Consider the following 57,447-nt stretch of genomic DNA (forward strand, 5'->3'; position numbering starts at 1 on the left):
ACATTCCGAACCCGGAAGCTAAGCCTCACAGCGCCGATGGTACTGCAGGGGGGACCCTGTGGGAGAGTAGGACGCCGCCGAACAATTCTTCGAGAGAAGCCCCCGCCGGGTGAACCGGACGGGGGCTTCTCTGTTGTAAGGTCAACGTGCAGTGTCGTCACACGGATCAGGAGGCCCCCGGGTGGAGGTCCAGGAGACGCGGGTCCAGACCGATCGCGTCCTCACCATCCCCAACCTGCTCAGCATGGGCCGGCTGGTCGGCGTTCCGCTTTTTCTCTGGCTGATTCTCTGGCCGGTCTTCGACGGCCCCAACAACGACGGTTGGGCGCTGCTGATCCTGGCGTTGAGCGGGATCAGCGACTACCTGGACGGAAAGCTCGCCCGGCGGTGGGGGCAGATCAGCCGGGTGGGGCAGCTGCTCGATCCGCTGGCGGACCGGCTCTATGTGCTGTCCACCCTGGTCGGATTGACCTGGCGTGAGATTCTGCCGTGGTGGCTCACGGCGATTCTGCTGGCGCGTGAGGTGTTTATCGCCGCGCTGCTGCCCATCCTGAACCGGCACGGTTACGGACCGCTGCAGGTGAGTTTTCTGGGGAAGGCCGCGACCTTCAACCTGATGTACGCGTTTCCGCTCCTGCTGCTCGGCAGCGTGGACAGCTGGATCGCGCGGCCGGCCGAGGTGGTCAGCTGGGCCTTCATCTGGTGGGGGACCACGTTGTACTGGTGGGCCGGTATTCTCTACGCCGTTCAGGCGCGGCGCATCATCCGGGCGAGTACCGCGGGCTCCGCGTCCGCAGTCTGAGACACGGGCTGAGAGAAGTCCCACGTCGTATCGGTGCGTCGGACGATACCTTCAGGGTAGAGATCCCTCTGGAACGGTTTGATGGACCTGCAGGTCCACCACCGCGAAGGAGGACGCACCCGTAATGAAAGCCGTAGTCATGGCAGGGGGCGAAGGCACCCGACTCCGCCCGATGACCTCGAGCATGCCGAAGCCGCTGCTACCGGTGGCCAATAGGCCGATCATGGAGCACGTGCTCCGGCTGCTGAAGCGGCACGGTCTCTCCGACACCGTCGTCACCGTCCAGTTCCTGGCGTCACTGGTCAAGAACTACTTCGGTGACGGCGAGGACCTGGGCATGCATCTGACCTATGCCCACGAGGAGACGCCGCTCGGCACTGCGGGGAGTGTCAAGAATGCCGAGGACGCGCTGAAGGACGACTCCTTTCTGGTGATCTCCGGTGACGCGCTGACCGACTTCAATCTCTCCGAATTGATCGACTTTCACCGCAGTAAGGACGCACTGGTCACCGTCTGTCTCACCAGGGTGCCGAATCCCCTGGAGTTCGGAATCACGATCACCGATGACGACGGACGCGTCGAGCGGTTCCTGGAGAAGCCGACCTGGGGGCAGGTCTTCTCCGACACCGTGAACACCGGTATCTACGTGATGGAACCCGAGGTCTTCGACTACGTGGCGGCGGGTGAGTCCGTCGACTGGTCGAGCGACGTCTTCCCGCAGCTGTTGAAGGAGGGCAAGCGGGTCTACGGGTACGTCGCCGAGGGCTACTGGGAGGACGTGGGCACCCACGAGAGCTACGGCAAGGCCCAGGCGGACGTCCTGGAGGGCAAGGTGGACGTCGAGATCGACGGCTTCGAGATCTCCCCGGGGGTCTGGGTCGCCGAGGGCGCCGAGGTGGACCCGGAGGCCGTCCTGCGGGGCCCGCTGTACATCGGTGACTACGCCAAGGTCGAGGCCGGGGTGGAGATCCGTGAGCACACCGTGCTCGGCAGCAACGTGGTGGTCAAGCGCGGCGCCTTCCTCCACAAGGCGGTGGTGCACGACAACGTCTACGTCGGGCCGCAGAGCAACCTGCGCGGCTGCGTGGTGGGCAAGAACACCGACGTGATGCGGGCCGCTCGGATCGAGGACGGTGCGGTCATCGGGGACGAGTGCCTGATCGGCGAGGAGTCGATCATCGGGGCGAACGTCCGCGTCTACCCGTTCAAGACCATCGAGGCCGGCGCCGTGGTCAACACCTCGGTGATCTGGGAGTCCCGCGGCCAGGAGCACCTCTTCGGGCTCCGGGGCGTCTCCGGGATCCTGAACGTCGAGATCACCCCGGAACTGGCCGTGCGGCTGGCCGGCGCGTACGCCACGACCCTGAAGAAGGGGGCGACCGTCACCATCGCGCGTGACCACTCGCGTGGTGCGCGTGCGCTCAAACGGGCGATGATCTCGGCGCTCCAGACCTCCGCGATCGACGTCCGGGACCTGGAGAACGTGCCGATGCCGGTGGCCCGGCAGCACACCGCGCGCGGGAGCGCCGGCGGCATCTTCCTTCGGACCACACCGGGGGTGCCGGACTCACTGGACATCCTCTTCTTCGACGAGCGCGGGGCCGACCTCTCGCAGGCCGGGCAGCGCAAGCTGGACCGCGTGTACGCGCGCCAGGAGTACCGGCGCGCCTTCCCCGGCGAGATCGGCGACCTCACCTTCCCGTCCAGCGTCTTCGACTCCTACGCGGGCAACCTGCTGCGGGCCGTGGACACCACAGGCGTCCGGGAGGCCGGGCTGAAGGTGGTCGTCGACACCGCGCACGGCAGCGCGGGCCTCGTCCTGCCCAGCATCCTCGGGCGGCTCGGGGTGGAGGCGCTGACCGTCTCCAGCGGGCTGGACGAGGCCAGGCCGACGGAGGACGCGGAGGAGCGGCGGGCCGGGCTGGCCAGGCTCGGGGAGCTGGTGGCCTCCTCCCGGGCGGCCTTCGGCGTCCGCTTCGACCCGGTCGGCGAGCGCGTCGCCTTCGTCGACGAGCTCGGGCGGGTGATCGACGACGACCGGGCCCTGCTGGTGCTGCTGGACCTGGTCGCGGCCGAGCGGCGCAGCGGTCAGGTGGCGTTGCCGGTGACGACCACCAGGATCGCGGAGCAGGTCGCGGCGTACCACGGCACCCAGGTCATCTGGACCACGACGACCCCGGACGACCTCGCGAAGGCGGCCTCCGCCGAGGGCACCGTGTTCGGCGGGGACGGGCGCGGCGGTTTCGTGGTGCCGGAGTTCAGCGGGGTGCTGGACGGGGCCGCGGCCTTCGTCCGGCTGGTCGGCCTGGTGGCGCGCACCCAGCTCACGCTGAGCCAGATCGACGCCCGGATCCCGCAGGCGCACATCCGCCGCCGGGACATCGCCACGCCGTGGGCGGCCAAGGGCATGGTCATGCGTTCGGTGGTGGAGGCGGCCGGCAGCCGGCGGCTGGACACCACCGACGGCGTCCGCGTCGTCGAGGCGGACGGGCGCTGGACGCTGGTGCTGCCGGACCCCGCCGAGGCGACCACCCACCTGTGGGCGGAGGGCCCGGACGACGAGGCGACCGAGGCGCTGCTGGACGAGTGGGCCGCGGTGGTCGACGGGGCAGGTCGGTGACGACGACACCGGTCTGACCGAGGAACGGTCCTGACCAGCGGGGCGTGCGGCGGAAGCCGTGCGCCCCGCTGTCCGTTTCACACCCTTCGGCCTGATCCGTCACTTTGCGTCGTGTTTGCAGCTCAGGGGGCGTGCACGGGGCCCGTCTCCGACGTGGGACGATGGTCCGCATGCCAGCGACGCCGACGCCGAGTGCTCCGAACGGACGGTACAACCGCCCGGACGCCTCGATGTCCCTGCTGACCAACGTGATGGACCACAGCCTCGACGAGGGCTACGCCGAGGCGGCCGCGGCCCGCGGCGGCGACCGCGACGGCCGGATACCCAGGACGGCCCGCGGCCTGCTCACGCTGGGCGCCGGGCTGGCCCTGGTCGGGGCCGTGGTGACGGTCGGTGCGGTGAACGCGCACAAGGCGGAGCCGACGCTGGCCAAGGAGCGGGACGCGTTGATCCACCGGATCAACGACAGCAACGGCTCGGCGGACCACCTGCAGCAGCAGGTCCAGGACCTGCGGCGCAAGGTCGAGAGCACGCAGCAGCAGGCGCTCGCCACGGGGAGCGGCGACGCCGGCGGGCTGACCGGTGCGGTGGGGCTGGGCGAGGTGACGGGACCGGGGGTGAAGTTGGTCCTGGAGGACGCCGCCGGGACCGGCGGCGGGGGCAACGTCGACCCGCGGGCCGGGCAGGGCTTCTCCAACAGCGGCCGGCTGCGGGACCGCGACCTGCAGCTCGTGGTGAACGGTCTGTGGGGATCCGGGGCGGAGGCGGTGGCGATCAACGGCCAGCGGCTGACCGCCCTCTCGGCGATCCGGGCCGCGGGCGAGGCGGTGCTGGTGGACAACCGGCCGCTCGTCCCGCCGTACAACATCCAGGCGATCGGGGACGGCCCGAAGCTCCTCACCGCCTTCGAGAACGACATGGCCGGGCAGTACCTGCGGCTGCTCCAGGAGAAGTACGGCATCAAGTCGACCCTCTCCGCGCAGAAGAGCCTGACGCTGCCGGCGGCCGTGGGCGTCTCGCTGCGGACCGCGCAGCCCGTCACCCCCGAGCCCTCACCCACGGCGAGCCCGTCGGCCGCGCCGAGCGCGACGCCGTCGCCCACGGCCGGAACCTCCGAGAGCCCGAGCGCGTCCGTCCCACCGTCCGCGAGCGGCACCGGCACGCCCTCGGGCCCCGCGCGCCGGACCCCGGGCGCCACCACCAAGACCACGACAGCCCACTCGTCCACGACGGCCCCGACCGGGTCGTCGTCCGCAGGGACAGGAGCAGCTAGACCGTGATTGCCGTACTGGGTCTCGTGATCGGGGTGGTCGTCGGGCTCTTCGTCCAGCCCGAGGTGCCGGACGCCGTCGTGCCGTACCTGCCGATCGCGGTGGTGGCGGCGCTGGACGCCGTGTTCGGTGGTGTCCGGGCGATGCTGGACGGGATCTTCAACGACAAGGTGTTCATCGTCTCCTTCCTCTCGAACGTGGTGGTCGCGGCGCTGATCGTGTTCCTCGGTGACCAGCTGGGCGTCGGCTCGCAGCTGTCCACGGGCGTGGTCGTCGTCCTCGGCATCCGCATCTTCTCCAACGCGGCCGCGATCCGGCGCCATGTCTTCCGTGCCTGAGCCGGGCCGCGCGGCGGCGGAGGAGAACGTGGACGGACGGGCCGAGGAGGCGGCGCCCGGGGCGACCGCGGCGAAGGACGCGGCGGGGGTGCCCGGGAAGGCCGTTCAGCGGGTTCCCGCGCCGGCCGCCGAGCAGCCCGCCGAGGCGGCCGGGGAGGGCCCGGAGGCCGCTGCGGCGGCGGACGCGGTCGCGCCGGCGGACCCCGCGGGGGAGGCCGGGGACGCCCGGGCCGAGGACGTCGAGGGCGTGGAGGAGACCGGGCCGGTGGAGCCGGCCGGGGACGCTCCGACGGAGCCCGCGGCGACCGGGGCCGAGGCGGCGCCTGCGCCCGGGGCCGAGCCCGGGGCCGAGCCCGGGGCCGCGGCGGTGGCCGAGCCGACCCTGCAGCTCACCAAGGTGGTGCGGCCGGAGGCGGAGCGGAAGCCGGCGGAGCGGAAGCCGGAACCGGCAGCCGCGTCCGCGTCCGGGGTGGAGCCGGAGCGGGAGCCGGCGTCCGTGCCGGTGGTCGAGGCGGCTCCGGAGCGCGAGCAGGAGCAGGAGGCCGGAGAAGGGGCCGGGGACGAGGCCGGGAGCGATCAGCCGCCCGCCGCGGACCGCAGCGCCGGGCGGCGGCGCCTGAAGGCGGCGCTGTGGCCGCCGAGGCTGTCCCGCGGGCAGCTGGTGGTGGCCCTGCTGCTGTTCTCCCTCGGACTGGCCCTGGCGATCCAGGTGCGGTCGACCAACGACCACCACAGCCAGCTGCGCGGGGCCCGCCAGGAGGACCTGGTCCGGATCCTCGACGAACTGGACAGCCGCCAACAGCGTCTACAGCAGGAGAAGGCGGAGTTGGAGCAGTCCCTGGCCAAGTTGGAGAACAGCTCCAACCAGGCCAAGGAGGCCCAGGAGCAGACCAGGAAGAAGACGACGGAACTCGGCGTGCTCGCCGGTACCGTCAAAGCCACTGGTCCGGGCATCGTACTGACGGTCGATGATCCCCAAGGGCAGGTGAAGGCAGATATGCTGCTGGACACCCTGCAGGAACTTCGAGCGGCGGGGGCGGAGGCGATTCAGATCAACGATGTGCGCGTGGTGGTCAACACCTACTTCACCGACCTCTCGGGCGGTGGTGTGCAGATCGACGGGAAGAAGGTCTCGCAGCCCTATCGGTTCACCGTCGTGGGGAACCCGCAGGACCTGACGCCCGCGCTGAACATCCCGGGAGGCGTCGTCCGCACCCTGGAGAGCCACCAGGCCCGGGCGACGATCGCGCAGCAGCAGAAGGTCGTCGTGGACGCCCTCGTGGATCTGAAGACGCCGCAGTACGCCAAGCCGGCTTCGAAGTGACGGGGCACCCGACGAACGTCCCGTCACGTGCGGGCGGCACCCGGAGCGGGGCGCCGCCGTCGCGTGAGCGAGACTGGTTCGCACGAGTACGCACCGGAGCACCAACCGCAGCACATTCCGTCGGAGCACCGCTCCAGCGGGTCCGGACCGCAACCGGGCCCGCTGCCTGTCCGAGGTTCTCACCCTGCCCCGCGGGCGGGTCTGTCACACGCAAGGGGATTCGCCCGTGAGTTTCTTCTCGAAGTTGTTCGGTCGCAACAAGGGCCGCGACGCGGCCGCCGTCGAGGCGCCCACCGCGCGCCACCGCCGGCCCGAGGACGAGCCCGCCGTGCCGGGCATGCGGCCTGCCCCCGAGGCGCCGCAGTACGCCGAGCAGCAGCTGTTCCGGGACGGCGGCGCCGCCCAGTACGCGGGGAATCCCGCCGGCTACGGCGCGTCGGTTGACCCTTCCGGCGACCCGCGCATAGGTTTCCAGTCGGGACCCTCAACCTCTGGTGGAGGGTTTGCCCCGGATCCGTACGCCGGGCACAACCCGTCGGGTGTGCCGCGCCAGGAGGCTGTGAACATGGCTGGCCCGACTCCGTGCCCCAGGTGCGGCAACCAGAACCCGGCCTCGGCCCGGTTCTGTTCCAACTGCGGTACGGCGCTGCGCGGCGGCCTGATCCCCGAGGGGGCGGCGGAGACCACGTCGACCATCTCCATCTCGGGCCTGGAGTCGTACGACCCCAACACCACGACCGGCACCGGCGCCACGCCGGCCCTGTCGGCCGAGGTGCTGTCGGCCATCGACGCGCTCCCGCCGGGCTCGGCCCTGCTGATCGTGCAGCGCGGCCCGAACTCGGGCAGCCGGTTCCTGCTGGACTCGGACGTCACCACGGCCGGCCGTCACCCGCAGGGCGACATCTTCCTGGACGACGTCACGGTCTCGCGCCGGCACGTGGAGTTCCGCCGCACGCCGGCCGGCTTCAGCGTCGCCGACGTGGGCAGCCTCAACGGCACCTACGTCAACCGGGAGCGGATCGACGAGGTGTCGCTGAACAACGGCGACGAGGTGCAGATCGGGAAGTACCGGCTGGTGTTCTTCGCCGGCCACAACCGGGGGTACTGAACCCAACGTCGGCAGGAGCCCGAGTGAGTACGAATCCCCCCTCACCTTCTCTCGGGGCGACCACCCCCGCGTCGTCCGGTCCGCAGGCGGACCGTGGCGGGCGCGGGGTGGTCGCGGGCCCCAGGCAGCCGGTCCGCCCGGACCGGCCGGGGGTGCGTCGGCGCGGCGGCGACGAGCTGCTGAGCATCGGCGCCGTGCTGGCCTTCCTGCGCGACGACTTCCCCGAGGTCACCATCTCCAAGATCCGCTTCCTGGAGGCGGAGGGGCTGGTCGAGCCGCAGCGCACGCCCTCGGGGTACCGCAAGTTCAGCCCGGCCGACGTCGAGCGGCTGGCCTACGTCCTGCGCATGCAGCGGGACCACTACCTGCCGCTGCGGGTGATCCGCGAGCACCTGGACGCGATCGAGCGCGGTGAGGCCCCGCCCGCGCTGCCGCCCTCCGCCGACACCCGGCCCGGCCCGCTGGAGGAGGCCGACCGCGAGCTGGTCGCCGCCGCCGACGCGGCGTCCGGGGTCCGGCTGGGGCGGGCCGAGCTGCTGGCGGCCGCCGAGGCCGGGGAGCGGGAGCTGGCCGAGTGGGAGTCCTACGGCCTGGTCGCGCCCGGTCCGGACGGCGGGTACGACGGTGAGGCGCTGCAGGTCGCCCGGCTGGTCGCGGAGCTCGGCCGGTTCGGGCTGGAACCGCGCCACCTGCGGGCCATGAAGGCGGCCGCGGACCGCGAGGTCGCCCTGGTGGAGCAGGTGGTGGCGCCGCTGCGCCGGCACCGCAACCCGCAGACCAGGGCCCACGCGGAGGCCACCGCCAGGGAGCTCGCCACGCTGTCCGTCCGGCTCCACGCGGCGATGGTGCAGGCCGGTCTGCGCACGCGCGGGTAGCCGCCCGGGCCGCCGGCCAGGCGGCCGGGTGCACCGCCCTGACCAGCGGCGTCGGCCCTGCGCTTTCATATCCGGGAGCGGAGCCATAGGGTTGCCTGTGTGAATGAGCTCGACGTCGTGGGTGTCCGAGTGGAGATGCCTTCCAACCAGCCGATCGTGCTGCTTCGGGAGGTCGGGGGCGATCGGTACCTGCCGATCTGGATCGGCCCCGGCGAGGCGACCGCGATCGCCTTCGCCCAGCAGGGCATGACGCCGGTGCGCCCGCTGACGCACGACCTGTTCAAGGACGTCCTGGAGGCGCTGGGCCAGCAGCTCACCGAGGTCCGGATCACCGACCTGCGGGAGGGCGTCTTCTACGCCGAGCTGGTCTTCGCCGGCGGGGTCGAGGTCAGCGCGCGGCCGTCCGACGCGATAGCGCTGGCGCTGCGCACCGGGACGCCGATCTACGGGAGCGAGGAGGTGCTCGCCGAGGCGGGCATCGCGATCCCGGACGAGCAGGAGGACGAGGTCGAGAAGTTCCGCGAGTTCCTCGACCAGGTGTCGCCCGAGGACTTCGGGGGCAGCGGCCCGCAGTAGCGCGAACGGGACGGTGTACTGATCAGGTAGCCGTCGCACCGGTCGTTTTGCCAAAAACCGTCCATCTACCCACACTAGGGGCACGAAAAACCACTCTCCTGAGTGACGTGGTTTGTCCGGCCCGGCGTGGCGATCGTTGACGGGTCATAGGGGACTGCCTACCGTCAGGAGTGGCTGTCCGGGTGACCGATGCCCGCAGTCTCGGGTTGCCCGCAGCACCAGTGGACGGAGGTAGGCATGAGCAGCACCGGCGACGACGCGGCCGTGGGAGGCCTGTGCGCCGTGCACCTGCCGCGCACCGCTCGTACCGTGACGGACCTGCCCCGGGTGAGCAGGTTCCCGGCCGTGCAGCCGGGGCAGCCAGCCATCGAGCGGCTGGCCCCGACGTCCGAACTGATCGGCTACCGCGGCCCGACGGCCTGTGCGGCGGCCGGCATCACGTACCGCCAACTGGACTACTGGGCCCGCACCGGACTGCTGGAGCCCAGCGTCCGCAGCGCGTACCCGGCGACCAGCCAGCGGCTCTACAGCTTCCGCGACATCCTGCTGCTGAAGATCGTCAAGCGGCTGCTCGACGCGGGCGTCTCGTTGCAGAACATCCGGGTGGCCGTCGCCCATCTGCAGGCCGCCGAGCAGGGTGACCTGGCCGGGATGACGCTGCTGTGCGACGGTGCGACGGTGTACGAGTGCACCACGCCGCAGCAGGTGGTCGACCTGCTGAAGGGCGGTCAGGGGGTGTTCGGCATCGCGGTCGGAGCGGTCTGGCAGGAGCTGGAGCGGGTGGTCGCGCGGCTGCACGCCGAACGCACCGACACCGGCGAGACGGTGGTCGGCCACGACCCGGGGGACGAGCTGGCGCAGCGCCGCAACCGGGCGGTCTGACCGACGATCTGACGAGACCGAGGGAGGGCACGTGGGGTTCGGCGGCGCGGTGACGGACCGGCTGAGACGGCGGGGCGGGCGGCTGGTGGCCGCACTGCGGGAGCGGCCCGCGCAGCGCAGGGCCTTCCAACTGGGGACTGTGCTCTGCTCCCTGGCGCTCGCGCCGAGCGCCTGGCTGTGGGTCTCGGCGGGCGACCGGGTGGGCACGGTGGAGAGCGTGCCGGCGGCGCCGGTCGCGGTGGTCTTCGGCGCCGGGCTGGACGACGGCAGGCCGTCCCCGTACCTGGAGCACCGGCTGGTCGCGGCACTGGACCTGTACCGGGCCGGGAAGGTGCAGGCGATCCTGGTCACCGGGGACAACGGGCGGGACAGCTACGACGAGCCGGACGCGATGCGGCGGTACCTGATCGAGCACGGCGTGCCCGAGGTGCGGGTGGTGGGCGACTACGCGGGCTTCGACACCTGGGACTCCTGCACCCGCGCGCGGCGGGTGTTCGGGGTGGACCGGGCGGTGCTGGTCAGCCAGGACTTCCACGTCCGCCGGGCGCTGGCGCTCTGCGCGGCCGCGGGCATCGACGCGCACGCCGTCGCGGTGCCGGAGCCGCACGACGTCACCTGGCTGTACGGCGGGCTGCGGGAGGTCCCGGGGGCCGGCAAGGCGGTGGTCAACGCCTGGCTGCGGCCGGACCCGGTCTTCCTCGGGCCCCGTGAGGAGGGCATCCCGAGGGCCCTGGCGGACGCCGCCCGGCGGTAGGCCGCTCCGCCGGGCCCGGAGCCCGGCGGGCCCGGCGGCGGGGGCGTCGGCCGGGTTCGTACGCACTGTCGGACCCGTGGGCGATGATCGGCGGGTGCGATCACTGCCGAGCATCATCCACCTCGACATGGACGCCTTCTTCGCGGCGGTGGAGCAGGCGGCCAAGCCGAGCCTGCGCGGGAAGCCGGTGATCGTCGGCGGGCTCGGCGGGCGCGGGGTGGTCTCCACGGCCTCCTACGAGGCGCGCAGGTTCGGGGTCCACTCGGCCATGCCGATGGCGCAGGCGCGCCGGCTCTGCCCCAACGCGGCCTTCCTGGCCGGGCGGTTCGAGGCCTACCGGCAGGTCAGCGAGATCGTGATGGGCCTGCTGCGGGAGCTGTCGCCGCTGGTGCAGCCGCTCAGCCTGGACGAGGCGTTCGTCGACCTGGAGGCCGGCCCGTACGGTCCGGTGCTGGCCGAGGCCGACCACGGGACGGGGGAGCGGCTGGTGCTCGCCCTGGCGGAGGACCTGCGGGCCGACATCCTCGAGCGCACCGGGCTGACCGCCTCGGTGGGGGCGGCCGGGTCCAAGCTGATGGCGAAGATCGCCTCCGAGCAGGCCAAGCCGGACGGGCTGGTGCTGGTCGAGCCCGGGCAGGAGCGCGCCGTCCTCGGCCCGATGCCCGTCCGGGCGCTGCCGGGGATCGGGCCGGCCACCGAGCAGGTGCTGCGGCGGGCCGGGCTGAGCACGGTGGCCGACCTGGCCGAGGCCGGCGAGAGCGAGCTCGTCCAGCTGCTCGGGCGCTCGCACGGCGCGGGGGTGTTCCAGATGTCCATAGGGCTGGACGAGCGCCCGGTGGTGGCCGACCAGGACGCCAAGTCCGTCTCCGTGGAGGACACCTTCGAGGTGGACCTCGCCGACCGGGACCGGGTGCTGCGCGAGGTGGAGGTGCTGGCCGCCCGGTGCGTCCGGCGGCTGCGCGCGGCCGGGCGCTCCGGGCGGACGGTGGTGCTGAAGGTCCGGCGGTTCGACTTCTCGACGCTGACCCGGTCGGAGACGCTGCGCGGGCCCACGGACGACGAGGCGGTGATCACCGAGACGGCGCGCCGGCTGGCGGCCCAGGTGGACATCACGGGCGGGATCCGGCTGCTCGGCGTGGGCGTCGCCCAACTGGCCGACTACACCCAGGAGGACCTCTTCGCGCAGGCCCTCCGGGAGGAGGCCGCGGAGCACCCGGAGGCGGCGGAGGGGGAGGCCGAGGAGGAGCCGGCGACGGCCGTCCTGCGGCGCTGGCTGCCCGGGCAGGACGTCCGGCACGCGGAGCTGGGGCCCGGATGGGTGCAGGGCAGCGGCGTCGGGCGGGTCACCGTGCGGTTCGAGACGCCGTGGAGCGGGCCGGGGCGGATCCGGACCTTCGCGGTGGACGATCCGGCGCTGGAGCCGGCCCGGCCGCTGCCGTTGCGCGGGGGCGGCGAGGAGGCGGCGGGGGAGCCGGGCCCGGCCGGGCGGTGAGACGCGAAGCGGCCCCACCCGGTCCAGGGGGAGTACCGGGTGGGGCCGCATTACCGTGCCGGACCCCGGTGCGGTCGTGATGCCCTCACGACCGGCCGGGGGCCGGGCCCCCGCGCCCTGTCCCGGGGCGCGGGGGTCGGACGCCTCGTCAGGCGTCGGTCTTCACCAGCTCGGGGCCGGCGTTCTGGTCGGCCGCGCCGCCCTGGGCGACGGTGGTGGCCGGCTTGACGGTGCGGATCAGGAAGGGGACGGCGCCGGCGACGGCGCAGACCACGGCCGCGGCCCAGAACGCGTGCTTGTAGGCGTCCAGGGTGGGCAGCGTCAGCGGGATCTGCGGGGGCAGCTTCATGGTGTCGCCGGTCAGGATGGCGGCCATCACGGCGGTGCCGATCGCACCGCCGACGGTGCGCAGCACGGCGTTCATGCCGTTGGCGATGCCGCTCTGCTCCACCGGGACGGCGCCGTTGATGTAGGCCGGCATCGCGGAGAAGGCCAGGCCGATGCCCAGACCGAAGATCGCCGAGGCGGTGTAGATGTCACCCTCGCTGCTGTGCCGCAGGGCCAGGTAGGCCATCGCGACACCACCGAGGACGCCACCGAGGACCAGCGGCAGGCGCGGGCCGCGGCGGGCGATCAGCATCGCGCCGAGCGGGGCGGCCACCATCGAGCCGATGGCGGACGGCAGCAGCATCACGCCGGCGTGCAGGACGGTCGCGGTGAAGCCGTAGTGGGTGAGCTTCTCCGGGGTCTGGGCGAAGTTGCTGATCACCATGAACGAGCCGTACATGCCGAAGCCGATCAGCAGGCCGGCCAGGTTGGTGAAGGCGACGGCCGGGCGGGACATCATCCGCATGTCGACCAGCGGGTGGGCGACCTTGGTCTCGATGACGCCCCAGATCAGGGCGACGACGGCGGCCACGGCGAACAGGCCGAGGGTCTTGGTGGAGGTCCAGCCCCAGTGGTTGCCCTGGCTGACCGCGACCAGCAGCGCGGAGAGCCAGCCGGCCAGGGTGAGGGCGCCGAGCGGGTCGGCGCCGCCGTCCTTGTCGGTGACCGGGTCGGACGGGACGCGCAGGGCGACCAGCAGGACGGCGAGCAGGCCGAAGGCCAGACCCATCCAGAAGATCGACTTGTAGCTCCAGTGCTCCAGCAGGAGACCGGTGGCCACCAGGCCGAGGCCGGAGCCGACGCCCATCGAGGCGCTGATGGCGGCGACGCCGCCGGTCACCTTCTGCTTGGGCAGCTCGTCGCGGACGATGCTGATCGCCAGCGGGAGCACGCCACCGCCGGCGCCCTGCAGGACACGGGCGACGACCAGCCAGGTGAACGAGTGGGTGCTGACCGCCAGCGCCGAACCGGCGACCAGACCCGCCAGCGAGATGAGCAGCATCGGCTTGCGGCCCCGGAGGTCGCCGAAGCGGCCCAGCAGGGGAGTCAGCACGGCGGCGGAGAGCAGGTTGGCGGTCATCAGCCAGGTGATGCTGGACGCGGAGACGTTCAGTTCCTTGGCCAGCGAGGGCAGGATCGGGACGACCGCGGTCTGCACCACGCTGAACGACAGCATCGCCAGGATGAGGGCCGGCAGGACCCGGGCGCTGCTCTGCTTCTCGGCCGCGATGGTGGGCTGGGGTGCCTCACTCACGGTTGCTTCCTCCCGTACATAGTGAATGAACTGAAGTAACCATGCCGGGAGATACTTCAGAGTGTCAAATATCGATCGGTGAAGCTTTGGCAAAGTCGAAGGATCCCGGTGCCGGCGGCGGGCCGAGCGGTGCCGTCCGGGCGCAGCGCGAGGCCCCCGGACCGAGGGTCCGGGGGCCTGGTGGAGCGGGTCAGGAGGGCTGGTGGAGCCCGTCGGGGCGGCGTCGGGGCGGCGTCAGGACAGCGGGCGCAGGGCCGCGGGGCGGCCGTTGTCGGCAGCCGGGGCGGAGCCGGGGGTCGGAGCGTGGTCCGGGCTCTGGCCCGGGGTGTGGTCCGGGGTGTGGCCCGGGCTCTGGGAGGAGGACCCGGGGGCGCCGGGAGCCGAGGTCTCGTCGTGGACCTCGACGTGCTCGCGCCGCAGCTCGTCCGTGACCACCTCCTCGGCGGTGTACCGCTCGACCACCAGGCGGACCCGCTCGATCGGGGCGAGGTACTTGCGGACCACCGGGCGCTCCTCGCGCAGGGTGACCTCCTCCACCGCCTCGGCGATGTCCTTCTCGGTCAGCGAGGCGCGCTCGGCCTCGCTCACCGGCATCCGCTCCACCCGGACCCGCTCGCGCACCACCGGGACGCGGCGCTCGACCGGCTCGCTGGTCACGTACTTGCGCAGCTTCGCGGTGCCCAGGACGTGCCACTCGGTGGTGATGTCCAGGCGCTCCTCGCGGCAGGTGATCTCCAGCGGGCCGCTGGGGGAGGAGGACGACGGGGTGTCCGCCCCGGGGGCCGGGGTGGTCGCGGGCGGGACGACCTGCGGCTTCGGCTCGACGACGGGTACCGCCGCCGCGGCGGCGGCGACGGGAGCGAGGGTGCTGAGAGTGCGCACGCTGGCCTCCGGGGCGGTGCTGGTGCTCGTGGCGGTGGTCGGGGAGGGAGTGGGGGCGGGGGAGAGGAGGGCGGCGGCCTTCGCGGGCTCGGCCGCCGGGGTGGAGCCGAAGTCGAGGTCGGGCTGCGCGGGCCGGTCGCCCGACCCGTTGGCCGACCCGCCCTCGACGGGGGTGTCGAGGCCGTAGTAGCGGTAGAGCTGGAGCTCCTGGGCGGGCGAGAGGTGCTGGCCGACGCCGAAGTCCGGCGAGTCCTTGACCAGCGACTTGTCGTACGGGACCCGGAGCTCCTCGCCGGAGAACTCGCTCGTGGTCAGCGGGACGAAGGCGTCCCGGCCGAAGATGCCGGTCCGGACGGCCGCCCACTCCGGCTGGCCGGTCGCGTCATCCAGGTAGACCTCGTCGACCGTGCCGATCTTGTCCCCGTTGCGGTCGACCGCCTTGTGGCCGATGAGGTCCCGGGGGTCGATGTCGGTTTGCACTCTTTCCTCCAGTGCGCTGCACCTGCGGAACTCCCGCAGGACGGCGTCGGAGCACCCGTCCCGTCCGCCACTTCACACCAAAAGCCATGAACCGGGCGGGCGCGACCGGTGCGCCGCCGGACGGGCTGCGCGTTGGGCCGTCCGGGGTACGCGCGTAGACCCCGGGTGACCTGACGCACCCGTGATCGGACGGCCTCCCGCTGGTACCCTGGGCGGCGACCGCCGAGCCCGCTCGGGAGAGTCCCCGCCGGCGGAATCCGCTGGTCGGGGCGCCGAAGGAGCAACTCCTCCCCGGAATCTCTCAGGCATCCGTACCGTGCGGGATAGGTCACTCTGGAAAGCAGGGCAGGAGCGTCGGCACGTGAGCCGGCGACACCACCCTCACCGACGGTGCAAGCCGACGGCGCGCCACCGCGTGTCGTGCGGGCGAAGCTCTCAGGTCCCGATGACAGAGGGGGAGGCCTGTCGGGTTCGTCCGCCCAAGTCGCTCCGCTGCCCGCAGCGGGGTAGGCCCGCCGGCGTGCGTACCCCCGCCGGTCCGTGACCAGGAGGCCTCGACCACATGAACGCCCAGCCGAACGCGGGACGCCCCACCGGCGCCTCGACCCTCACCGAGCTTGAGCTGGCCAGCCCCTTCGAGAACCGCCACATCGGCCCCGACGCCTCCGCGCAGGAGAAGATGCTGGCGTCCATCGGCTACGGCTCGCTCGCCGAGCTCGCCGACACCGCCGTTCCCGAGGCGATCCGCTCCATCACCGCGCTGGACCTGCCCGCGGGCCGCAGCGAGGCGCAGGTCCTCGCCGAGCTGCGCGAGCTGGCCGGCCGCAACCAGGTGCTCCAGCCGATGATCGGCCTGGGCTACTACGGCACCTTCACCCCGCCGGTGATCCTGCGCAACGTCATGGAGAACCCGGCCTGGTACACCGCCTACACGCCGTACCAGCCGGAGATCTCCCAGGGCCGCCTGGAGGCGCTGCTCAACTTCCAGACCCTGGTCTCCGACCTGACCGGCCTGCCGACCTCCGGCTCCTCGCTGCTCGACGAGGGCACCGCGGCCGCCGAGGCGATGGCGCTGGCCCGCCGCGTCACCAAGGTCAAGGGCGGCGTCTTCCTGGTCGACGCCGAGACCCTGCCGCAGACCGTCGCGGTGATCCAGACCCGCGCGGAGCCGACCGGTGTCGAGGTCGTCGTCGCCGACCTGTCCGCCGGCATCCCGGCCGAGATCGTCGAGCGCGGCGTCTTCGGCGTCCTGCTCCAGTACCCGGGCGCCACCGGCGTGGTCCGCGACCTCACCCCGCTCGTCGAGCAGGCGCACGGCCTGGGCGCGATCGTCGCCGTCGCCGCCGACCTGCTGGCGCTCACCCTGCTCAAGTCCCCGGGTTCGCTCGGCGCCGACATCGCCTGCGGCACCTCGCAGCGCTTCGGCGTGCCGATGGGCTTCGGCGGTCCGCACGCCGGCTACCTGTCTGTGCGCGCGGAGTACGCCCGCTCGCTGCCCGGCCGCCTGGTGGGCGTCTCGGTCGACTCCGACGGCAACCGCGCCTACCGCCTGGCGCTGCAGACCCGCGAGCAGCACATCCGCCGTGAGAAGGCCACCAGCAACATCTGCACCGCCCAGGTGCTGCTCGCCGTGATGGCCTCCATGTACGCCGTGTACCACGGTCCGGACGGCCTGGCCGACATCGCCCGCCGCACCCACCGCTACGCCGCCGCCCTCGCCGAGGGCCTGCGCGCCGGCGGCGTCGAGCTGCTGCACGGCGAGTTCTTCGACACCGTCACCGCCGTCGTCCCGGGCCGGGCCGCCGAGATCGCCGCGGCCGCCCGCGCCAACGGCGTCAACGTGTACCAGGACGGTGCGGACCGGATCTCGGTCTCCACCGACGAGACCACCACCCGCGAGCACCTGGCCGGTGTCTGGGCCGCCTTCGGCGTCCCCGCGGTCGAGGTCGCGGAGGCCGCCGACGCGCTGCCGGCCGCGCTGCTGCGCGAGGACGAGTACCTGACCCACCCGGTCTTCCACAGCCACCGCTCGGAGACCGCCATGCTGCGCTACCTGCGCCGCCTGTCGGACCGGGACTACGCGCTGGACCGCGGCATGATCCCGCTGGGCTCCTGCACCATGAAGCTCAACGCGACCACCGAGATGGAGGCGGTGACCTGGCCGGAGTTCGGCCAGCTGCACCCCTTCGCGCCGATCGAGCAGGCCCAGGGCTACCTCACCCTGATCCGCCAGCTGGAGCAGCAGCTGGTCGAGGTGACCGGCTACGACGCCGTCTCGATCCAGCCGAACGCGGGCTCGCAGGGCGAGCTGGCCGGCCTGCTGGCCGTCCGCGCCTACCACCAGGCCAACGGCGACACCCAGCGCGACGTCTGCCTGATCCCCTCCTCCGCGCACGGCACCAACGCGGCCTCGGCCGTGATGGCCGGCATGCGCGTGGTCGTGGTGAAGACCCTGGTCGACGGCGACGTGGACGTCGACGATCTGAAGGCCAAGATCGAGCAGCACCGCGACAGCCTCGCCGTGCTGATGGTCACCTACCCGTCCACCCACGGCGTGTACGAGACCGAGATCACCACCATCTGCGCCCTGGTGCACGAGGCCGGCGGCCAGGTGTACGTGGACGGTGCCAACCTGAACGCGCTGGTCGGCCTCGCCAAGCCGGGCAAGTTCGGCGCGGACGTCTCGCACCTGAACCTGCACAAGACCTTCTGCATCCCGCACGGCGGTGGCGGCCCGGGCGTCGGCCCCGTCGCGGTGCGCGCCCACCTGGCGCCGTACCTGCCGAACCACCCGCTCCAGGAGGAGGCCGGCCCGGCCACCGGCGTCGGCCCGATCTCGGCGGCGCCGTGGGGCTCGGCGGCCATCCTCCCGATCTCCTGGGCGTACGTCCGGCTGATGGGCGGCGAGGGCCTCAAGCGCGCGACCCAGGTCGCGGTGCTGAACGCCAACTACATCGCCAAGCGGCTGGCCCCGCACTTCCCGGTGCTCTACACCGGCCCCGGCGGGCTGGTCGCGCACGAGTGCATCATCGACCTGCGCCCGCTGACCAAGGAGACGGGCGTGACGGTGGACGACATCGCCAAGCGCCTGATCGACTACGGCTTCCACGCGCCGACGATGTCGTTCCCGGTGGCCGGCACGCTGATGATCGAGCCGACCGAGTCCGAGGACCTGCACGAGATCGACCGGTTCTGCGACGCGATGATCGAGATCCGGGCCGAGATCGACAAGGTCGGCTCGGGCGAGTGGGCCGCCGAGGACAACCCGCTGCGCAACGCCCCGCACACCGCCGCCGCCCTGGCCGGTGACTGGGCGCACGGCTACTCGCGGCACGAGGCGGTCTTCCCGGCCGGCGTGAACCCGGCGGACAAGTACTGGCCGCCGGTCAGCCGGATCGACGGCGCGTACGGCGACCGCAACCTGGTCTGCTCCTGCCCGCCGCTGGACGAGTACGGCGTCTGACCGCGTCCGGACCCCGCGCGGTGACGCGCACGGCAGGGCCCCGGCGGAGCGATCCGCCGGGGCCCTGCCCGTCGTCGTCCGCGGCGGCTGCCCCCGCCGGCGCGGTCAGGCCGCGTGGGCGACGGCGCGGCGCGGGGCGATCACCCGGCCGTCGGGCAGCAGCTCTCCGGTGTCCTCGAACATCAGGACGCCGTTGCAGAGCAGGCTCCAGCCCTGCTCCGGGTGGCAGGCCACCGTGACGGCGGCCTCGCGGTCCTCGGACTCCGCCGACGGGCACTCAGGACGGTGCTGGCACATACGCGTACCCTCGCTTCGCTCTGCGATCCTCCCCCGTGATGCGGTCGCCGGCGGTGGAGCCGTCGGGAGCCGCCGCGGTAGCCGGATCCTGTCCGCGCACCGACCAGGTGTGGACCGGCGCTCAAGTGGGTAGGACAGGTGGTCCTTCCACGCTGGTTCCCAGTGTCGGCATCTGCGGACGCGCGCGCAGCGATTTCGTGACATGCGCCACAACTCCCCGGCATAGATCACCCGTTCAGGTGGGTCCGGCGGGAATCCGCGCACCGACGGGTCAGTCCGGGCATGGCCCGAGGCGACCATGCCGGATGACTCGTCCGGGTGGTCCGGGAGGGTGTGGGCGGCGCGCGCGCCGACGGGCCGCCGGATGCGCTGACCCGGTGGCCCGTCGGTGGCGGTGGCGGCGGTCCTTCAGGAGGAGAGCAGCAGCGGCTTGGCGAGCGGCGCCCGGGCGAGCAGTGGCAGCAGCTCGGCCGCCGGGTAGGCGCGGTGCGCGGTGACGCCGAGCGGGGCCGGGGCCAGCGGGATCAGCTGGTCGGCGTCCGGGCCGGCGTCCGGGCAGTGCAGCCACAGCGCCGTCGCGTACTGGCCGGGGAAGGTCAGCAGGCGCGGCTGCTGCCGGGCCCGGGAGCCCTGCGCGATCTGCCAGGCCTGGCGCAGCGCCCGGACCGTCGAGTCGAGGTAGGGGCCGGCGGTGAAGTGGGAGAAGGTGTGGCCCTCGGCGCTCTGGACCACCTCCGCGGCGGCGGCCACCTCGGCGCCGTCCTTGATCAGGAAGCGCCAGCCCGTGCGGCGGGCGGCGGGGAGCTCGGGGCGCGGCCCGTCCAGGACGTGGACGGCGAGTGCGTGCGCGGGCAGCAGCGGGCCGATCGGACGGCGCAGCGCCGCGGCGGCCGGTTGGTGCAGCGCCGTGTCCGAGTCGAGCGCGGCCAGGACGGCGCGCAGCGCGCTCGGCGGGGGTTGTGGGGTCTGCAGAGTCATGGCGGGGTCCGCCTCTCCGTGCGAGATCGGCGTGCGAGTGCGGCATACCGGCGTGGCGCGGCGTGTCATCGGTGACGGGACCCGGCCGTGTCCGGTTGTGCATGATCGCGGTGCCGGCACGGTCGCCGCCGTCGACGAGGGCCTCGGGGCGGGGAGCGGACCGGCCGCAGCGCAGTGCGAATTCTATCGAACAGGTGCGCAGGGTGACCTGTTTATCACAGGCGGTGGCGCCGGGCAAGTCGGCAGATTCGCTGAATACGCGTCAGTTTCCTTGCATTGCAAGCCAGTACAAGCATTCGGGTATCGATCTTCGAGGTGGGCATGATGCTTGCACGGTCGGGTCGGCCGGTGGCTCAGGAGGAGGGGACCGTGGGCGAGAAGGTCGTGGCGACTCGGGCCGATCTGGCGGACCGGCAGCTGTACCGACGCAAGCTCCAGGCCTGTCTTGACGCGCTGGGGCGGATGCTGCGGGAGGACCGCTTCGACCGGCCGCGGGCCGTGATGGGCCTGGAGATCGAGCTCAACCTGGCCGACGAGGAGGGCCTGCCGGCCCTGCGCAACGCCGAGGTGCTGAGCGCGATCGGCTCCAGCGACTTCCAGACCGAGCTCGGGCAGTTCAACGTCGAGGTCAACATCGTCCCGCACCGGCTCTGCGGGCACGTCTTCGAGGAGCTGCGCGAGGAGATCGACACCGGGCTGCGCTACGCCGACCGGCGGGCCGCGGAGGCCGGCGCCCGGATCGTCATGGTGGGCATCCTGCCGACGCTGGAACACGGCCACACCGGGCTGGACGCGATCTCCCACAACCCGCGCTACAGCCTGCTCAGCGACCAGATCCTGGCCGCCCGCGGCGAGGACATCGCCCTGGACATCGAGGGGGTCGAGCACCTCCAGCTGGAGACCATCACCATGGTGGCCGAGGCGGCGGCGACCTCGCTGCAACTGCACCTGCAGGTGACCCCGGAGCGCTTCTCCTCGGTGTGGAACGCGGCCCAGGCGATCTGCGGGCCGCAGCTCGCGCTCGGCGCCAACTCGCCGTTCCTGTTCGGGCGGGAGCTGTGGCGGGAGACCCGTCCGGTGCTCTTCCAGCAGGCCTGTGACACCCGTACGGCGGAGCTCAAGGCCCAGGGCGTGCGCCCGATCACCTGGTTCGGCGAGCGCTGGGTGGACTCCGCGTACGACCTGTTCGAGGAGAACCTGCGGTACTTCCCGGCGCTGCTGCCGATCTGCGACGACGAGGACCCGCTGAAGGTGCTCGCCTCCGGCGGCGCGCCCCGGCTCGCCGAGATGCGGCTGCACAACGGCACGATCTACCGCTGGAACCGGCCGGTGTACGACGTCGCCGGCGGGGTGGCGCACCTGCGGGTGGAGAACCGGGCGCTGCCCGCCGGCCCGACGGTGGCCGACACCCTCGCCAACGCCGCCTTCTACTACGGGCTGGTGCGGGTGCTCGCCGAGCAGTCCCGGCCGGTCTGGACCCGGCTGCCGTTCGAACGGGCGGAGGAGAACTTCCGGCAGGGCGCCCGGTACGGCATCGACGCGGTGTTCCACTGGCCGCGCCCGGGCCGGGCAGGCCGCAGCGGCGGGCTGACCACGGTGTCCGCCGTCGACCTGGTGCTCAACGAGCTGCTCCCGATGGCTCACCAGGGGCTGGACGAGTGGGGCGTGGAACCCGCCGACCGGGACCGCTACCTGGGGATCATCGAGCAGCGCTGCCTGCGCCGCACCAACGGCGCCTCCTGGCAGAGCGCCACCTTCCACCGGCTGCGCGAGCAGTACGGGATGGACCGGTCGGCCGCGCTGGCCGCGATGACCAGGCGCTACGTCGAGCACATGCGGGGCGGCGAGCCGGTGCACACCTGGCCGGTCGGCTGACCGTCCGGCTGTGTCAGGATGATCGCTCCGGCGGTCGGCCGACGGCCGGAGCGCCGCCCGCCCCGCTGGAGCCCCCGTGACCACCGTCCCGACCGCGCCGGAGACCGATCGGCCCACGCGCCGGCTGCTCGGTGCGGAACTGCTGATCGTCCTCGGCCTCTCGCTCGGGGCCAGCGGCGTCAGTGCGCTGATCAGCTTCGCCGGCTCGCTCACCGAACCCCTCACGCTCGGCCAGCAGGTCGCCACGCTCAACGGCTCGCGCGCGCCCGGGCGGCCCTGGCTGGACCTGGTGTGGCAGCTGTACTACATCGGGCGCGGCCTGATGCCGGTGGTGCTGGTCGGCTACCTGCTGGTGCGCGAGGGCGTCTCGCTGCGGATCCTGGGCTTCGACCTCGGGCAGAAGCTGCGCGACCTCGGCCGGGGCGCCGCCGTGGCGGCGGTGATCGGCGGCTCCGGACTGGCGCTGTACCTGGGCGCGCAGGCGGCCGGGTACAACCTGACGGTGGCGCCCTCCGGGCTGCCGGACGTGTGGTGGCGGGTGCCGGTGCTGCTGCTCTCCGCCTGGCAGAACGCCGTCCTCGAGGAGGTCGTCGTCCTCGGCTACCTGCTGCGCCGGCTGGGTCAGCGGGGATGGTCCTGGCCGGCGGCGGTGGCGGCCAGCTCGGTGCTGCGCGGGTCGTACCACCTGTACCAGGGGGTCGGCGGGCTGGTCGGCAACATGGTGATGGGGGCGGTGTTCTGCCTGCTGTACCGGCGGTGGGGGCGGGTGATGCCGCTGGTGGCGGCGCACGCGCTGATCGACACGGTGGCCTTCGTCGGCTACGCGCTGCTGGCCGGGCACGTCAGCTGGCTGCCGACCCCCTGAGCGGGCGGCGGGCCGTCAGCGGGCGCGGCGGGCGGGCGAGCAGCCGGTCGACGTGCCGGCGCTCCAGCCCCTGGCCCGGGTCGATCGGCAGCAGCAGGCGGTCCCGGCGCCAGAGCGCGCGGCGGACCAGCCGCGGCGGGATGACGTCGTCCACCCAGGCGAACGGGCGGCCCGCCGCGTAGCGCAGCAGCGGGGCCCACTTGCGGGCCGAGAGCAGCTCCATCAGCGGGACGCGCGGGGCACCCGGTTGCGGGACGTCGCCGGTGAAGCGGACCAGCGGGAGCTCGGGCAGGCCGATGGCCGGGGCGACGTGGGTGTTGGCGTGCTCCTCCCAGGTCGTCGCCCAGACGAGCTCGTAGCTGCCGGCCAGCTCGCGCAGCCAGGCGCCGTGCCGCTCCGAGAGGAGCACCGAGTATCCGAGCAGGGTGTGGGTGTCGAATTCGGCGTCCGGGTGCGGGCAGACCGGGTTCAGCACCCCGTCGACGTCCAGGAACAGCAGTGGCTTCGGCACCGGTGGCCCCCCAAAGGCGATGGCGTTGCTTGACCGGTCGGACGAGCCGGGGGCACCGCTGGTTGCGTACGGGCGGGCGCACGCGGGGCGCACGGGGCGCTCACGGCGCGAAGGCGGGCTCGCCCGCGGGCTCCGGTGCGTCGGCGGTGCCCCTGCGGGCCGGCCGGACGATCCGGCGTCGTGCGCCCGACGGGATCCACAGGACGCGCCCTAACCCAGGTGGCCCCAGAGGAAGCTGAGGGTGCGGCGCCAGGCCGTCCGGGCCTGCAGGGGGTCGTGGGTGCCGAGCAGGTCCTCGTCGTTCATGAAGGCGTGCCCGGCCGGGTAGAAGTGGAACTCGGGGCGGACGTCGGTGGCCTCGCCGATCCGGATCGCGGCCTCGTCGACGGCGGTCTCCGGGATCGAGCCGTCGAGTTCGCCGAAGTGCCCGAGGACGTGCGCGGTCAGGCCGCGGTAGTCGAAGTCCGGATCGGGCGGCAGGCCGTAGAAGGGCACCACGGCGGCGACCCGGTCGCCGGCCCGGGCGGCCAGCAGCAGGGCGAGGCCGCCGCCCATGCAGAAGCCGACCACGCCGACCGCGTCGCCGACCACGCCGTCCAGGGAGAGCAGGTGGTCGACCGCCCCGGCGAGGTCCTCGACGGCCCGTTCGACCGGGAGGTCGCGCTTGAGCCGGGCCGCCTCGGCGCGGTCGTGGGTGGTCTCGCCGCCGAACAGGTCGGGCGCGAGGACGGTGAAGCCCTCGGCGGCGAAGCGGTCGGCCATCGTCGCGATGTGCGAGGTGAGCCCCCACCACTCCTGCACCACCACCAGACCCGGCCCCACGCCCTGCGGCGGGCGGGCCAGGTACCCGTGCGCGGTGCGGCCGGCGCTCGGGAAGGTGGTGTTCTGCCGGGAGCCGCGCTGGTCGGGCATGGCGTCCTCTCGGTGGGTCGGGCCGGGTGCGGCGGGGACTCGACGGGGGAGCGGCCCGGGTGCGCCTCGGGGTGCGCGCCCGGGGTGGCGGCGGGGCGGGCTCAGCCCATCTCCTCCAGGGCGCGGCCCTTGGTCTCCTTGATGCAGTAGGCCACGAACGGGATGGAGAGCAGCGCGAAGACCGCGTAGATGACGTACGTGGCGGACAGGTTCCAGTCGGCGAGGTCCGGGAAGCTGACGGTGATCGCCCAGTTGGCGATCCACTGGGCCGAGGCGGCGACGGACAGCGCGAGCGCGCGAATCCGGTTGGGGAACATCTCGCCGAGCAGCACCCAGACCACCACGCCCCAGGAGAAGGCGAAGCAGAACACGAAGACGTGCGCCGCGACCAGGGCGACGGTGGCGTGGGTGTCGTCGAGGGTGGCGGTGTCGCCGGTGCCGTGCCGGTAGGAGAACGCCCAGGCGGCGGTGGCCAGCGACAGCGCCATGCCGACCGAGCCGGCCAGGGCGAGCGGCTTGCGGCCGATCCGGTCGACCAGCACCATCGCGACGACCGTGCCGATCACGTTGACGATCGAGGTGGAGAGGCTGATCAGCAGGGAGTTGGACTCGTTGATGCCGACCGACTGCCACAGGAAGGACGAGTAGTAGAAGATCACGTTGATGCCGACGAACTGCTGGAACACCGAGGCGCCGATGCCCACCCAGACGATCGGCAGCAGGCCGAACCGGCCGCCCAGCAGGTCCTTGACCCGGGGCTTGTGCGCGGACTCCAGCACCGCGCGGATCTCCGCGACCCTGGCGTCCAGGTCCACGCCCTCGCCCTCCACCTCGAGCAGGACCTTGCGGGCCTGCTCCTCGCGGTGGTCGGCGATCAGGTAGCGCGGGGACTCCGGGATGGCGAGCGCCATCAGGCCGTACACCAGGGCGGGGATGGTCTCCACGCCGAGCATCCACTGCCAGGCCTGGATGCCGCCCAGGTGGCCGGTGGACTCGCCGCCGGCCGCCTGGTTGAGCGCCCAGTTGGCGAGCTGGGAGACGGTGATCCCGAGCACGATCGCCATCTGCTGGAAGGAGGCGAGCCGGCCGCGGTAGGCGGTCGGCGCGACCTCGGCGATGTACGTCGGCGCGATCACCGAGGCGATGCCGATCGCGACGCCGCCGACCACGCGCCAGGTGGCCAGCACCTGGATGCTCGGCGGGAACATCGAGCCGATCCCGCTGATCGCGAAGAGGGTGGCGGCCAGCAGCATGGTGCGGACCCGGCCGAGGTGGTCGGCGAGGCGGCCGGCGGCCACCGCGCCGGCCGCCGACCCGAGCAGCGCGATGGCGACCACGAAGGCCGTCTCGCCGTTGCCCACCCCGAAGTGCTTCTGGATGCCCGTCACCGCGCCGTTGATCACCGCGCTGTCGTAGCCGAACAGGAAGCCGCCCATCGCCGCGGCCGCCGAGATGAAGACCACGTGGCCGAGGTGCGCCTCGCCGGACCGATGGGTGTTGACTGTGGACAAGTGCGCTCCCCGGGTGGACGGCCCGCTCCGAGGGCCGGGTGGGCAGGACTCGTCTCACATTCGAGCAGCGGCGGCGCCGCGGTGCGCGGATTGGGGGCCGAACGGGTGACGGCGTGTCGCCTGATCGGGTGTCAGGACGTCGGCTTGTCGGCCCGTCGGCCCGTCGGCCCGTCGGCCGGTTCGCGGTTCGCGGTGCGGTGCGGTGCGGTGAGCGTGCCGTGCGGTCCGGCCGGTGCGGGTGTACGGCCCTGCCGGTGCGCCGTGCCGTCAGCGGGTGCGCCGCCGGTGGCGGCGGAGCAGCTGGGTGCGGGCGCCGGCGTCGTGGTCGCGCCGCGGGCCGCCTGAACCCCCGCGTTCGGCGAGCCGGTCGGCGATCTCCTCCTGCGCGACGGGCGGCTTCTTGTCGTCGTACTTGAACTTGGCGCGGACCTCGTCCACCGTCAGGCGGAGGCCGCGCAGGCCGGGCAGCAGTCGGGAGAACTCGCCCTCGCCGGGCACCACCCGGGTGTCCGGGGTCTCCGGCTGGAAGTGCGCCAGCTGGCGGTTGAGGATCTCGGCCTTGCCCGCCGCGGACTCGACCACTTCGGCGGTGCAGTGGAAGTGGACGGAGGCGTAGTAGCTGGTGGGCGTGCCCGGCTCGCCGCGCCAGTGGCCCGGTGCGAAGGCGTAGTCGTCGGTGACGGCGAGGGTCACCTTCGGGTCGGCCCGGACGGCGGCCAGCAGCGGGTTGGGCGCGGCGAGGTGGAGCAGGATCTCGCCGCGGTCGGCGTCCAGCAGGAAGTGCGTCGGGACGAGCACCGGGCCGGCGCCGGGGGCGCCGTTGGCGGCGAGCAGGCCGAAGTCGCGGCCCTCGGCCAGCCAGGCGCGCCACTCCGCCTCGTCGCCGCGGTCCCAGGAGCGGATCAGCATGGGCGGACCTCCGGTCAGCGCGGGTAGGAGCGCAGGTGCGCCGGGAGCGGGACGGTGGTGGAGGCGTCCGGCTCGGGCGTCCCGTGCACGGTGGAGACCGGTATCAGGCCGGCCCAGTAGGGCAGGTCCAGGTCCTCCGGGTCGTCGTCGGCGCCGTCGGCGCGGGTCTTGGCCGAGACCTCGTCGAGCTCCAGCCGGATCACGGCGGTGGCGGCGAGCTCCTTGGCGTTGGCCGGGCGGACCTCGGCGGAGCGGCCCGGGACGGCGTGGTCGACCAGGGCGGCGAGGGCGACGTCCAGCTCCTCGGGGTCGGTGACCTGGTGGGCGGTGCCGTGGGCGACCACCGAGCGGAAGTTGACCGAGTGGTTGAACGCGGACTTGGTCAGCACCAGCGCGTCGACCACCGTCACGGTGACGCAGACCGGCAGGCCCCGGTCGCCGGAGGCGCCGCGCAGCGGACGGCTGCCGGTGGAGCCGTGCACGTAGAGCCGGCTGCCGACCCGGGCGTAGATGGTCGGCAGCACGACCGGGGCGCCGTCGGCGACGAAGCCGAGGTGGCAGATGTACGCGCTGTCGAGGACGGCGTGGATCGCGTCCTGCTCCCAGGTGGCGCGGTCCTTGTACCGGGTGGGGGTGGTGCGGGGCGTGCGGGAGTAGCTGAAGGGGGCGGAGCCGTCTGCGGGGAGCGACATGACAACCTCGTTGTACTAGTGCATAATTTGCTTTGTGCTAGGAGACTATCCGCTGAAAGGGCGACGCGCCAGCGAGATCGCCACCCACATCGAGCAGGGCGTCAGCAGTGGACGCCTCGCCCCCGGAACCGCGCTGCCCCCGCTGCGCGACCTCGCCGCCGAACTCGGCGTCAACCCCAACACCGTCGCCGCCGCCTACCGGCTGCTCCGCGACCGCGGAGTGATCGAGACGGCCGGCCGCAAGGGCAGCCGCATCCTGCCCAGGCCCGCCCTCACTCCGCGCGACCAGATCCGGATCCCCGTCCCGCCGCACGCCCGCGACCTCTCCCACGGCAACCCCGACCCGGCGCTGCTCCCCGACCTCGGCCCCGCGCTCGCCGCCGCCGCCGAGGCCGCCCGGGCCGAGCCCGTCCTCTACGGGCACCCCGCCGTGGACCCCGGACTGCTGGCGCTCGCCCGCGCCTCCTTCGAGGCCGACGGCCTGCCCGGCGGCCCGATCGCCCTCGCCTCCGGCTCGCTCGACACCCTGGAACGCATCCTCGTCACCCGGCTGCGCCCCGGCGACGCCGTCGCCGTCGAGGACCCGGGCTGGGGCAGCCTGCTCGACCTGCTGCCCGCGATCGGCCTGCGGCCGGTGCCCGTCCGCCTGGACGACGAGGGCCCGCTGCCCGGCCCGCTCGCCGCCGCACTGGCCGAGGGCGCCCGTGCCGTGGTGGTCACCAGCCGGGCGCAGAACCCCACCGGCGCCGCGCTCACCGCCCGCCGGGCCGACGAGCTGCGCGACGTCCTGGCCGGCCACCCCGACGTGCTGCTGATCGAGGACGACCACGGGCACGGCATGGTCGACCAGCCCTACCACCCGCTGGTGGGCGCCGGCACCCGGCAGTGGGCGGTGGTGCGCTCGGCGGCCAAGGCCTACGGACCGGACCTGCGGCTCTCGGTGGCCGTCGGCGACGAGGACACCGTCGGACGGCTGACCGGGAGGCTGCGGCTCGGCGCCGGCTGGGTCAGCCTGCTGCTGCAGCGCACCGTCGCCGAGCTGTGGCGCACCGACGCGGCACCGGTCGCCCGGGTGGCCGGCGTCTACCGGACCCGCCGGGACGCGCTGCTCGACGACCTCGCCGCCCGCGGCATCGCCGCGCACGGCCGGAGCGGGCTCAACGTCTGGCTGCCCGTGCCGGACGAGACCTCGGCGCTCGCCGCGCTGGTGCAGCGCGGCTGGGTCGCCGCGCCGGGCGCCCGGTACCGGCTCCAGTCGCCGCCCGGGCTGCGGATCACCACGTCCCGGCTGGACCCGGCGGACGCCCGGCGGCTGGCCGAGGACCTCGCCGGCGTGCTGGGCACGGGCGGGGTCGGCTCGCGCCTGGTGTGACCCGGGCGGCGGCCGGTCACGGGCGGGTCACCCGTGGGGCGGGTGGTGTTCGGGTGCCGTGCAGGTCAGCGGCCCGCAGGGCGCCCGCGCGTCGTCCGGTGAGGTTGCGCGGCGTCCAACCCCCGGCCCCACTGGTCTGAACCCGGCGGTAACAAAGCGGGAAACCTGCTGCAGATACCTAGCGGTAACTAACGCGGGCATGTCATCTTCATCGCGCCACCGGCCGGCGGCCCACCCTCACCTAGGCGTCCTCCCGTCCCCACCACGCGGGAGGACCGAGCCGCAGGAGTTCCGCCGTGCCCGAAAACGGTTCGAGCATCACCCGCAGCACCCCTCGACTCACCCGACGGCTGCTCACCGCAGCCCTCGCCCTCCCGCTCGCCGCCGGCGGCCTGATGGCCGGGGGCCTCGCCGCGGCCGCGCCGGCCCGGGCCGCCACCTCGGCCGTCCCGAGCGGCCCCACCGCCAGCGTCACCCTCGGCGACAGTTACATCTCCGGCGAGGCCGGCCGCTGGAAGGGCAACGCCGCCGGCACCAGCGGCAGCCGCAACGGCACCGACCGCGCCTGGAACGGCAGCTCCGCCGACGCCTCCCGGGTCTACGGCGCGACGGCCTCCAGTGGCTGCGACCGCTCCGACGTCGCCGAGGTCCTCAGCGCCTCGACCGGGGCCCAGAACGAGATCAACCTGGCCTGCTCCGGCGCCGTCGCCGCCAACGTCTACCGGGCCGCCAACGGTGGCCAGTCCTACAAGGGCGAGGCCCCCCAGGCCGACCAACTCGCCACCGTGGCACGGCAGAACAACGTCAAGCTGATCACCCTGTCGATCGGCGGGAACGACCTCGGCTTCGCCGACATCATCTCCAACTGCGTCCAGGACTACCTGATCTGGTACTCGTACTGCCACGACTCCGCGCAGTCCTCGATCGACTCCAAGCTGCCCACCGCGATGGCCGGGGTCGGCAAGGCCATCGACGAGATCCGCGCGGTGATGACCGGCGCGGGCTACGCCCCCGGCGACTACCGCCTGGTGCTGCAGTCCTACCCGTCGCCGATCCCGCGCAGCTCCGAGATGCGCTACCCGGAGAGCGGGTGGACCCGCTCCAACACCGGCGGCTGTCCGTTCTGGGACGGCGACGCCGACTGGGCGCGCGACTCGATGGTGCCGCAGATCTCCACCGCGCTGGCCGGCGTCGCCTCCGCCAAGGGGGCGCAGTTCCTGGACCTCTCCGACATGCTGCAGGGCCGCGAGGTCTGCTCCACGGCCACCCGGCAGCCCACCTCCGCCTCCGGGCCGTCCGCGACCACCAGCGAGTGGGCCCGCTTCCTGGACGGCGGCCTCAACAGCACCCAGGGCGCCCTGCAGGAGTCGATGCACCCCAACTACTACGGGCAGCAGGCGCTCGGGCGCTGCCTGACGCTGCTGTGGGGCCGCACCAGCGGTGACTACTCCTGCCGCAACACCGCCGGGCAGGACGCGAGCGGGATGTACCTGGCCGCGCGCTGACACCACGCCCGGTGCCCCTCGCAGGCGCGGGGGGCACCGGGCGTGCGGGCTCAGCCCTTGGCGAGCAACGCCTGCGCGTGCGCCCGTACCTGATCCTTCGTCAGATAGGCGTCGGTGTACTCGAAGTCCTGCAGCCGGGCCGGCTGCCGGGCGAGGAAGCCGGTGCGGACGAAGTCGTCCCCCGCGGTCGCGTTGAGCAGCCAGTTCGCGCCGACCCGGAACTTGGCGACGTTGGTGCGCATCGCCATCAGGTGGTAGCCGCGGGCCACCAGCTGCGCCGGCACCCCGCGCAGCTCCACGCCGACCGGCTTGGACACCGCGTCCTTGCCGCCGAGGTCGACCACCAGGCCCAAGTCCTTGTGGTAGTAAGGCTCCAGGGGCTGGTTGCGGAGCGCGGCGATCACGTTGGCGGCCACCGCGCGCCCCTGCCGGGCGGAGTGCTGGGCGGTCGGCGGGCAGACCGCGCCGTCACCCTTGGCGAGGTCAGGCACCGCGGCCGCGTCGCCCAGCGCGAACACGCCCTCGAACTGCGGCACCCGCAGCTCCGCCGTCACCGCCAGTCGGCCGCGGACCGTCTCCGCGTCCAGCGTGCCGATCAGCGGGCTCGCGGCGACCCCGGCCGTCCAGATCAGCGTGCGGCAGGGGAGCACCCGGCCGTCGGTGAACTTGACCGACTCGGCGCCCACTTCGGCCACCGAGACGCCCAGCGAGACCTCGATGCCGCGCTCGCGCAGCACCTCCAGCGCGGCCGTGCCCAGCGCGTCGCCCAGCTCCGGCATCAGCTTCGGGGCGATGTCGATCAGGTGCCACTTGATCTGCCGGGCGTCCAGCCGGGGGTAGCGGCGGGCGGCGGCCGTGGTCAGGCGCTGCAGGCAGGCCGCCGTCTCGGTGCCGGCGTAGCCGCCGCCGACGACCACGAACTGCAGCCGGGACTCGCGCTCCCGCTGGTCCAGGGTGGCCGAGGCGAGGTCGAGTTGGGCGATCACGTGGTCGCGCACGTAGGCGGCCTCGGCGAGCGTCTTCATGCCGCGGGCGTAGTCCGTGAGGCCCGGGATGTCGAAGGTGCGGGTGACGCTGCCGGGGGCGAGCACCAGGTAGTCGTACTTCTGCGCCACCACCTCGTCGGTGATCTTGCGGACCACGCACACCTTGGCGGCCGGGTCCACGCCGATGGCGCCGCCGGGGACGATGTGGGTGCGGCGCAGCGACCGGCGCAGCGACACCGCCACGGACTGGGGGGTCAGCACGCCCGCCGCGACGTGCGGCAGCAGGGGCAGGTAGAGCTGGTAGCTGAACGGAGTGACCAGCGAGATCTCGGCCTCGGCCGGCGAGAGCTTGCGTTCGAGTCGGCGAGCGCACTCCAGGCCGGCGAAGCCACCGCCCACGATCAGGATCCGAGGTCGTTCCATCGCTCATCCCTTTGCCGTGCGGGTCGTGACCGCGAAGGTCCCCATTACTGTCCGCCACACTCGCACGGCGCAGCAGGGCCTGCCACCGGGGCGGGGCTGATGGGGGGTGAGGGGCCGGTGGGGGTGCGGGGAGCAGGGTGACGGGCCGGTGGTGCGGGCCGACGGCGCGGAGCGGCGGGGGCGGGAGGCACCGCTAGGCTGTCGGGCGTGCTCCCCGAGGTGACGGCGATCCGCTACGTGACGCCACTGCGAGAAGGCGGCTCGATGCCGGGCCTGGTCGAGGCCGACGACCGGCGGCTGTACGCGCTGAAATGGGTCGGCGCCGCGCAGGGGCGCAAGGCCCTGGTCGCGGAGGTGCTGGCCGGTGAGCTGGGCCGGCGGCTCGGGCTGCCGGTGCCGGAGCTGGTGACGATCGACCTGGACCCGGTGCTCGCCCGCAGCGAGCCCGACCAGCAGGTCCAGGACCAGATGCGCGCCAGCGGCGGCACCAACCTCGGCATGGCCTTCGTGAGCGGCGCGCTCAACTTCGACCCGCTCTGCTTCGAGGTGGACCCGGAGCTGGCCGGCCGGGTGATCTGGTTCGACGCGCTGATCGGCAACGTCGACCGCTCCTGGCGCAATCCGAACCTGCTGGTGGCGACCGGCGGGCTGCGGCTGATCGACCACGGCGCGAGCCTGATCTTCCACCACGCGTGGTCCGGGGCGGCGGCCTGGGTGCGCCGCCCGTACGACGCCTCCGACCACGCGCTGCTGCGCGCCCGGCCGGACCTGGCGGCCGCCGACGAGGTGCTCGCCCCGCTCGCCGAGGCGGCGGTCGAGGGGGCGGTGGCGCAGATCCCGGACGTCTGGCTGCTGGACGAACCGGGCTTCGACTCACCCGAGGCGGTGCGCGCCGCGTACCGCGACCAGCTGACCGGGCGCCTGGCCGGTCCGCGCGACTGGCTGCCGGAGGTGCCCGCATGACCGAGCCGAGGACGTCCGTGCCGTCGGCGGCCGTGGAGCTGCACGACTACGAGTACGCCGTGATCCGGGCGGTGCCGCGGGTCGAGCGCGGCGAGTGCGTCAACGTGGGGGTGCTGCTGTACTGCCGGCAGAACGCCCACCTCGCCGCGCGCACGCACCTGGACCAGGCCCGGCTGCTGGCGCTGGACCCGGTGGCGGACGTGCAGGGCGTGCGGCGGGCGCTGCACGGCATCGAGGCGGTGTGTGCGGGCGGCCCGCAGGCCGGTCCGGCGGAGGGGGACAGCCCCGGGCAGCGGTTCCGCTGGCTGACCGCGCCGCGCAGCGCGGTCGTCCAGCCGGGGCCGGTGCACACCGGGCTGACCGCGGACCCGGAGGCGGAGCTGCGGCGGCTCTTCGACCAGCTGGTCCTCTGAGGTCCGGTCCTCCGCCCTCCCCGGTCGTCCGCGGCCTTCCGCGGTCCTCCCGGTCCTCCGCGGTGACGGTTCCGCCTCCCCGGTGACGGTTGCCGTGGTCAAAGCTTGAGTTGGTGAAGCACTCCGCCGTACGCTGGTCCCATGGGTTCGACAGCGACGACGACCGTACCGACCAACGCCGAGTTGATGGAGGCGCTGGCCGCCGTCGGCGCGGCGTACTTCCAGGACTTCGCGGCCGCCGCCGCCCGGCACGGGCTCTCCTCGTCCCAGGCCAAGGCGCTGGGCTCGGTGCAGGAGCCGGTGCCGATGCGGGCGCTGGCCGGTCGGCTGGGCTGCGACGCGTCGAACGTCACCGGGATCGTGGACCGGCTGGAGTCGCTGGGCCTCGCCCACCGCGAGGCGGCGGCCGGTGACCGCCGGGTGAAGATCGTCGTGATCACGGACGAGGGCCGGGAGATCCTCACCCGGATCCGCGGCGAGATGGCCCGCACCCACCAGGCCTTCGAGGCGATGACCGACGAGCAGCGGATCGCGCTGCACTCGATCTGCGGGCAGGTCCTGCCGGTGCTGGCCGGGCGGGCGGGCACCGGGGCCTAGGACGCCGCAGCCCGGGCGTAGCGGCCCGGGCATGAGGCCCGGGCGTCGTGACCCGGGCACTGAGGCTCGGGCGCCGCGGGCGGGTGGGGCGCGGCCGCGGATCCGGCGGCGTTCCGGCTGACCTCGGCTGTTAGGCTTGCGAAGCGTGAGCGCGAAGCCCCAGATCCCCAATGTCCTGGCCTCCCGGTACGCCTCGGCGACCCTGGCCCAGCTGTGGTCCCCCGAGCACAAGGTGGTCCTCGAGCGCCACCTGTGGCTCGCCGTCCTGAAGGCCCAGCAGGACCTCGGTGTCGAGGTGCCGGCGAACGCCGTCGCCGACTACGAGCGGGTGATCGACCAGGTCGACCTCGGCTCGATCGCCGCCCGTGAGCGGATCACCCGCCACGACGTGAAGGCCCGGATCGAGGAGTTCAGCGAGCTCGCCGGCCACGAGCAGATCCACAAGGGCATGACGTCCCGGGACCTGACCGAGAACGTCGAGCAGCTGCAGGTCCGCCAGTCGCTGGAGCACGTGCGCGACCGCACGGTGGCCGTGCTGGTCCGGCTGGCCCGCCTGGCCGCCGAGCACTCCGAGCTGGTCATGGCCGGCCGCTCGCACAACGTGGCCGCGCAGGCCACCACTCTGGGCAAGCGCTTCGCCTCGATCGCCGACGAGCTGCTGGTCGCCTTCCGCCGCCTGGAGGAGCTGATCGCCCGCTACCCGCTGCGCGGGATCAAGGGCCCGGTCGGCACCGCCCAGGACATGCTGGACCTGCTCGGCGGCGACACCGCGAAGCTGGCCGAGCTGGAGCAGCGGGTCGCCGGCCACCTCGGCTTCGAGAACGTGCTGACCAGCGTCGGCCAGGTCTACCCGCGCTCGCTGGACTTCGAGGTGCTCACCGCCCTCGTCCAGCTGGCCGCCGCGCCGTCCAGCCTGGCCAAGACCATCCGTCTGATGGCCGGCCACGAGCTGGTCACGGAGGGCTTCAAGGAGGGCCAGGTCGGCTCCTCGGCGATGCCGCACAAGATGAACACCCGTTCCTGCGAGCGGGTCAACGGCCTCGCGGTCATCCTGCGCGGCTACGCCTCGATGACCGGCGAGCTGGCCGGCGACCAGTGGAACGAGGGCGACGTCTCCTGCTCCGTGGTGCGCCGGGTCGCGCTGCCGGACGCGTTCTTCGCCTTCGACGGCCTGCTGGAGACCTTCCTGACCGTCCTCGACGAGTTCGGCGCCTTCCCCGCCGTGATCGAGACCGAGCTGGACCGCTACCTGCCGTTCCTCGCCACCACCAAGGTGCTGATGGGTGCGGTGCGGGCGGGCGTCGGCCGGGAGACCGGGCACGAGGTCATCAAGGAGCACGCCGTCGCCTCCGCGCTGGCGATGCGTGCCGGCGCCCGGGAGAACGAGCTGCTGGACCGCCTGGCCGCCGACGAGCGGATCCCGCTGGACCGGGCCGCGCTGGACGCCCTGCTGGCCGACCGGCTCTCCTTCACCGGTGCGGCCGGTGCCCAGGTCGCCGAGGTCGTCCGCCAGGTGGAGGCCGTCGCCGCCGCCTACCCGGAGGCCGCCAAGTACGCGCCGGGCGACATCCTCTGACGTCGCCTCAGCCCGACGAGGGCCCCGCCGCCGTTCCGGTGGCGGGGCCCTCGTCCGTGTGCACGTGGCCCGGGTCGAGCGGCGGGGTGGTGCCGCAGGTCCACGCGCAGTCCGGCTCGGCGACGGGGTGGTCCTCCGGCGCGAGCACGTTTCCGCGGACGGTGGCGAGGGCGGTCAGCCCGCCGGCGCAGAGCAGACCGGCACAGATCAGCATCGCGGTGTGGAAGGCGGAGTCCACCGCGGACGGCACCCGGTAGGCGTCGCCGCTGAGCCCGGCGAGCGCCGGCAGGGCGGCGACCGCGAGCAGACCGGCCGCGCGGGCGGCGGCGTTGTTGACGCCGCTGGCGATGCCCGCGTGCCGCACCTCGACCGCGGCCAGCACCGTCGCGGTCAGCGGCGCCACCAGCAGGGTCATCCCGCAGCCCATCACCGTCACGGCCGGCAGCACGTCGGCCCAGTAGGTGGAGCCGGCGCCGATGCGCAGCATCAGCAGCACCCCGGCGGCGCACAGCAGCGGCCCGACGGTCAGCGGGATCCGCGGGCCGATCCGCTTGCCCAGCCGCCCGGCGCGCGCCGAGAACGTGAGCATCAGCACGGTGATCGGGACCAGGGCGAGGCCGGAGACCAGCGGGGAGAAGCCCGAGACGATCTGCAGCTGCACGACCAGCAGGAAGAACACCCCGCTGAACGCCGCGTAGACGCACAGGGTGACCAGGTTCACGGCGGTGAACAGCCGGGAGGAGAAGAGGCCGAGCGGCAGCATCGGCTCGGCGGCGCGGCGTTCGACCGTGAGGAAGGCCGCGCCGAGCACCAGCCCGACCGCTCCGGCGAACCAGACCGCGGGGGAGAGGCCCTCCCCGGCGGCGGTCAACGCGTAGGTGAGCGCACCGAGGGCGAGCGCGGCGAGCAGCGCACCGAGGACGTCGAAGCGACCGGTGGCGCTCTCGTCCCGGCTCTCCGGGACGTGCCGGGCGCCGACCGCGACGACGGCGGCCGCCAGCGGCAGGTTGAGCAGGAAGATCCACCGCCAGCCGGGGCCGTCCACCAGCCAGCCGCCGAGGAACGGGCCGACCGCCGCCGACACGCCGCCGAGCCCCGACCACAGGCCGACCGCCGCCGAGCGGTCCTCCGGGTGGAAGACGGCCTGCAGCATGGCGAGCGAACCGGGGGTGAGCAGCGCGCCGCCGATGCCCTGCACGGCGCGGGCCGCGACCAGCACCTGGATGGTGGGGGCGGCGGCGCAGGCCGCCGAGGCGGCGGCGAACCAGACCACCCCGATCAGGAACACCCGGCGCCGGCCGTACCGGTCGCCGAGCGCGCCGCCGAGCAGGATCAGCCCGGCGAGCGTCAGCAGATAGGCGTTCAGGGTCCATTGCAGGGAGGCGAGGGAGGCACCGAGGTCGGTGCCGATCCGGGGCAGCGCGACGTTCACCACGGTGCCGTCGAGCATCGCCATGCTGGAGCCGAGCACGGTTGCCAGGAGTACCCAGCGTCCCTGCGCGGTGCCCAGGCGCAGGGTGCCGGCCGCGGAGGTGGCCACGGCCCGATCCTGCGCCCCGCGGGGCCCGCGTGACAAGGGTCACCGGGGGGTGTGTCGACGGTGTGCGGTGCGTGAGCGAACGGTCGCGCAGCGGTGGCGGGATCGGCGCAGCGTCGTGGATCAGTGGCGCCGGGTGAATGGATTGTGCACGCACGGTGCAGCCGATCATTCGGAGTGTCACGGCCTCGGCGGGGATGGTTGTCCGTTCAAGAGATCGACATTGCTTCACCCGGACGGATGGGTTTTAGTTCAGCGACCGCCCGGCCAGTCCGGACGGATCCGCCGGGTGGAACGCCGAATCCTGCCGCTGCCCGGTGGTTCGAACTGAACTCTGTACGGCAGGAGCGGGGGACCCACAGGTAAGTCGCCGGACCGGGATCGGCACGCGCTTCGCGTACCGGATCCCAGGGCCGGCTTGGGGTGAAGCCGCGCATGCGGCCGGGCAACTCCAGCCCGAACCCGACAGCTCACCTCGCAGGCGTCGGAGAGGAAACTTCCATGCCTGCTCAGGCTCGTCGTATCGCCCTGCCCCGCGCCGCCCGCATCGGCATCGCCACCGCGGTCACCGGGGTCTCCTTCGCCCTTCCGCTCGTGGCCGCCGTGAGCGCCCAGGCGCACACCGCCCCGGCCGCCCCGGCCGCGCAGAGCTCCACCTGGACCGACGCCACCAGCGTCGACGCCAAGCCGGCCGCCCCGGCCGCCGCTCCCGTCACCGCCCCGGCCCAGGCCGAGAGCTACCGCGTCGTCAGCGGTGACACCCTGTCGAAGATCGCCGACGCCAAGCACGTCGACGGTGGCTGGCAGGCGCTGTACGAGCACAACCGCTCGGTCGTCGGCGGCAACCCGAACCTGATCTTCCCGGGTCAGCACCTCTCGATCGCCGGCCACGCCGCGCCGTCCGCGGACGCCGCCCCGGCGAAGCCCGCCGCCCCGGCCGCCCCGGCCAAGCCCGCCGCCCCGGCCAAGCCGAAGGCCCAGGTGCAGGCCAAGACCGAGGCCGCCAAGCCGTCCGCCCCGGTCCAGACCCAGGTGCAGACCGCCGCCCCGAAGCCGGCCGCCGCCGTCACCGCCGCCCCGGCCGCCGCCAGCACCTCGGGCTTCGTCGCCCCGCTGGCCAACCCGAAGCTGGGCACCGCCTACGGCGTGGCCGGTTCGATGTGGGCCTCCGGCCACCACACCGGCCAGGACTTCGTCGCCTCCACCGGCACCCCGCTGCGCGCCGTCGCCAACGGCGTCGTGGTGAAGGCCGGCAACGGTGGCGCCTACGGCAACGAGGTCGAGATCAAGCTCGCCGACGGCCACTACGCCGAGTACGCGCACCTCTCCTCGATCGGCGTGTCGATCGGTCAGACCGTCACCGTCGGCCAGCAGATCGGCCTCTCCGGTGCGACCGGCAACGTGACCGGCCCGCACCTGCACTTCGAGATCCGCACCGGCTCCGAGTACGGCTCGGACATCGACCCGGTCGCCTACCTGCGGGCGCACGGCGTCGCTCTCTGACCCTGACGGGTCGAGGGCCCGGTCCCGCCGGACGGGCCCTTCGGGACTACCGCTGATGCGGGGCGAAACGATCCTCCGGGATGGTCATGTCGGGTGACCGCTCGACCGGGTGATCGCCGCAACGGCGGACATGGGCGCGGGACACGCCCAGGCCGGCCCGGCTCGCGAGACCTCCCTCGCGAGCCGGGCCGGCCGCTGCCGTTTCCGCCGCCGTTCCCGGGGGCGTTCCCGGTGCGTCTCCGCTTCCGGCGCCGGCGCGCGCAACGGGCGGACGGCGCCGGGGGTGTGACGTCGGCCCCGGGGGCGTCCGCCGCCTGCCGCCTGTCGGCTGCCGTTCGCCGGGTGCCGTTCGCCGGGCTGCGGGTTCAGAGCCGGTGGACGGGCAGGCCCTGCTCCGCGGCGTTCAGCAGCTCGTGCACCCGCTGGCCGAACTCCTCGGTGTCGGCGACGGGTTCGGGGAAGACCAGGCGGACGTCGCGGTGGCCGTGCGGGTGGTCCAGGCGCAGCACCAGGCCGTGCCGGTCCAGGGCGAGCGGCCGGACGTCCGGCCGCCCGGCGAGCAGCGCCGGGTCGAGCAGCCGGGTGAGGACGGCGACGGCGTCCGCGTGGTCGTCGGCGAGGTGGGTGAGCAGTGCGGCCTCGTACCGGGCCAGCGGGTCGGGCGCGGCGTGGGCGAGGTCGGCGGCGGTGAGGGCGCCGGTGCCGTACGGGGTGGACAGGACGGCGTGGGCGACGTCCACGCGCAGGTGGACGCTGATGCCGTCGTCGGCGAGGTGGGCCAGGTGCAGCCGGCCGGCCAGGGTGAGGCGGGCGCGGATCCGGTCGCGGACGGCGACGGGGGAGACGTCGGTGACGTCGAGCACGACCGCGAGGCCGTCGGTCTCGCGCGCGGCGGCGGTGGAGAGCGGGGAGCCGAGCGGGGCGCGCAGGCGCAGCCGGGAGCCGTGGACGGAGACCGGGGTGTCCAGGTCGTGGTGCTCGCCGAGGGCGCGGACGGTGAGCGAGGAGGTCGCGGCGAGGAGGCTGTGGACCCGTTCGGCGGTGGTGGGCTCGGGCACCGGGGCGTCGTCGGTGGGCAGACTCATGACGGACCTCCAGTTGGTTAGGTGAGCCTAACCTAATCACCGTGGGAGGGTGTGGCAAGTGCCGCCCCGTCCGCGCCGTCCGAGCGGTGCGCGGAAGGGCCCGGACGCGCGGGGCGTCCGGGCCCTTCCGTCCGGGCGGCGGCGCTCAGCCGATCACGGCCTGGGCGTCGATCTCGACCAGCATCGGCTCCTGCGGCAGCTCGACGAAGACCGTCGTCCGGCAGGGCTTCACCCCGCCGGGCTTCACGTTCTCCTCGATGAACTCCGCGTAGACCTCGTTCATCAGCGGGAAGTCGGCCCGCTGCGTGAGGTAGACCCGGAACATCACCACGTCCTCGATGGTCGCGCCACCGGCCTCGACGATCGCCTTGACGTTCTCCAGCGTGCGCCGGGTCTGGGCCCGCACGTCGCCGCGGTACAGGTACTCGCCGGTCGCCGGGTCCTGCGGGCCCTGGCCGGAGACCTGGAGGATCGGGCCCTTGCGGACGCCCTGGGAGAACGTCCAGGCGGGCGCGGGGGCGCCGTCGGTGCGGATCTCGGTCTTGTCGGTCATCGGCTTCCTCGTGTTCTGGCGGTCGGTCAGGTACGGTCCGGGCGGCCGCAGTCGGCCGAGACGGCGCGGGCGGTGGCGAGCAGCTGCGGGAGGAGGTCCAGCACCTGCTCGTAGGGCAGCACGACGTCCGGGACGGAGATGGACGCGGCGGCGACGACCCGGCCGGTGACGTCCCGGATCGGCGCCGCCACGCAGTTGATGAACGCCTCGTGTTCGGCGTGGTCCTGCGCCCAGCCCTGGGCGGCCACCCGCTCCAGCTCGGCGAGCAGCTCCTCGGGCGTGGTGAGGGTGCGGGCGGTGTGCGGGGTGAAGTCGATCCCGGCGACCACCCGGCGGCGCTCCGGCAGCGGCAGGTCGGCGAGCAGCACCTTGGAGACGGCGGCGCTGTGCAGGGCGGCGCGCAGGCCGATCCGGGAGTACATCCTGACGGGGTGCCGGGAGTCGAACTTGTCGATGTAGACCACCTCGCCGCCCTCGTACGCGGCCAGGTGCACGGTCTGGCCGGTGGCGGCGTTCAGCTCGGCCAGGTGCGGGGCGGCGATCCGGCGCACGCCGCGCTGCTCCAGCGCCAGGCCGGAGAGCGCGAACAGGCCGGCGCCCAGGTGGTAGCGGTAGCCCGCGTCGCGGTAGACGAACCGTTCCTCCTCCAGGCTCTGGAGCAGTCGCAGCACGGTCGTCTTGTGGACGCCGAGCACCTCGGCCAGCTGGTCGAGGGAGCGCTCGCCCTCGCCCAGTTCGGCGAGGATGCGCAGGGCGCGGGTGACGGTCTGGCTCATCGTGCTCCGCTCGGAGGGCTCGGGCTGGGATCGCGGCGCGGGCCGGGGGCGCCGAGCGCGTCGCGGACGCCGCACGCGCCGCACGCGCCGGGAACGCGGGACGCGCCGGGAGCGCGGCGCCGGCCGGGGCTGCGGCGGGGGCCGGGATCGCTGCTCATTCTGCCCGTGCCCACCGGGCCGCGCGGGCCGGGCCCGCGGGGACGGCCGGGCCGGAGATGCCCCGTGCGCACACCCGGGTGGCCGCCCAGTCGGCGGGCGAGGCGTCGAGCAGCGCCGCCACCACGGCGGCGGGCGGCAGCTCGGCCTGGTCGCCGTGGGCCGTCAGCGCGCAGGCGGCGCTCAGGTGGCCGAGTCGCAGCCGACGGCGCTGGTCCAGGCCGCGGACGGTGCCGGCCAGGTAGCCCGCGGCGAACGCGTCGCCCGCGCCGGTGGCCTCGACCACCTCGACGGCCAGCGCCGGCTCGGCCACCGCCGTGCCGTCCCGCTCCAGGGCGGTGACGACGCGGGCCGCGTCCTTGACCACGACCGTGGCGGGGGAGGGGAAGCGCCGGCGCAGCGCGGACGGGTCCCCGGTGCCGAAGGCGGCCTCCGCCTCGTCGGCGCCGAGCAGCAGCAGGTCGGCGGCGTCCAGCAGCGGTGGCAGGACGGCCGGGTCGCGGCCGTGCCAGAGCGCGGGGCGCCAGTTGAGGTCGAAGCTGATCAGCCGGCCCGGGCGCGGGGCGGCGAGCAGGGCGCGCAGCAGGGCCAGGCAGTCGTCGGAGAGCGCGGCGGTGATGCCGGACAGGTGCAGCAGCCGGGCACCCGACAGCAGGCGCGCGGCCGCCGGGTCGGTGAGCAGGGCGGGCGAGAGCGCCGCGGCCGCTGAGCCGCGCCGGTGGTAGTGCAGCCGGCTGCGGCCGGGCCCGAGGTCGTGGCGGTGGCCGCTGTCGCCACCGACCTCCTTGAGGTAGAGGCCGGTCGGGCGGGCCGGGTCCACGGCGACCGCCGAGACGTCCACGCCGCGGGCGGCGACCTCGGCGAGCAGCCGCCGCCCGAAGCCGTCGTCACCGACCCGGCTGATCCAGGCGGTCGGAACGCCGAGCGCGGCCAGCGCGCCGGCCACGTTGGACTCCGCTCCGCCGACCGACAGCCGGAAGGTGTCCACCGCCTCCAGCGGGCCCGGGCGGTCCGGGAGCAGGACGGCCATCGACTCGCCCACGCAGACGGCCGTCGGGGGAGGCCCGGGGCGGCTCGGGCCCGGGGTGTCCTGTCGCGGCATCAGCTGGGCTCCTCGTCTGCGGCGGCCGTTCCGTTGACCGTGATCCGGCGCCGATGCTAGAACCGTGATGCCAGCATGTGCAACCCTCATTGCACATGTTGCAACATGGCAGATGGAGGAAGACGGTGGAGCAGACGTTCGCAAGCCCCGGCACCGGGCCGGGCATCGACGACGCCGCGGTGGCGGCCCTCGCCGACGAGACGCTCGACTGGCGGTTCAAGGCCGCCCCGTCGGACTCTCCCCCCGCCCGGTACCCCGGAGACGCCGCCGGCGCGCGGAGCGTCCGGGACTGGTTGGCCACCGGACCGACCCTCGACGGGCTCGGCACCCCGCTGCTCACCCTGGACGGCGCCGCGCTCGACCACAACATCCGCACCATGGCCCGCTGGTGCGCCGAGGCCGGGGTCGCACTCACCCCGCACGGCAAGACCACCATGGCGCCCGCGCTCTGGCAGGCGCAGCTCGCCGCCGGCAGCCACGGCATCACCCTCGCCAACCTGCCGCAGGTGCGCGTCGCCCGGGCCTTCGGCGTCGAGCGGATCCTGCTCGCCAACACCCTGATCGACCCGGCCGGACTCGCCTGGCTCGCCGCCGAACAGGCCGCCGACCCGGCCTTCGCCCTCGTCTCCTGGGTGGACTCCACCGAGAGCGTGCGGCTGATGGACGAGGCCCTGCGCGCCGCCGGGGCCGACCGGCCGGTCGAGGTCCTCGTCGAACTCGGCGGCCCCGGCGGGCGGACCGGTGCCCGCGGCGTGGACGCGGCCGTCGAGATCGCCGCCGCCGTGCTGCGCGCCCCCACCCTGCGCCTCGCCGGCGTCGGCGGCTACGAGGGCGCCCTCGCCCACGACGCGACCGCCGACGCGCTGGCCACCGTCCGCGGCTACCTCCGGGCCCTCGCCGAGCTGCACGGCCGGCTCGCCCGCGCCTACCCCGACGACGCCCGACCCGTGGTCTCGGCGGGTGGCAGCGCCTACTTCGACCTGGTCGTCGAGGAGCTGACGGCACTGCCGGACGCCATGGTGGTGCTGCGCTCCGGCGCCTACGTCGCGCACGACGACGGGTTCTACCGGGGTATCTCTCCGCTGGTCCGGGGCGCCGGCGCGACGCCCTTCCGCGGCGCGCTGCACGGCTGGGCCCGGGTGGTCTCCCGGCCCGAGCCGCAGCTGGCCCTGCTGGACGCCGGAAAGCGCGACCTGCCCTTCGACGAAGGCCTGCCGGAGCCGCAACTCGTCCGCGGCGGGGCCCGGTTGACCGGGACGGCGGCCCGGATCACCGCGCTCAACGACCAGCACGCCTTCCTGCGCGACGCGGGCGACCTCGCTCCGGTCGGCGCGGTGCTGCGGCTCGGCGTCTCGCACCCGTGCACCGCCTTCGACCGGTGGACGGCGATCCCGGTGCTGGACTCCGCCGACGCCGCCGAGCCGAAGGTCACCGGCCTGGTCAGGACGTTCTTCTGATGGCCGGCGGCAGACCGGCGCCCGGGGCGGTCGTGTTCCGGGGCGCGACCGTCGTCGACGGCACCGGGGCCGACCGCTACCGGGCGGACGTGCGGATCGCCGACGGCCTGATCACCGAGATCGGCCACGGCCTCGGCGCCCCCGCGGTGGTGGACGCCGACGGGCTCGTCCTCGCCCCCGGATTCATCGACATGCACGCCCACTCCGACCTCGCCCTGCTGCTCGAACCCGAGCACCCGGCCAAGGTCACCCAGGGCGTCACCTGCGAGGTCCTCGGCCAGGACGGCCTGTCCTACGCCCCGGTGGACGACACCACCCTGCCGCTGCTGCGCCGCCAGCTCGCCGGCTGGAACGGCGATCCGGCGGACCTCGACTGGGACTGGCGCGGCGTCGCGGACTACCTGGACCGGCTCGACCGCACCGGCCCGGCCGTCAACGCCTGCTACCTCGTCCCGCACGGCACGCTGAGGGCCCTCGCCATGGGCTGGGCCGACCGGCCGCCGACCCCGGCCGAACTCGACCGGATGCGCCAGCACCTGGCGCAGGGGCTGCTCGACGGCGCGGTCGGCATGTCCAGCGGTCTCAGCTACACCCCCGGCAGCTACGCGGACACCGCCGAGCTGGTCGAACTGTGCCTGGTGGTCGCGGCCTACGGGGGCTTCCACGCACCCCACCAACGCTCCTACGGTGCGGGCGCGTTGGAGGGGTACGCGGAGATGGTGGAGATCTCCCGGCGGACCGGCTGCGGCCTCCACCTGACCCACGCCACGATGAACTTCGACGTCAACCGGGGCCGGGCCGGCGACCTGCTGGCCCTCGTCGACCAGGCCCTCGCCGACGGCGTCGACCTCACCCTGGACAGCTACCCGTACCTGCCCGGATCCACCACCCTGGCCGCCCTGCTGCCCGGTTGGGCCACCGAGGGCGGCCCGGAGGCGACCCTGGACCGGCTCGCCGACCCGGTGGTCCGCGAACGGATCCGGTACGAGGTGGAGGAGAAGGGCAGCGACGGCTGCCACGGCGTCGTCACCGACTGGGCGACCATCCAGATCTCCGGCGTGCGCTCGCCCGCACTCGCGGACAGCGTCGGCCGGACCGTCGCCGAACTCGCCGCCGAGCAGCGGCGCGGCGGCACCGAGGTCTTCCTCGACCTGCTGCGCCGCGACGACCTGGCCACCACGATCCTCCAGCACGTCGGGCACGAGGAGAACGTCCGGGCGATCATGCGCCACCGGGTGCACACCGTCGGCAGCGACGGACTGCTGGTCGGTGCCCGGCCGCACCCGCGGGCCTGGGGAACCTTCCCCCGCTACCTCGGCCACTACGGCCGGGAGCTGGGCGTCCTGACGCTGGAGGAGACCGTCGCCAGGATGACCGGCCGCCCGGCCGCCCGGCTGGGCCTGCACCGGCGCGGGCGGATCGCCCCCGGCCACCACGCGGACCTGGTGCTCCTCGACCCGGCGAGGATCCGGGACGCCGCCACCTTCGAGCACCCCCGGCGCCCAGCCGAGGGCGTCGAGCACGTGTACGTCAACGGCACCGCCGTCGTCCGGCAGGGCCGCACCACGGGCGCCAGGCCCGGACGCGCCCTGCGCCGCACCGACCGAGGAACCCAGGCCAGATGACCTCCCTCTCCGCCCTGCACGAGGAAAACCAGGTGATCGCGGTGGTCCGCGCCCACCGCATCCCGGACGCCGCCGCGCTCTGCGCCGCCCTCGCCGAGGGCGGCATCGGCTGGACCGAGTTCACCTACACCACGACGGACGTGGTGGACCACCTGCGGCGGGCCGCCCGGGCCGGCCACCGGGTCGGCGTCGGCACCGTGCTGACGGCCGAGCAGGCCGTCCGCGGCGTCGACGCCGGGGCGTCCTTCCTGGTGACGCCCGGCTGCCGGCCCGAGGTCGCCCGGGCCGCGCAGGAGGCCGGAGTGCCCCTGGTGATGGGGGCGCTCACCCCGACCGAGGTCGCCCGGGCCGTGGACCTCGGCGCCGCCGCCGTCAAGATCTTCCCGGCCCGGGCCTTCGGCCCCGGCTACTTCAAGGACCTGCGCGGGCCCTATCCGGACGTCCGGCTGGTCGCCTCCGGCGGGGTCAACGCGGGCAACGCCGCGGACTTCCTGGCGCAGGGGGCGCTCGCGGTCTGCGCGGGGACGGACGTGGTGCCGCCGGACGCGGTCGAGGCCGGGGACTGGTCGGGGATCACCCGGCGGGCCCGGGCGTTCACCGAGGCGTGCGCGCAGGGCGCCGGCCGGGGCGACGGCGTGCGGTAGGCGGCGGGGCGGCCGGCGTGGGGTAGGCGGCGGGCCGGCGGCGCGGGGTAGGCGGCGGGGCGGCGTGCGGTCGGGCGGCGGCGGGCCGACGGGCGTCGGTCAGGGGTTGCCCGGCCGGCCGTCGGGGCGGCGGGCTGTCGGGACGGCCGGGTTTGGACGAGAATCGGTGGGCCCCAGCTCCAGCCCCGGCCCGTCGGACCCGGCCCCCGGATCCGGCCCCGGCCCCGGACCAGGTAGGAGGACCCAGTTCATGACCTCGACCCGCCCCGGCCCCGACTGGCTCGCCGACGCCGTCCTCTACCAGATCTACCCGCAGACCTTCGCCGACTCCGACGGCGACGGCATCGGCGACTTCGCCGGGATCACCGAGCACCTGGAACACCTCTCCTGGCTCGGCGTCGACACCGTGTGGCTCAACCCCTGTTTCGCCTCGCCGTTCCGCGACGCCGGCTACGACGTCACCGACTACCTCACCCCCGCCCCGCGCTACGGCCGCACCGAGGACCTGGTGGAGCTGGTCGAGGCCGCCCGCCGCCGGGGCATCCGGATCCTGCTCGACCTGGTGGCCGGCCACACCTCCGACCTCCACCCCTGGTTCCTGGCCTCCGCCGAGGACCCGGCCGACCACCGCTACATCTGGTCCGAGCAGCGGGTGGACGGCTTCGTCGCCTCGCCCGGCAGTCGCACCGGCTGGTACCGGCCGAACTTCTTCGACTGCCAACCCGCACTCAACTTCGGCTACGCGCGCACGAGTTCCGCCGAGCCCTGGCGCCAGTCGGTGGACGCCGACGGGCCGCGGGCCAACCGGGCGGCGCTGCGCGGCATCATGGCGCACTGGCTCGGCCTCGGCATCGCGGGCTTCCGGGTGGACATGGCCTACTCGCTGGTCAAGGACGACCCGGGCCTGGTGGAGACCGCCAAGCTGTGGACCGGCGTCCGCGACTGGCTCGACCGCTCGCACCCGCAGGCCGCCCTGTTCGCCGAGTGGGGCGACCCGGCCGCGGCCGTCGCGGCCGGCTTCCACGCGGACTTCTTCCTGCACTTCGGGGGCGCCGACCACGGCCTGCCGCTGCGGTCGCTGTGGAACAACGGCGCCGGGACGGTCGAGGAGTTCTGGCGGCAGGGCCCCTGCTACTTCGAGGCCGAGGGGCGCGGCACCCCGCAGACCTTCCTGGACGCCTGGCGTTCCGCCGCCGAACTGACCGAGGGCGGCGGCTACATCGCGCTGCCCACCGCCAACCACGACTTCTCCCGGCTGGCCACCGGCCCGCGCACCGCCGAGCAGCTCGCCGCGGCCTTCGCGTTCCTGCTCACCTGGCCCACCCTGCCGGCCGTCTACTACGGCGACGAGATCGGCATGCGCTACCTGCCCGGGCTGCCCGACGTGGAGGGCAGCGTGCTCGGCCCGCGGTACAACCGGGCCGGCTCGCGCACGCCGATGCAGTGGCGGCCCGGACCGGCGGCGGGCTTCTCCAGCGCGCCGCCCGAGCGCCTCTACCTGCCCGTCGACCCGGACCCGCGGCGGCCGGACGTGCTCTCCCAGCGGGCCGACCCGACCTCGCTGCTGCACACCGTCCGGCGGTTGATCGCGCTGCGCCGGGCGCACCCTGGCCTGGGCGCGTCCGGCGGGGTGGAGGTCCGGCACGCCGGGTACCCGCTGGTGTACGTCCGGTCCGGTCGGTACCTGGTGGCGGTCAACCCGCGCCGGGAGCCGGGGTCGGTGCGGCTCGCGGACGGTCCGGCGCGGCCGCTGGACGTGCAGGGCGTGCGGGTGGTGGACGGGGAGCTGCGGGCGGACGGGTTCTCGTACGGGGTGTTCGACCTGGGCTGACGCCGCGGCCGGCGGGTGCGGCCGGTGGGCCGGTGGCCGGCCGGGTGGCGGGGTAGCCGGGTGGCGGGGGTGGCCTGGCTTCCGGTCGACGTCGGATAGTTGTAAGCTACATCCGTAGATGGTTGCATTTACCACCTGATTTGGTGGTGTCCGCCATCCGCGAGTCCTGCATCGACCCCACCGGAGGGCGGCCAGCACGCCATGAGCACACCCCAGACCCCTGCCGCGCCGCCCACCCCGGGGCACGCGCTCAAGCACCTCGCCACGCACCTGATCACCCCGCTGCTGATGTGCCTCGGGATGGCCCTCGCCTACCAGGGCGCCTTCCACCAGCCCGAGCCGCGCCACCTCGCGGTCGCCGTGGTCGGCACCGACGCGCAGGCGCAGGGTCTGGCCCGGGCCGTCCGGGCCGAGGCCGGCGACGCCCTCGACGTCCGTACCCTGCCCGACCGGGCCGCCGCCGAGCAGCAGCTGCGCGACCGCACCCTGGTCGGCGCCTTCGTCCCGGACGCGCACCGCCCCGAACTGGTCGTCGCCAAGGGGAACTCGGAGACCTCGGTGGTCGCCGCCACCGCCGTGTTCAGCACGGTCACCGACCGGCAGGGCGTCCCGCTGCACGTCACCGACCTCACCACGCCGGCCGAGGGCGACCCGACCGGCCAGGGCCTGTTCTTCCTGCTGGTCGCGCTGAGCATCGGCTCCTACGCCAGCGTCGCGGCGATCGGCGCCGCCGGCGCCGGCCTGAACCTGCGGACCCGGGCGCTGACCGGCCTCGCGGTGTCCCTGGTGGTGAGCGTGATCGGGATCGTCACGGCGGGCCCGGTCTTCCACGTGGTCGACCACGACCGGGCTGCGGTCTGGGCGCTCGGCTGGCTCTACTCGGCGGGCGTGGTGACCATCGGCGTCGGCCTGCACACCTTCCTGAAGAAGTGGACCACGCTGGCCCTGATGGTGCTGTTCGTGATGCTGAACTTCACCACCTCCGGCGGCATCTACCGGCCCGAGCTGCAGAACGCCTTCTTCGGTGCGCTGCACGGGTTCTGGACCGGCGCCGGCTTCCTGGAGGGCGCCCGCGACATCCTCTACTTCGACGGGGGTGCGGGCCTCGGCGGGCACGTCCTGACGCTGGCGGTCTGGCTGGTGCTGGGCGGGGCCGTGCTGGCGGCCGCCGGGTGGTCCGAGCGGCGCGGGCGCCGTCCGGTCGGGACGGCGGCCGAGAGCGAGGAGGAACTGGCGGAGGCGGTCGCGGTCTGACCGCCCGCCGAGAGGCTCCACCCGGGCCGCGGGCACCGGCGCCGGGTGGGATCGAAGGCCCCGCGCCCGGCCCCGGACAGGCCGGACGCGGGGCCGTGGGCGAGCCGTCCGGGCCCGGTGGGCCTCAGCCGCGCCGGGCCGGTGCGGGTGGCCGGGTGAAGCAGCAGTCGCCGCAGACCCCGGCGCCCGGCCCCACCCGGTAGTACAGGCAGCAGCTCGAACGACGGAAGGCGGCGCCGTGCGGCCCGGTGCGCAGCGTGCCCGTCCCGGCCAGCGGCGGACGGGCGAGCAGTTCGGCGACCAGCGCCCGGGCCCGGCCCGGGGCGTGCGCGTCCAGGACCCGCAGGGTGCCGGCCAGTGCGGACGCCGCGTTGCCCAGCAACAGCCCCGCGGACAGCGGCACGGCGGCCCGGACCGCCGCGGCCAGCGGCTCCAGCCGGTCCGTCAGGACGGTCCGGTGCAGCCGGTCGGCGAGGCTGTCCGGCGTGCTGGGCGTGCTGGGCGTGCCGACTGGCGGGGGCGTCGCGGGTGCGGGCTCCGGCGGCGTCCAGAGGTCGATCGGCCCCTGGTCCGGGATCCGCGTCCAGGCCCGCTCCAGCGTCGGGACCGTCCCCAGCAGCACGGCCGACCCGAGCCCCACCGACCAGAACCGGGCGGCCAGCCCGAGGTGCAGGATCGACGCCGCGACCCGTGGTTCGGCGGTGCCCAGCCGCTGCGCCACCACCCGGATCCGCCCGGCCAGCGGAGCGTCCGGGCCGGTGCCGAACAGGTCGGCCAGCGGGCGGAAGCCCGGCGGCGGGCCCTGGTCGGGTGCGGTGGGGGTGTCGAGCGCGAAGTACGGTCCGACGGCGGCGAGCCGGCCGTAGTCGACGGGCGGGCGGTCGGGTGCGGGGGTCACCGGCCTTCCCCTGTGAGGTCGGTGACCCCCGCGCCCGGGTCGGTGGGCCCGGGGGCGGCGCCCGGTGCGGGGCTCGATCGGGCGGTCGACGGGCATCGGGTGGTCCTCCGGGGCGCTCGGGCGGGCGGTGGCGCCGCGCGGCGACGGGAGGCCCCGGCGGGGGTGGCTCAGCCGCGCACGGTGAAGTCGCCACCGGTGGTGCGGATGAAAGGTACCGTGCCCTGGCAGTCCGCGACCGGCAGGCCGAAGGCGCCCCAGACCCAGCCGAGCCGGTCCCCGCGGGGCCCGTCGTCCTCGACCGAGACGGCGACCTTCTGGCCGACCAGCGTGAGGCCCGGGAACCACGGCGCCTCGCCCTTGGTGATCACGCCGGTGGCGATGGCCTCCCGGCCGCCGACGCCCAGGCAGGTGACGTCCCCCTCGAAGTCCGCCACCAGCCGGCCGTCGGTGTGCACATGGCGGACGTGGAAGTGCCCGCGGGTGGTCCGGGGGTCGGTGTTGACGTCGGCCCGGGCGTCCAGTTCGAAGCGGACCGGGTCGCCCGCGAAGTCGCCGAACGCGGCGGTGAGGACGGTTCCGCCGGTGCCGTGCAGCCGGGCCGTCCCGGCGGCGCCCCGGCCGGCCGGGGCGGCACCGGTCGGGTCCGCGGCGGCGGGAACGGCGGCGGCGACGGTCGCCAGCAGGCAGAGGGCGGCCGCGGTGACGGCGGGGCGACGGTTCATGGCGGGTTCGTCCTTCTCGACGGATGGGGACCGGTTTCGGTGCCACCACTCTCGTCGCAAGGGGTGCGGCCGCACCTCCCGCCGGGGAGGGGAGTCGGCGGCCTCGGGCTCCACCGCGAGGAGGAGCGCGGCCTCCCCCGGGAGAGCCGCCGTCCCGCCGTCCGGCCTGGTCACGGACACGGCGGACACGGGGGGCACGGGGGCGCGGCGGGCGCGGCGGATCGGCGTGAACGCGCGGACGGTGTCGCGGATTCCCTCGTCCCGCCCCGCCCCGCCCCGGTGTCGGACGGCCCGGACGCAGGGCGTCCACGGGGCCGAGGGGGTGCCCCGTGGACGCGTGGAACCTGCGAGGTGGGGGTGGCCTCCGGGCGTCACGCCCTCCGGCCGGCAGTTCGATCGTCGACCGAGGTAGTGCCAGCGGCAGACCCTGATCCGTCTCGATCTGTCGCCACTGCCTCCTGCGGTCGAACTCCTTCAGCTACCTCGCAGGTCCACTCCCATCATGCGCCTCCCACGCCGGGTGCACCAGGGGTCGACGGCCTGGAATCGGGCGTTTTTCGCAACTCGGGCGGATCGAGCGTTCCCGGGCGCCCGTCGGGCGCGTCCTACGGCGCGGGCCACCCGTCGACGAAGCCGAGGGTGCGGTGGTACGGCCCTCCGGGCCCGGTGCTGCGGTAGTCCTCCGTGCTGGTCCCGGTGCGGACGGTGGCGTCCCCGTCGTGGCGGTGGGCGGTGGGCCGCAGGGTGTGGTCGACGGTGGAGTGCTCGGTGACGTGCCCGCCGGTGGCCGTGGTGGCCTCGCGGTGGTAGCCGAGGTCCATGGTGGTCCGCTGGTCGGTGTTGCCGGCGGCGTCGTGGGTGGTCCGGTAGCCGACGTCCAGCGGTTCGCCCTCGTGCACGGTGGTGGTGCGGCGCGGGCCGCCGCCCCAGCTGGTGGTGGTGCGGGTGAGGTCGGTGCCGTTGTGCAGGGTGATGTCGTTCCCGCCGTCGCGCAGCTGCTGGGCGGAGCGGAAGACGAGGTCGTCGCGGACCTCGGTGGTGATCCGGCCGTGGGAGGTCTGGACCCAGCCGCGGGCGAGGTCGTGGCGGCCTGCCGTGACGGTCCAGTCGCCGCTGCCGCCGCCGTGGTCGGTGAGGTCGGTGCCGACGGTGGCCTCGGCGGCGACCCGGTGGTCGGTGAGCTGTCCGGTGGTGCGGGCGGCGCCGTGGTCGACGTCGGCGAACAGGTTGACCTGGCCGGTCCAGACGTCGTTGCTCTGCGCCTCGGCGGCGTTCACGCCGATGCCGACGGTGTGCGGGCGGCCGTCGACGAGCAGGCCGACGTAGGGGGTGAGGTCGAGCCGGTAGGCGGGCAGGTCGAAGGCGAAGACGCCGGGCACGGGCCGCCAGAGCAGCGGGTCCCAGCCGCCGGTGTAGATCACCGGGTAGGGCCAGACGGCGCCGGCCGTGCGCCCGTCGACGGTCAGCCGCAGCTCGCGGAACGGGCCCTTGCCGCAGGCGCCGAGGCCCGGGTTGGCGCTGACGAAGGCGTCCGGGGCGGAGGCGTAGGCGAACTCCTCGCAGGCGCCGCCCCCGCGGGTGTAGACCTCGGCGGTGAGGCGCTCCAGGTTCTGCGGGAAGGTGAGGTCGCGGCCGGCGGTGGGGGCGGCCTGGGTGAGCGCGAACGGGCCGGTGGTGAGCAGCCGGTCGGCGGTGCGGGCGGCCGGCCGGTGGCGGTCGGCGGTGTAGAAGGTGAGGCTCGCGCTGATCGTGAAGACGCCGGTGTAGGTGGCGTCGGTGACGTTGGCGAGGTCGAAGGAGAAGGGCTGCGGGCCCGCGGTGAACAGCGGGGCGTAGCGGGTGACGTCGTGTTCGAGGCTCCACTCGATGCCGTCCTTGGACGGTTCGGGGGTGGAGGAGAGCAGCACCTGGACGCCGCCGACGCGGACGCTGAAGATCCGGTCGAACTGCCGCCCGGCGACCTGCCCGTGGAGGTCCATGACCACGGCCGACCAGGGGCCGGCGCAGTCGGCGGGCGGGGTCAGGGTGGCGGTGTACGGGGTGTCGGGCGGGTTGCCGTAGCCGTTGCGGAACGGCTGGTCGTGCATCACCTCGACGGTGCAGGAACGGGTGTCGGGGCGGGTCAGCGGCTGCGTGGCGGTGACGGGGTCGTGGTAGTCGGTGCCGAAGTCGGCGCGGGCGGGGCCGGCGGCGGTGAGGGTGCCGGCGAGCGTCAGGACGGCGGCGCCGAGTAAGCCGGCGGCGCGGCGGAGCAGGGGGCGGACGGCCAAGGCGGATCCCCGGGGTCGGGCGGCCGGCGGGCGTCGCCGCGGGCCGGGTGGGTGATCCGGGCATCCTTCCGGTGCTGGCATGGCAGCGTCAATGGGTCCGGGGCGGCGGCCGGTGGTCAATGAGTCGGTGGGCGGTGGGCGGTGGGCGGTGGGCGGTGGTCACTGGGCCGGTGGTCGGGGGGCGGGTGCCGGCCCGTGCCGCCCTCCGCCGCTCCGGGGGCTCAGTCCGCCGCCAGGGCCGCGGCCTCCTGCCGGAACAGGTCGCGCAGGGCGCCCAGCAGCGGGCGCCGGTCGTCCGCCCGCCACTGCATCTCCAGCGGCAGGGTGGCCCGGCCCTCCAGCCGGACGGTGGTCACGTCCCCGGTGAGGTGTCCGGTCATCGAACCGGGCACCAGCGAGAACGCGCGGTTGCGGGCGAGCAGGTACAGCCGGGACCCGACGATCCGTGGCGGGCTGACCAGCACCGGCGGGTCGACGCCGCGCTCCGCGCAGAGGCCGAGGACGTGGTCGTGGTAGCGCGGGTGCTGCTCGCGCGGCCACGACAGCAGCGGCAGGTCGCCCAGTTCGGCGAGGTGCAGGGCGGCCCGGCCGGCCAGCGGATGGTCCCGGCCGAGGGCGACCCGCACCGGCTCGTCGGCGAGCCGCTCCAGACGGTAGCCGGGCGCCTCGTCGAGGAACCGGCCGAGGCCGATGTCGGCCAGTTCGGCGGCCAGGGTGGCGGAGACCTGCCCGGTGTCGACGGCGAGTTCGGCGGTGGTGAGGGCGGGCAGTTCCAGCTCGGCCCGGCTGACGACGGCGGGGAGCAGCCGGTTCACCACGCTCGGCGAGGCCACGATCCGGGCCGTCCGCAGCCGGGACTCCTCGTGCAGCCGCACCCGGGCCAGCAGCGCCTCCGCCTGCCCGAGCAGCCGGCCGCTCTCCGCGGCCATCACCGCGCCGGCCCCGGTGAGCGCGACCGACCGGCGGCTGCGGTCGAACAGCTCGACGCCGACGGCCCGCTCGAGCCGGGCCACCTCCTGGCTGACCGTCGGCTGCGAGATGTGCAGCCGTTCCGCGGCCCGGCCGAAGTGCAGCGTGTCGGCGACGGCGAGGAAGACCTCGAGCTGACGCAAGGTGAGACCCATGCCCGAAGACTAGTTCGCGCCCGTGACCGATAGCCGGGAGGCTATCGGAAGCCCCGGGACTCATTCTGGATTCCGATGCGGACGGTCCATACGCTGAACGGCACGTCGCCCCGTCCCGGTGGCACCTCACAGGAGGACCGCATCATGACCGGACTGCCCATCAGCACTCCCGAGGCCGGCGGCCCCCCGCGGGCCGTCCACGTGGCGGACGAGGTCGCCCGGGCCGTGGCCGACGGCCGGCCCGTCGTCGCCCTCGAGTCGACGATCTTCACGCACGGCCTGCCGCGGCCCCGCAACCTGGCCGTCGCGCTGGCGGCCGAGGCGCAGCTGCGCGACGCGGGCGTCGTGCCGGCCACCATCGGCGTGCACCAAGGGGTGCCCACCGTCGGCCTGACCACCGAGCAGATCACCGAGCTCGCCGCGACCGACGGCCTGGACAAGGTGAGCCTGCGCGACCTGCCCGTGGTCGCCGCGTTCGGCCGGCACGGCGGGACCACCGTCGCCGCCACCGCCTTCCTCGCCCACCGCGCCGGCATCCGGGTGTTCTCCACCGGCGGCCTGGGCGGCGTGCACTTCGGCGCGTCCGAGAGCTTCGACGAGTCGGCCGACCTGACCACCCTGGCCGCCACGCCCGTCACCGTGATCAGCGCGGGCGTGAAGTCCATCCTCGACATCCGGGCCACCCTGGAGCGCTTCGAGACCTACAACGTCCCGGTCATCGGGTACCGGACCCGCCGGTACCCCGGCTTCTACGTCACCGACTCCGGCCACGAGATCGCCTACCGCGTCGACTCGCCCGAGGAGGCCGCGCGGGTCATCGACGCCCGGGACGCCCTCGGGTTGCCGCAGGCCGTCCTGATCGCCAACCCCGTCGACCCGGCCAAGCAGCTGCCGCCGGACGAGCTGGACGGCATCCTGGCCCGCGCCCGGGCCGAGGCCGAACGCCGGGGCATCACCGGGAACGCCGCCACGCCGTTCCTGCTCGACCACATCCAGCGCGACACCGGGGGCCGCAGCCTGGAGGTCAACGTCGAGGTCTACCGGGGCAACGTCCGGCTCGGCGGCGAGATCGCCACCGCCCTCGCGGCGGCCGCGAAGACCGGGGCCTGACCGTGCTCGGGGTGCTCGGCGACCTCGTCGAGGACGTCGTCGTCTGGGTCGACGGGCCGCTGCGCCACGGCACCGACTCGCCGGCCCGGGTGTTCCGGCGCCGCGGCGGCAGCGCGGCCAACGTGGCGGGCTTCGCCGCCGGGCGGTGTCCGGCCCGGTTCCTCGGCTGCGTCGGCGACGACCCGGTCGGCGACGCCGTGGTGGCCGAACTGGCCGGCCACGGCGTGGACGTGAGGGTACAGCGGCGCGGCCGGACCGGCAGCGTCGTGGTCCTGATCGACCCGGACGGCGAGCGGACCATGCTGCCCGACCGCGGCGCGGCCACGCTGCTGGAACGGGTGCCCGACGCGTGGCTGGCCGGCCTGACCCACCTCCACGTGCCCGCCTACTCCTTCGACGGCGATCCGGTCGGCCGCACGGCGGTGGACGCGCTCGCCCGGGTCCGCAGGGCCGGCGGCACCACCTCCGTCGACGCCTCCTCCACCGGGATGCTGGAGCGGTACGGGCGGGAGCGCTTCCTCGCCCTGCTGGCCGGGCTGGCACCGACCTTCGTGTTCGCCAACCGCTCCGAGTCCGAGTTCCTCGGACTGCTGGCGGGCGGGCTGCCGGGGCCGGAGCGGGCCGGCCTGCCGGCCACCACGGTGGTCACCAAGGCGGGCGCCGAGCCGACCACCGTCGACGCGCCGGGGGAGGAGCTGCGCACCGTACCGGTGCCACCGGTGAGCGAGGTGCGCGACCTCACCGGCGCGGGGGACGCCTTCGCCGCCGGGTTCCTCGCCGGGTTCCTGGAGACCGGCGACCTCTCCGGGGCGGCCGCGCTCGGGCACCGCACGGCGGCCCGGGTGCTCGCCTCGCCGGGGGCCTCGTTCGCCGGGGGGTGAGCGGGGCGGGGTGGGTCGGGGAGGGACGGGCCGGGGTCGTTCGTGGCGGGGCGGCCGTCGCGGCGCGGGGTGGTGCGGCTCAGCGCAGCGCGTCCTTGCGGAGGAAGCGCTTCAGCCGCTGCCACGGCCAGGTGTTGATCACGTCCTCGGCGGTGAGCCCGCCGCGCTGCGCCGTGCCCACGCCGAAGCGCGGGTAGGCGAGCTGGCCGGTGGCGTGGGCGTCGCTGTCGATCGAGAATCGGACGCCGTGCCGCTTCGCCCGCAGCACGTCCTCGTCGCGCAGGTCGAGGCGCTGCGGGGAGCTGTTGACCTCGATCGCGGTGCCGGTGCGAGCGGCGGCCGCGAACACCGCGTCCAGGTCGACGTCGATCGGCCCGCGCCGGCCGATCCGCCGGGTGGTGAGGTGGCCGATGACGTGCACGTACGGGTTCTCGCAGGCACGGATCAGCCGACGGGTCTGGGCGTCGCGGCCGGCCGTGAAGTGCGAGTGGACGGAGGCCACGCAGACGTCGAAACCGGCCAGGAAGTCGGCCGGCCAGTCCACCCCGCCGTCCGGGCCGATGTTCAGCTCGGTGCCGTGCAGCAGGCGCAGCCGGCGGTGGCGGCCGGCGAGGGCGCGCAGCCGTTCGCGCTGCGCGAGCATCTTCTCGTCGGTCATCCGCTGCATCACCAGGTCCGGGGCGTGGTCGGTGACGGCGTAGTACGAGTAGCCGCGGGCGGCGGCGGTGTCGACCATCTCCTCCAGCGTGGCCAGTCCGTCGGTCAGGTCGGTGTGCGTGTGCAGGTCGCCGCGCAGGTCCGACTCCTGTACGAGGTCCGGGAGTTCGCCGCGCAGGGCGGCCTCGATCTCGCCCCGGTCCTCGCGCAGCGGCGGCGCGATCCAGGGCAGGCCGAGCGCCGCGTACACCTCCTCCTCGGTCGCCGAGACCACCTTGGCCCCGCCGTCGACCTCGAACAGCCCGTACTCGGAGAGCTTCAGCCCGGCCCGGACGGCCATCGTGCGGAGTCTGACGTTGTGCGCCTTCGAGCCGGTGAAGTAGAGGAGCGCCGCGCCCCAGTCCTCCTCGGGGACGACCCGCAGGTCCACCTGCACGCCCCCGGTGGTGCGCACCGAGGTCTTGGTCGGCCCGCTGCCGATCACCTCGGCCACGTACGGGAGTCCGGTCAGCGCGGCCATCAGCGGCGCGGAGTCGGCGGCGGTCGCCAGCACGTCGATGTCGCCGACCGTCTCGCGCATCCGGCGCAGCGAACCCGCGTACGCACAGCGGGTGCAGCCGGGGACGGCGGAGAGCACGGCGACGAGCTGTTCGGCGAGCTCGGTGGCCGCGTCGAGCAGGCTGCGTCCGCCGGACTGCCGCATCACCTCGATGCCGTGCAGGATCTTCTCGCCGCTGCGCTCGCCGAACCCGGCCACGTCGGACAGCCGGTCGGCGCGGACCGCCTCGGCCAGGTCGTCGACGGAGGCGAGGCCGAGGTCGCGGTGGAGGGCGAGGGCCCGCTTGGGGCCGACGCCGGGCACCGCCATCATCTCCCGCACGCCGGGCGGGATCTCGGCGCGCAGCTCGTCCAGGGCGGTGATGCTCCCGGTGGACAGGTACTCGGCGACCTTCTCGGCGGTGGACCTGCCGACCCCGGGGATGCGCTGCAGGCCCTTGGCGTCCAGGCCGGCGAGGTCCTCGGGGTGGCCGCCGACCGCGCGGGCGGCCTTCTCGTAGGCGCGGGCCCGGAAGGCGTCCCCACCGGTGATGTTGATCAGGTCGGCGTACTCCTGGAGCAGCTCCCGCACCTGGTCGTTGAGCCGGGGCATGGGGTCAGTCTAGGTCCTGCCCCGGGACCCGGCCCGGGGCGCGGTCCGGGCCGCCGCCGCCCGCCGCCGGGCCCTCCTGCGCGGGTCCTCCGGTACTCCTCCACGAGACCTCCACCGGGCCGCCGGGTGCGGTCCGGAGGGTCCCGGGGCCGGTCGGGCCCGTTCCGACGGGCCGCCCCGCCGGTCGGCGGGTGCCCGACCGGCCGCTCGGCGGGGGC

At 74.2% G+C, this 57,447-nt stretch carries 48 protein-coding genes, 1 rRNA gene and 2 riboswitches; of the genes, 29 read left to right on the plus strand and 20 right to left on the minus strand.

The genetic code is table 11. The features are described from left to right. The 12 genes from rrf to ACIA8Q_RS22230 form a co-directional block, all read left to right on the plus strand. A 5S ribosomal RNA gene (rrf, locus tag ACIA8Q_RS22175) occupies positions 1–83 on the plus strand; the annotation flags it as partial. Between the two features lie 98 nt (positions 84–181). Beyond that, positions 182–802: a CDP-alcohol phosphatidyltransferase family protein gene (locus ACIA8Q_RS22180; protein ID WP_360223038.1), complete on the plus strand. Its 621-nt coding sequence runs from the start codon at positions 182–184 to the stop codon at positions 800–802. A gap of 124 nt (positions 803–926) precedes the next feature. Next, positions 927–3,422 (plus strand): mannose-1-phosphate guanyltransferase, encoded by a 2,496-nt coding sequence (locus ACIA8Q_RS22185; protein ID WP_360223041.1) that lies wholly within the window; start codon positions 927–929, stop codon positions 3,420–3,422. A gap of 170 nt (positions 3,423–3,592) precedes the next feature. Beyond that, positions 3,593–4,702: a DUF881 domain-containing protein gene (locus ACIA8Q_RS22190; RefSeq protein WP_360223044.1), complete on the plus strand. Its 1,110-nt coding sequence runs from the start codon at positions 3,593–3,595 to the stop codon at positions 4,700–4,702. Then, the gene (locus ACIA8Q_RS22195; protein WP_030062488.1) at positions 4,699–5,031 is read left to right on the plus strand and encodes a small basic family protein; all 333 of its coding nucleotides are present in this window, start codon (positions 4,699–4,701) and stop codon (positions 5,029–5,031) included. Before ACIA8Q_RS22190 ends, ACIA8Q_RS22195 begins: the two co-directional genes overlap by 4 nt. 397 nt (positions 5,032–5,428) lie before the next feature. After that, positions 5,429–6,355 carry a DUF881 domain-containing protein gene (locus ACIA8Q_RS22200; protein WP_396317604.1) on the plus strand — a complete coding sequence of 309 codons (927 nt, stop codon included), beginning with the start codon at positions 5,429–5,431 and terminating at the stop codon, positions 6,353–6,355. 226 nt (positions 6,356–6,581) lie between these two features. Next, positions 6,582–7,463 carry an FHA domain-containing protein gene (locus ACIA8Q_RS22205; RefSeq protein WP_387903827.1) on the plus strand — a complete coding sequence of 294 codons (882 nt, stop codon included), beginning with the start codon at positions 6,582–6,584 and terminating at the stop codon, positions 7,461–7,463. Positions 7,464–7,615: 152 nt separating this feature from the next. Then, a complete protein-coding gene (locus tag ACIA8Q_RS22210) occupies positions 7,616–8,338 on the plus strand; it encodes a MerR family transcriptional regulator (RefSeq protein WP_360223052.1) in 723 nt (240 codons plus the stop codon). Between the two features lie 99 nt (positions 8,339–8,437). Further along, positions 8,438–8,914 (plus strand): bifunctional nuclease family protein, encoded by a 477-nt coding sequence (locus ACIA8Q_RS22215; RefSeq protein WP_030303568.1) that lies wholly within the window; start codon positions 8,438–8,440, stop codon positions 8,912–8,914. A 237-nt stretch (positions 8,915–9,151) separates the two neighbouring features. After that, positions 9,152–9,796 (plus strand): MerR family transcriptional regulator, encoded by a 645-nt coding sequence (locus ACIA8Q_RS22220; protein WP_360223050.1) that lies wholly within the window; start codon positions 9,152–9,154, stop codon positions 9,794–9,796. Between the two features lie 61 nt (positions 9,797–9,857). Further along, positions 9,858–10,550, plus strand: coding sequence for a vancomycin high temperature exclusion protein (locus ACIA8Q_RS22225; protein WP_396317605.1), 693 nt, complete (start codon positions 9,858–9,860; stop codon positions 10,548–10,550). A 94-nt stretch (positions 10,551–10,644) separates the two neighbouring features. Next, complete coding sequence (locus tag ACIA8Q_RS22230; RefSeq protein ID WP_360220941.1) at positions 10,645–12,042, plus strand: DNA polymerase IV; 1,398 nt, start codon at positions 10,645–10,647, stop codon at positions 12,040–12,042. Positions 12,043–12,190: 148 nt separating this feature from the next. Here the strand turns inward: ACIA8Q_RS22230 and ACIA8Q_RS22235 are convergent, their stop codons facing one another. Together ACIA8Q_RS22235 and ACIA8Q_RS22240 are read right to left on the minus strand one after the other, a co-directional pair. Next, complete coding sequence (locus tag ACIA8Q_RS22235) at positions 12,191–13,684, minus strand: MFS transporter (protein ID WP_360220944.1); 1,494 nt, start codon at positions 13,682–13,684, stop codon at positions 12,191–12,193. Between the two features lie 234 nt (positions 13,685–13,918). Beyond that, entirely contained in the window at positions 13,919–15,046 is a 1,128-nt protein-coding gene (locus ACIA8Q_RS22240) for a PRC and DUF2382 domain-containing protein (protein WP_360220947.1), read from the minus strand. A gap of 223 nt (positions 15,047–15,269) precedes the next feature. Further along, positions 15,270–15,373: riboswitch (glycine riboswitch) on the plus strand. Between the two features lie 235 nt (positions 15,374–15,608). Between ACIA8Q_RS22240 and gcvP the strand changes: the two genes are divergently transcribed. Beyond that, positions 15,609–18,509, plus strand: coding sequence for an aminomethyl-transferring glycine dehydrogenase (gene gcvP, locus ACIA8Q_RS22245; RefSeq protein ID WP_363364991.1), 2,901 nt, complete (start codon positions 15,609–15,611; stop codon positions 18,507–18,509). 105 nt (positions 18,510–18,614) lie between these two features. Here the strand turns inward: gcvP and ACIA8Q_RS22250 are convergent, their stop codons facing one another. Next, positions 18,615–18,806 (minus strand): DUF5999 family protein, encoded by a 192-nt coding sequence (locus ACIA8Q_RS22250; RefSeq protein ID WP_360220953.1) that lies wholly within the window; start codon positions 18,804–18,806, stop codon positions 18,615–18,617. Between the two features lie 408 nt (positions 18,807–19,214). Further along, on the minus strand, positions 19,215–19,784 hold the full coding sequence (locus tag ACIA8Q_RS22255) for a hypothetical protein (protein WP_360220956.1): 570 nt from the start codon (positions 19,782–19,784) through the stop codon (positions 19,215–19,217). A gap of 369 nt (positions 19,785–20,153) precedes the next feature. Here ACIA8Q_RS22255 and ACIA8Q_RS22260 point away from each other — a divergent pair, with 369 nt between their 5' ends. Next, the gene (locus ACIA8Q_RS22260) at positions 20,154–21,659 is read left to right on the plus strand and encodes a glutamate--cysteine ligase (protein WP_360220959.1); all 1,506 of its coding nucleotides are present in this window, start codon (positions 20,154–20,156) and stop codon (positions 21,657–21,659) included. A 76-nt stretch (positions 21,660–21,735) separates the two neighbouring features. After that, positions 21,736–22,524 (plus strand): CPBP family intramembrane glutamic endopeptidase, encoded by a 789-nt coding sequence (locus ACIA8Q_RS22265; protein ID WP_360220961.1) that lies wholly within the window; start codon positions 21,736–21,738, stop codon positions 22,522–22,524. On the opposite strand, the gene ACIA8Q_RS22270 is transcribed toward ACIA8Q_RS22265, so the two are convergent. The 5 genes from ACIA8Q_RS22270 to ACIA8Q_RS22290 form a co-directional block, all read right to left on the minus strand. Then, positions 22,502–23,035, minus strand: coding sequence for an HAD domain-containing protein (locus tag ACIA8Q_RS22270; protein ID WP_360220964.1), 534 nt, complete (start codon positions 23,033–23,035; stop codon positions 22,502–22,504). The genes ACIA8Q_RS22265 and ACIA8Q_RS22270 overlap by 23 nt on opposite strands. 210 nt (positions 23,036–23,245) lie before the next feature. Next, the gene (locus tag ACIA8Q_RS22275; protein ID WP_360220967.1) at positions 23,246–23,947 is read right to left on the minus strand and encodes an alpha/beta fold hydrolase; all 702 of its coding nucleotides are present in this window, start codon (positions 23,945–23,947) and stop codon (positions 23,246–23,248) included. Positions 23,948–24,048: 101 nt separating this feature from the next. After that, positions 24,049–25,458, minus strand: coding sequence for a sugar porter family MFS transporter (locus ACIA8Q_RS22280; protein ID WP_360220970.1), 1,410 nt, complete (start codon positions 25,456–25,458; stop codon positions 24,049–24,051). Positions 25,459–25,725: 267 nt separating this feature from the next. Beyond that, positions 25,726–26,367, minus strand: a complete 642-nt coding sequence (locus ACIA8Q_RS22285) for an FMN-binding negative transcriptional regulator (protein ID WP_360220973.1) — start codon at positions 26,365–26,367, stop codon at positions 25,726–25,728. A gap of 14 nt (positions 26,368–26,381) precedes the next feature. Then, positions 26,382–27,059, minus strand: coding sequence for a pyridoxamine 5'-phosphate oxidase family protein (locus ACIA8Q_RS22290; RefSeq protein ID WP_360220976.1), 678 nt, complete (start codon positions 27,057–27,059; stop codon positions 26,382–26,384). A gap of 34 nt (positions 27,060–27,093) precedes the next feature. Here ACIA8Q_RS22290 and ACIA8Q_RS22295 point away from each other — a divergent pair, with 34 nt between their 5' ends. After that, positions 27,094–28,431: an aminotransferase class I/II-fold pyridoxal phosphate-dependent enzyme gene (locus tag ACIA8Q_RS22295; protein ID WP_360220979.1), complete on the plus strand. Its 1,338-nt coding sequence runs from the start codon at positions 27,094–27,096 to the stop codon at positions 28,429–28,431. 296 nt (positions 28,432–28,727) lie between these two features. Then, entirely contained in the window at positions 28,728–29,936 is a 1,209-nt protein-coding gene (locus ACIA8Q_RS22300) for a GDSL-type esterase/lipase family protein (RefSeq protein WP_360220982.1), read from the plus strand. A gap of 50 nt (positions 29,937–29,986) precedes the next feature. On the opposite strand, the gene ACIA8Q_RS22305 is transcribed toward ACIA8Q_RS22300, so the two are convergent. Then, complete coding sequence (locus ACIA8Q_RS22305) at positions 29,987–31,345, minus strand: NAD(P)/FAD-dependent oxidoreductase (RefSeq protein ID WP_360220985.1); 1,359 nt, start codon at positions 31,343–31,345, stop codon at positions 29,987–29,989. Positions 31,346–31,552: 207 nt separating this feature from the next. Here ACIA8Q_RS22305 and ACIA8Q_RS22310 point away from each other — a divergent pair, with 207 nt between their 5' ends. From ACIA8Q_RS22310 to purB, 4 genes are all read left to right on the plus strand, one after another. Next, positions 31,553–32,308 carry a HipA family kinase gene (locus tag ACIA8Q_RS22310; RefSeq protein WP_360220988.1) on the plus strand — a complete coding sequence of 252 codons (756 nt, stop codon included), beginning with the start codon at positions 31,553–31,555 and terminating at the stop codon, positions 32,306–32,308. Continuing rightward, positions 32,305–32,721: a DUF3037 domain-containing protein gene (locus tag ACIA8Q_RS22315; protein WP_360220991.1), complete on the plus strand. Its 417-nt coding sequence runs from the start codon at positions 32,305–32,307 to the stop codon at positions 32,719–32,721. The genes ACIA8Q_RS22310 and ACIA8Q_RS22315 overlap by 4 nt, the downstream gene beginning before the upstream one ends. A 141-nt stretch (positions 32,722–32,862) precedes the next feature. Continuing rightward, positions 32,863–33,318 carry a MarR family transcriptional regulator gene (locus ACIA8Q_RS22320; RefSeq protein WP_360220994.1) on the plus strand — a complete coding sequence of 152 codons (456 nt, stop codon included), beginning with the start codon at positions 32,863–32,865 and terminating at the stop codon, positions 33,316–33,318. Between the two features lie 145 nt (positions 33,319–33,463). Then, positions 33,464–34,894 (plus strand): adenylosuccinate lyase, encoded by a 1,431-nt coding sequence (purB, locus tag ACIA8Q_RS22325; protein ID WP_360220997.1) that lies wholly within the window; start codon positions 33,464–33,466, stop codon positions 34,892–34,894. A gap of 7 nt (positions 34,895–34,901) precedes the next feature. Here purB and ACIA8Q_RS22330 read toward each other — a convergent pair whose 3' ends face one another. Next, positions 34,902–36,434 (minus strand): MFS transporter, encoded by a 1,533-nt coding sequence (locus ACIA8Q_RS22330; RefSeq protein ID WP_360221000.1) that lies wholly within the window; start codon positions 36,432–36,434, stop codon positions 34,902–34,904. 312 nt (positions 36,435–36,746) lie between these two features. Next, positions 36,747–36,930, plus strand: a riboswitch (cyclic di-AMP (ydaO/yuaA leader). A 2-nt stretch (positions 36,931–36,932) separates the two neighbouring features. On the opposite strand from ACIA8Q_RS22330, the gene ACIA8Q_RS22335 reads away from it, so the two are divergent. Beyond that, on the plus strand, positions 36,933–37,934 hold the full coding sequence (locus tag ACIA8Q_RS22335) for a peptidoglycan DD-metalloendopeptidase family protein (protein WP_396317588.1): 1,002 nt from the start codon (positions 36,933–36,935) through the stop codon (positions 37,932–37,934). 365 nt (positions 37,935–38,299) lie between these two features. On the opposite strand, the gene ACIA8Q_RS22340 is transcribed toward ACIA8Q_RS22335, so the two are convergent. The 4 genes from ACIA8Q_RS22340 to ACIA8Q_RS22355 form a co-directional block, all read right to left on the minus strand. Beyond that, positions 38,300–39,019 (minus strand): DUF2470 domain-containing protein, encoded by a 720-nt coding sequence (locus tag ACIA8Q_RS22340; protein WP_360211498.1) that lies wholly within the window; start codon positions 39,017–39,019, stop codon positions 38,300–38,302. A gap of 145 nt (positions 39,020–39,164) precedes the next feature. Continuing rightward, positions 39,165–39,572 carry a RidA family protein gene (locus ACIA8Q_RS22345; RefSeq protein WP_360211496.1) on the minus strand — a complete coding sequence of 136 codons (408 nt, stop codon included), beginning with the start codon at positions 39,570–39,572 and terminating at the stop codon, positions 39,165–39,167. Positions 39,573–39,598: 26 nt separating this feature from the next. Then, positions 39,599–40,348, minus strand: coding sequence for an IclR family transcriptional regulator (locus tag ACIA8Q_RS22350; RefSeq protein WP_360211494.1), 750 nt, complete (start codon positions 40,346–40,348; stop codon positions 39,599–39,601). Between the two features lie 154 nt (positions 40,349–40,502). Beyond that, positions 40,503–41,606, minus strand: coding sequence for a sugar kinase (locus ACIA8Q_RS22355; protein WP_360211492.1), 1,104 nt, complete (start codon positions 41,604–41,606; stop codon positions 40,503–40,505). 125 nt (positions 41,607–41,731) lie between these two features. Here ACIA8Q_RS22355 and ACIA8Q_RS22360 point away from each other — a divergent pair, with 125 nt between their 5' ends. The 5 genes from ACIA8Q_RS22360 (at position 41,732) to ACIA8Q_RS22380 (ending at position 48,417) form a co-directional block, all read left to right on the plus strand. After that, positions 41,732–43,063: an alanine racemase gene (locus ACIA8Q_RS22360; protein WP_387903867.1), complete on the plus strand. Its 1,332-nt coding sequence runs from the start codon at positions 41,732–41,734 to the stop codon at positions 43,061–43,063. Further along, entirely contained in the window at positions 43,063–44,688 is a 1,626-nt protein-coding gene (locus tag ACIA8Q_RS22365; protein WP_360211488.1) for a D-aminoacylase, read from the plus strand. Before ACIA8Q_RS22360 ends, ACIA8Q_RS22365 begins: the two co-directional genes overlap by 1 nt. After that, positions 44,685–45,332, plus strand: a complete 648-nt coding sequence (locus ACIA8Q_RS22370) for a bifunctional 4-hydroxy-2-oxoglutarate aldolase/2-dehydro-3-deoxy-phosphogluconate aldolase (RefSeq protein ID WP_360211486.1) — start codon at positions 44,685–44,687, stop codon at positions 45,330–45,332. Before ACIA8Q_RS22365 ends, ACIA8Q_RS22370 begins: the two co-directional genes overlap by 4 nt. Positions 45,333–45,582: 250 nt before the next feature. Beyond that, the gene (locus ACIA8Q_RS22375) at positions 45,583–47,163 is read left to right on the plus strand and encodes an alpha-amylase family glycosyl hydrolase (RefSeq protein WP_396317589.1); all 1,581 of its coding nucleotides are present in this window, start codon (positions 45,583–45,585) and stop codon (positions 47,161–47,163) included. 201 nt (positions 47,164–47,364) lie between these two features. Further along, a complete protein-coding gene (locus tag ACIA8Q_RS22380; protein ID WP_360211482.1) occupies positions 47,365–48,417 on the plus strand; it encodes a hypothetical protein in 1,053 nt (350 codons plus the stop codon). A 124-nt stretch (positions 48,418–48,541) separates the two neighbouring features. Here ACIA8Q_RS22380 and ACIA8Q_RS22385 read toward each other — a convergent pair whose 3' ends face one another. The 4 genes from ACIA8Q_RS22385 to ACIA8Q_RS22400 form a co-directional block, all read right to left on the minus strand. After that, positions 48,542–49,315 (minus strand): (2Fe-2S)-binding protein, encoded by a 774-nt coding sequence (locus tag ACIA8Q_RS22385; protein WP_396317590.1) that lies wholly within the window; start codon positions 49,313–49,315, stop codon positions 48,542–48,544. A gap of 167 nt (positions 49,316–49,482) precedes the next feature. Then, positions 49,483–50,037, minus strand: coding sequence for a hypothetical protein (locus ACIA8Q_RS22390; protein ID WP_360211478.1), 555 nt, complete (start codon positions 50,035–50,037; stop codon positions 49,483–49,485). A 605-nt stretch (positions 50,038–50,642) separates the two neighbouring features. Then, positions 50,643–52,307: a peptide-N4-asparagine amidase gene (locus ACIA8Q_RS22395; protein WP_396317591.1), complete on the minus strand. Its 1,665-nt coding sequence runs from the start codon at positions 52,305–52,307 to the stop codon at positions 50,643–50,645. A gap of 221 nt (positions 52,308–52,528) precedes the next feature. Then, positions 52,529–53,431 carry a LysR family transcriptional regulator gene (locus ACIA8Q_RS22400; RefSeq protein ID WP_387903883.1) on the minus strand — a complete coding sequence of 301 codons (903 nt, stop codon included), beginning with the start codon at positions 53,429–53,431 and terminating at the stop codon, positions 52,529–52,531. Between the two features lie 144 nt (positions 53,432–53,575). Between ACIA8Q_RS22400 and ACIA8Q_RS22405 the strand changes: the two genes are divergently transcribed. Both ACIA8Q_RS22405 and ACIA8Q_RS22410 read left to right on the plus strand, forming a co-directional pair. Further along, positions 53,576–54,541: a pseudouridine-5'-phosphate glycosidase gene (locus ACIA8Q_RS22405; RefSeq protein ID WP_387903885.1), complete on the plus strand. Its 966-nt coding sequence runs from the start codon at positions 53,576–53,578 to the stop codon at positions 54,539–54,541. Between the two features lie 11 nt (positions 54,542–54,552). Further along, positions 54,553–55,422 (plus strand): PfkB family carbohydrate kinase, encoded by an 870-nt coding sequence (locus tag ACIA8Q_RS22410; RefSeq protein WP_360211470.1) that lies wholly within the window; start codon positions 54,553–54,555, stop codon positions 55,420–55,422. A 79-nt stretch (positions 55,423–55,501) separates the two neighbouring features. On the opposite strand, the gene polX is transcribed toward ACIA8Q_RS22410, so the two are convergent. Then, positions 55,502–57,229, minus strand: coding sequence for a DNA polymerase/3'-5' exonuclease PolX (gene polX / locus ACIA8Q_RS22415; RefSeq protein WP_360211468.1), 1,728 nt, complete (start codon positions 57,227–57,229; stop codon positions 55,502–55,504). Between the last annotated feature and the right edge of the window lie 218 nt (positions 57,230–57,447).

Source organism: Kitasatospora sp. NPDC051705, assembly GCF_044453265.1.
Lineage (GTDB): Bacteria > Actinomycetota > Actinomycetes > Streptomycetales > Streptomycetaceae > Kitasatospora.

Coding starts and splice junctions, on each gene's coding strand:
- ACIA8Q_RS22255 (WP_360220956.1), bottom strand. CDS start 19,784: ATGACTCTGCAGACCCCACAACCCCCGCCGAGCGCGCTGCGCGCCGTC.
- ACIA8Q_RS22285 (WP_360220973.1), bottom strand. CDS start 26,367: ATGCTGATCCGCTCCTGGGACCGCGGCGACGAGGCGGAGTGGCGCGCC.
- ACIA8Q_RS22250 (WP_360220953.1), bottom strand. CDS start 18,806: ATGTGCCAGCACCGTCCTGAGTGCCCGTCGGCGGAGTCCGAGGACCGC.
- polX (WP_360211468.1), bottom strand. CDS start 57,229: ATGCCCCGGCTCAACGACCAGGTGCGGGAGCTGCTCCAGGAGTACGCC.
- ACIA8Q_RS22370 (WP_360211486.1), top strand. CDS start 44,685: ATGACCTCCCTCTCCGCCCTGCACGAGGAAAACCAGGTGATCGCGGTG.
- ACIA8Q_RS22405 (WP_387903885.1), top strand. CDS start 53,576: ATGACCGGACTGCCCATCAGCACTCCCGAGGCCGGCGGCCCCCCGCGG.
- ACIA8Q_RS22400 (WP_387903883.1), bottom strand. CDS start 53,431: ATGGGTCTCACCTTGCGTCAGCTCGAGGTCTTCCTCGCCGTCGCCGAC.
- ACIA8Q_RS22380 (WP_360211482.1), top strand. CDS start 47,365: ATGAGCACACCCCAGACCCCTGCCGCGCCGCCCACCCCGGGGCACGCG.
- ACIA8Q_RS22190 (WP_360223044.1), top strand. CDS start 3,593: ATGCCAGCGACGCCGACGCCGAGTGCTCCGAACGGACGGTACAACCGC.
- ACIA8Q_RS22375 (WP_396317589.1), top strand. CDS start 45,583: ATGACCTCGACCCGCCCCGGCCCCGACTGGCTCGCCGACGCCGTCCTC.
- ACIA8Q_RS22185 (WP_360223041.1), top strand. CDS start 927: ATGAAAGCCGTAGTCATGGCAGGGGGCGAAGGCACCCGACTCCGCCCG.
- ACIA8Q_RS22275 (WP_360220967.1), bottom strand. CDS start 23,947: ATGCCCGACCAGCGCGGCTCCCGGCAGAACACCACCTTCCCGAGCGCC.
- ACIA8Q_RS22365 (WP_360211488.1), top strand. CDS start 43,063: ATGGCCGGCGGCAGACCGGCGCCCGGGGCGGTCGTGTTCCGGGGCGCG.
- gcvP (WP_363364991.1), top strand. CDS start 15,609: ATGAACGCCCAGCCGAACGCGGGACGCCCCACCGGCGCCTCGACCCTC.
- ACIA8Q_RS22340 (WP_360211498.1), bottom strand. CDS start 39,019: ATGAGTCTGCCCACCGACGACGCCCCGGTGCCCGAGCCCACCACCGCC.
- ACIA8Q_RS22350 (WP_360211494.1), bottom strand. CDS start 40,348: ATGAGCCAGACCGTCACCCGCGCCCTGCGCATCCTCGCCGAACTGGGC.
- ACIA8Q_RS22355 (WP_360211492.1), bottom strand. CDS start 41,606: ATGCCGCGACAGGACACCCCGGGCCCGAGCCGCCCCGGGCCTCCCCCG.
- ACIA8Q_RS22305 (WP_360220985.1), bottom strand. CDS start 31,345: ATGGAACGACCTCGGATCCTGATCGTGGGCGGTGGCTTCGCCGGCCTG.
- ACIA8Q_RS22345 (WP_360211496.1), bottom strand. CDS start 39,572: ATGACCGACAAGACCGAGATCCGCACCGACGGCGCCCCCGCGCCCGCC.
- ACIA8Q_RS22320 (WP_360220994.1), top strand. CDS start 32,863: ATGGGTTCGACAGCGACGACGACCGTACCGACCAACGCCGAGTTGATG.
- ACIA8Q_RS22220 (WP_360223050.1), top strand. CDS start 9,152: ATGAGCAGCACCGGCGACGACGCGGCCGTGGGAGGCCTGTGCGCCGTG.
- ACIA8Q_RS22315 (WP_360220991.1), top strand. CDS start 32,305: ATGACCGAGCCGAGGACGTCCGTGCCGTCGGCGGCCGTGGAGCTGCAC.
- ACIA8Q_RS22290 (WP_360220976.1), bottom strand. CDS start 27,059: ATGTCGCTCCCCGCAGACGGCTCCGCCCCCTTCAGCTACTCCCGCACG.
- ACIA8Q_RS22335 (WP_396317588.1), top strand. CDS start 36,933: ATGCCTGCTCAGGCTCGTCGTATCGCCCTGCCCCGCGCCGCCCGCATC.
- ACIA8Q_RS22390 (WP_360211478.1), bottom strand. CDS start 50,037: ATGAACCGTCGCCCCGCCGTCACCGCGGCCGCCCTCTGCCTGCTGGCG.